This window comes from Streptococcus sanguinis (genome assembly GCF_019929145.1).
Classification (GTDB): Bacteria; Bacillota; Bacilli; order Lactobacillales; family Streptococcaceae; genus Streptococcus; species Streptococcus sanguinis_U.
On record NZ_JAHZOW010000003.1, the window covers coordinates 115,344 to 173,014 of the forward strand.

Below are 57,671 nucleotides of genomic sequence, written 5' to 3' on the forward strand. Positions count from 1 at the left end.
TCCATTTGGACAGATACTCAAAGCCCTTAAAGTTTGTATACTATCTTTCTTATACTCTCCCTCTAAATATCCACCAAAATGAATCGTGAAGTAAGCTACTTCATCATCACTTAATAGTTTGCCTACGTATTCTTCTAAAGGAATAAGACTTCGTTTTACCAAATAGTAGAGTGAGCCAAAATCTGCTTTAATCTGTTCTTTCAATGGATTTATTAAAGGAATATCAAATAACAGGCGATAATACGCTGGATAAAGATGCGAGTATAAATTTTGACGAAATTGAGGAGATTGAGAAAAATCTGCTCCTGTATGAGCTTTGACCTGTTCTATTATATCTTCCATCAACTCAAATACCCTTTGGTCAGAAAAAACTTGAAGATTTCCTTCTGTACAACCTAGCAAGCGAGAAAAGATAAAATTCTTTTTGCCTGCCAACTCTGGGTAAGTTTGTAATAGTTCTTCACATAGATCAAACAAAGAATTTGTATATATCTCTCCTAAGGCAATATCATCGTTAGGACATATTTTTAAACTCCCCGCCTTTAAAATAGCGATAAGACAGCTTACTTCTTTCGTTTTTTCGGACAAAAAATGAATGTTATACTTTTTTCCGAGTAAAACGAGTCTGTCTGCAACTTCCCCATCATTAAGCTCTAGACCACAATCTTCAAGCAAATATCGAAGTGCCCAGCGCCCACTCGCTATTGACAAAAGCTCACTCAATGTCTTCTCTAATAGATAAATGAGCTTTTTTGTTTTTCCTGCTAAAAAATATCCCTGTTTACGAGTATAAGACAGTTCTATCTGATAAGAAAGTAAATGTTGCTTAAGCCTTTTTATATCCGACAGGACTGAATTTCTGCTCATCTGCAATAGATTCTGTAAATGCTGATTGGATACAAAGTGCTGAGCCAACAGAATATAAAGCACAATCATTTCTAAGCGCTCTTCATGAAAAAGATAGTCACCTGTATGATGAGATATCTTTTCAAAAAGGCTATTCAAGGGTACTGCCGGAGTTCTAATTCGTCCTCCTTTCACCTCAATAACTGGAAAATGAAAAGATTCTAAAACATCGTTAATTTTTTCAATTTGCAGAATAAGATATTTACGATTAATTTTTAGAAGTTTTTCCATTTCCTCAAGAGAAGAATCTGAATATTTGGATAAAAGCTGAAATTTTTCAATGAGCTCATTTGATAACACTTCTAGCCCTCCTATATTATTAGTATAAACAAAATAATTAGCGTTTTCAATCAAAATTCAGTCCAATTGTCATCAGGAAATTATCAAAAGAATTGTGCCTAAGATATATAGTAATTTTTGAATACATCCCAAAAACGGCGTAAATTAAAACCCAGCACCTATTCATTAGGTGCTGGATTTTAAAGCTCGACTTTAAAAATTGTTAAACGTTCTAATTCATCAGTAGTCAATCTCCGCCATTCTCCAAGAGCTAGTGCAGGATCCAACTGTAGGGGCCCCATCGTGAGGCGCTGAAGATCCGTGACTTCTTTTCCGCAGGCAGCTACCATGCGCTTGACCTGGTGGAACTTGCCTTCAGCTAGTGTAATTTCTACGAGAGAAGTCTCTTTTGCCTCGTCCAGCTCTAAAATCTTGAGATGAGCTGGCTGACAGGTGAAGTCTTTCAGTTCTATTCCTGCAGCAAATCGCTCTACATCTGCTTGGTTCATTAGACCTGCCACTTGAGCTCGGTAGATTTTTTCGACGTGCTTTTTGGGTGACAGCATGGCATGAGCCAGCTTGCCATTATTGGTCAGAAGGAGCAGACCATGGGTATCAATATCCAAGCGGCCAACAGGAAAGACTTCCTTCTGACGGGCAGTCTCGTCCAGCAAGTCCAGAACTGTCTTATGACGGTTATCTTCTGTAGCCGAAATGACTCCCTGCGGCTTGTTGAGAAGGTAGTAAACGAATTTTTCATAGGTCAGCCTTTGGCCAGAAACGACAATCTCATCTGCTGTCTCATCAATTTGAGTCTTAGGTGATTTCTCTGCTCTACCATTGACCAAAACCAGCCCTTTCTTTAGGATCTGCTTGACCTGAGCGCGTGAGCCCAGACCATTTTCTGCTAAAAATTTATCCAGACGCATCATATAACCTCCTAGCTTCCTGAATCCAATCCGCTCTTTTCTTTGCTAAATCTTAGAACAAAGAGCGAGGTCAGAATCATAGCCAGTCCCAAAACGCTGAAGATAAAGGCTGGGGCGTTGGAGAATCTCCCGATGAAACTGAGGACAAATGTAGTGGCCGTTGCTCCGATACTGCAACCTAAAATCACGATAGAAGTGGCTTGATTGAGTAGGTGGGCGGAAATGCGCTCGGACAGGGTGTAAAAAATGGTCGTCAGACCGACACTATAGACAAAGCCGGCGCTAATAGTAGCCATGCTGAGTGACAAGAGATTTGGTGAGAAGCCAATAACAATCTGAGTCAGTCCAAAAACCAGACCAGAAAGCATCAGCAGTTTATCTCTAAAAAGACGGGTCAAACTAGCAAAGCTGATGCCCGCTGCAATCCCAATCAACTGCATCAAGGAAAGAATAACGCCTGCAGTTTGAGCTGTTCCCATACCAGACTTCTCTACAATCCCCGGCACCCGCACATTGATGGCAATATAAGTCAGCACAATGACCCCCGCCACAAATGCAAAAACTAGACTCAGCTGCCAATCCTGACTGCTTAGCTTGGGAGTCGATTCAGACTGCTCTTGCTGCTTTTCAGAGACCTTGTCATAAGGGACAAAAAGCAGATAAAGCGCTAAAACCACCAGTCCGAAAGTATAGACGAGAAAGGCAGCCTGCCAGCCGAGAGGAAGAAGCCGACTGACACCAAAAGTCAAGAGGGCTGTACCAACTACTTCTGCCGACCCTCTCAGTCCCAAAAGCCGAACGCGTTCCTGTCCCTTGTAGCGTTCGCTAACAATCGAGATAGCCTTGGCATTGAGTAGACCGATTCCCATCCCAAAAACAATCCGAGAGGCAAACATAAGCCAGTAAGACTGATTAAGTAGAGGAAGAAGCCCGCAAAGTGAAAAAATCAGAAGCCCGCTCACAATCATCTGACGCTCTGTTAGGTATTTTTCAATGACCCTATTAAACAGCAACATCAGCATAATCCCAGCCGAAGGCAAAGAAACCAGAAGTTCTACCCAACTTTCTGGAATCCCCTTATAAAAAGCAAACATGGCTGACTGGGCACTGGAAATCGAAAAAGCCGTCGTCAGAATCAAAGAAAGCGAGAGGATACTCACTTTTTCCATCAATTTTTTCATTCTATTTTCCTTTAAAATTCACACTACCTCTATCATACAGTTTTTTGGGCCAAGACGCAATTTCTTTGCCAGGAATATCATGGGTCGCTGTGGCTCCATTCAAAATCTGGTAACGCCAGTCAGTCAAAACCGCTCCCGCCTTTATTTCTTGGAGGTTTTATGTTATGATGAAGGATAGAAAAAGGAGAGAATCATGTCTGTGAGTGAAAAAACATCTGTTATTGAACGATTAACCAAACCAGCCCATTTAATTGATATGGAGGACATTATCCGCGAGGGTAATCCGACCCTGCGTGCTATCGCTGAGGAAGTCAGCTTCCCTCTATCAGATCAAGAAATCATTCTGGGCGAGAAGATGATGCAATTTCTCAAACATTCCCAAGACCCAGTCATGGCGGAAAAAATGGGACTGCGTGGCGGTGTTGGTCTAGCTGCTCCCCAGCTGGATATTTCCAAACGGCTCATCGCTGTTTTAGTTCCCAACCCTGACGACGAAGAGGGCAATCCGCCTAAGGAAGCTTATAGTCTGCAAACGCTGATGTACAATCCTAAGATTGTAGCCCATTCCGTTCAGGATGCAGCCTTAGCTGATGGTGAAGGCTGCCTATCAGTCGATCGAGAAGTACCGGGCTACGTAGTTCGTCATGCACGAGTGACCGTGGATTACTTTGACAAGGATGGTCAAAAGCATCGTATCAAACTCAAGGGCTATAACGCCATTGTTGTTCAGCATGAAATCGACCATATCAACGGCATCATGTTCTATGACCGCATCAATGAAAAAGACCCATTTGCAGTCAAAGACGGCATGTTGGTGATTGAGTAAATAACTTGCATATCATTATCGAAAATACCTAGATAGAAACTATCTAGGTATTTTTTCTATTCTAACTATCCCGTCTCCAGAAAATAGCCAAGAGGATAACTGCTCCTAGCACTGATGGAACAACAGCTGTATCAGCAAGCATTGGTCCCCAATGGCCAAAGAGAAATTGACCTATCAAGGAACCAAACCAGCCCAAGAGGATTTTTCCGATACAGCCCATGCGCTCCCCACGGCTGGTAATAGCCCCAGCGATAAGGCCGATGATAAAACCGACAAACATACTACCAATCATATATTCCCCTTCTTTCTATATTTCTAGCAAGACTTCTCAAGAAGCAAGTGGAAGCTGTCATTATGGAATGTGCCATTTAAGGCAGCTCGAAACCTTAGATTGCCCAGTCTCCATTTCTAAAGATTGCTACGCGGCTGCCGTCTTCACGGATACCGTCAATATCCATCTGATCAGAGCCAATCATAAAGTCCACATGGACATCCGAGCGGTTGAGACCCGCTGCTTCCAACTCTTCTTCAGAGAAATTCTCTCCACCGACCACACTAGTCGCATAGGCTGCACCGATAGCCAAGTGGTTAGAAGCATTTTCATCAAAGAGAGTATTGAAGAAGGTAATACCTGATTGGGAAATCGGGCTTGGATCTGGTACCAAGGCACACTCACCTAAAGCACGCGCACCCGCATTTTCAAAGACAAGATCTTTCATAACCTGGTCTCCCTTTTCAGCAGTAATGTCCACAATCTGGCCATCCTTGAAAGTTACCTTAATGCCTTCGATGATGTTGCCATTGTAGCTGAGCGGCTTAGTGCTGGTCACATAACCTTCAGCTCGGCGGAAATCCGGTGCTGTAAAGACCTCTTCTGTTGGCATATTGGCAATGAAATACTCGCCCTGGGCATTTAGACTGCCAGCTGACTCCCAGTGATGGTTCTTGGGCAAGCCCAATGTCAAGTCAGTTCCAGGAGCTGTGTAGTGCAGAGCTGTGAATTGCTCCTCGTTTAAAACCTTAGCTTTTGAGCTGAGTTTTTCTTCATGCGCCTGCCAAGCGGCTACTGGATCATTCTCATAGACACGGCAGGTTTTGAAAATCTGATCCCAAAGCAAGTCTACCGCTTCCTCATCACTGGCTGCGTTTGGAAAAACCTTCTTAGCCCACTCTGTACCGGCTGCTGCAGCGACTGTCCAGCTGACTTTATTGGATTGGGTTGCAATCCGCATCGGCTTCATGGCTATCCCCATAGCCTTAGCAGAAGCCGATAATTTCTCGGCATCCACGCCATTTAAAGCTCCTGGGTCAGATGAACGAACGCCCAAGCGGCTGGCTTTCTTTTCGAGGAGATAGTTCATCTCAGCCACCTTATAGTCTGGAACATTGTCCAAGCGCTCCATCGGTGCATGGAGGAATTTCTCCCGCGTAGTCAAATCATCCGCCCACTGGACGATGACCTCGTGAGCACCCAGAGCATAGGCCTCCTTGACAATCAAGTGAGCCAGCTCACGCTGCTCCACATCAATATTGAGCGCCACCGTGTGACCCGGCTGCACATTAATACCATTGGCAACCAATAGTTTAGCGTATTTTTCTAAGTTTTCTTTAAAATTTGGCAGAACCATGCTGCTTCTCCTTTTCTTTTGTTAATTCTCTTTAAACAGGGACAGCAGGCTAACCGCTGCCACCGTACCGCAAATCAAAGCGGTCATTTTCAAAATCGTATCTGGGTCAAGATCCAGCTGGTAATCAAACACCTTTTGCGCAGGCTTATCTTCGGCATTTATTCTAAGTTTCATGAGAGAGTCCTTTCCTTTGTTAACCATCTATTGGTTTATGATGCCAGATGACTTTCATATTCCAACCATCCTGAATTAATTTACAGCCTGGCAGCAACTTCCCATAAATCTCTTCATATCCTTTTTTAGAAAGGTAGCGATCTGTTGCTAAATGATTGAGCCAAGATTTGGAGGTGCTATGTTTGAAGATTCTTCTGGCATTTTTCAAGCCGAATCTTTTCCAGTGTCGAGGAAAATCTAAATAAGCGCCTACAACATAGGTCCAAGTTGAAGGAGTGGGCTTTTCTGATACATTGTCCATAACAAACAGGATGCCACCTGGCTTTAGTAATTTCTTACATTTTTCCAAAGCTTCAGGGATGTCCAAATGATGAAATGTCGTTCGACTGAAAATAAAATCAAATTGTTTCTCAAAAACAGCGGTTAAAAAATCATCCTGCAGTAATTCTACATTCTGTAAATCTTCTTTTTCTACTTTATCTTTTGCTATCTGCAGAAAATCCACAGAAAGATCTATTCCTGTCACATGTTGAAAATATGAAGACAGAAAAATGCAGGTATTCCCTCCGCCACAACCAATATCCAAAGCGGAAACTCTACGGTCAGGCAAATTATCCAGTAGATAATCGGGCTTGCCTTCCAAAAGAGTAGTTACCCAATCATATTCTAAAGCAACCGCATTAAATTGTTCCGTAATATTTTCCATAAACATCCTTCTTAAAAAAACTCATCAAACAGACTCAACTGGTTATCCTCGGGCATATTTCCTAGAATACCCATGTCGTCCATTTTTTCGACTAGGGTGCTAGAGAGGCCGCCGCGTTTGCGGAGTTCTGTCTTAGAGAGAAATTCGCCTTCTTCGCGCGCTCTGACTACTTGGCGGGCAACGTTGTCACCCAGACCGTCCATGGCAGAGAATGGTGGGATAAGGGTATCCTCTTCGATGAGAAACTCAGTCGCGTGGCTCTTGTAGAGGTCCAGCTTCCCGAACTTAAAGCCCCGCTCCAACATTTCATTGACGATTTCCAAAGTCGTATAAAGGTCAATTTCTACATTGGAAGCTTCGTTGTTCTTGCGCTTTTCAGCGATTTCGTTCATCCGGCGCTTGACGGCATCAAGTCCGCCACTCATGGTCTTGATATCAAAGGCCTTAGCCCGGATGGAGAAATAAGCACAGTAGTAATAAATCGGATGATGTACCTTGAAGTAGGCCACCCGCAGGGCCATCATAACATAGGCTGCCGCATGGGCCTTGGGGAACATGTACTTGATCTTTCCACAGGACTCGATGTACCATTCTGGCACATTGTTTTCCTTCATAGCTGCAATGTAGCCATTGCGCTCTTCTTCAGAAATCTTCAGCCAGAGGCCTTTCCGCACGCGCTCCATGATCGTAAAGGCCATCTTAGGATCCAAGCCCTTGTGCATGAGGTAAACCATGATGTCGTCCCGACAGCCGATAACAGTGGACAGGTCAGCAATCCCTTGCTTGATCAAGTCCTGAGCATTGCCCAGCCATACGTCCGTACCATGAGAGAGACCAGATAGCTGTAAGAGCTCGGCAAAAGTTGTCGGATGGGTCTCATCAACCATGCCCCGTACAAAATTAGTCCCAAACTCCGGAATCCCCAGCATACCAGTCGGCGTGCCGATTTGCTCCTGAGTCACACCCAGAATGTCTGTTCCAGAAAAGAGGGCCATGACACCAGAGTCATCCATAGGAATATCATTTGGATCAATACCAGACAAGTCCTGAAGCTTCCGAATCATGGTCGGATCATCGTGTCCCAAAACGTCTAGCTTGAGGACATTTTCATCGATATCGTGGAAGTTGAAGTGGGTGGTCTGCCACTCGGCCGTCACATCGTCAGCTGGATATTGGACCGGTGTAAAGTCATAAACATCCATGTAGTTAGGGATAACAACGATTCCGCCCGGGTGTTGTCCAGTCGTCCTCTTGACTCCGGCCGCTCCCTGCGCCAGACGCTCAACTTCGGCGTCTCGGTAGAACTTCCCGTAGTCGCGCTCGTAGCCCTTGACAAATCCATAGGCCGTCTTAGCCGCAACGGTACCAACGGTACCAGCCCGAAAGGCGTATTCTGAACCAAAGATATCCCGCACGTCCAAATGGGCGCTCGGCTGATCCTCTCCGGAAAAGTTCAAGTCAATATCGGGTACCTTGTCTCCGTCAAATCCAAGGAAGGTCTCAAATGGAATATCCTGACCGTTCTTGCTCAGCTTGTGACCGCACTCTGGACAGTCCTTATCCGGCATATCAAAGCCAGAACCATAGGAGCCGTCCGTGATGAACTCGCTGTATTGGCATTTGCCACAGACATAGTGGGGCGATAGAGGATTAACCTCGGTAATCCCAATCATGGTCGCGACAAAACTGGATCCGACAGACCCCCGCGAGCCTACCAGATAGCCCCGCTCATTGGAGCGTTGCACCAGCATCTGCGAAGCCAGATAAATCACGGCAAAGCCATTCCCCAGGATAGAAGTCAGCTCTTTTTCAATCCGCAAGTCCACGATATCTGGCAGCGGATTGCCATAAATCTCAAAAGCTTTTTGATAGGTCAGCTCGGCAACTGTCTCCTCGGCCTTGTCAATGAAAGGCGTATAGAGGTCACCCTTGACTACCTCTACCGGCTCAAAGGTCTCCGCTAGCTGATTGGGATTGGTAATGACCAGCTTCTTAGCCAAGTCCTCTCCCAAAAAGGCAAACTCGTCCAGCATCTCATTGGTAGTCCGGAAGTGAGCCTTAGGAAGCGGAGCCGGCTGGGCATTTTCGCCGTGACCAATGGTCCGGTTAATCATGGCTCCCTGACCCAGACTCCGTACGATAATCTCCCGGTAGATCTCTTCTTCCGGTTCGATATAGTGAACGTTCCCCGTCGCAAGGACAGGCTTGCCCAAGCGATCGCCGACCTCAATCAGATTGCGAATAATGGTCTGCAGTTCTTCCTGGTCCTTGATTTGCTCCTTGGCAATCAGCGGCTCATAGATAGCCGGCGGCATAACCTCGATAAAATCATAATACTTGGCTACTTCGACAGCCGCATCCACCCCCTGAGAGACAACAGCATCATAGACTTCGCCTTCTGAACAGGCTGAGCCCAGAATCAGGCCTTCACGATGGGCATCCAGCACGGTCCGTGGAATCCGAGGGACACCTTCGAAATACTTGGTATTGGACAGACTGACTAACTTGAAAATATTCTTGAGCCCCGTCTGATTTTTTACATAAATGGTCGCATGCTTGACCCGAGCCTTCTTGTAGGAATTCTCATCGACCAGATCCGTATTCAAATCCTTAAGGTTGGTCACACCATGCTTTTCAGCCACATCCTTGATAAAGATAAAGAGGAGGCGGCCCGTCGCTTCTGCGTCATAGTTGGCCATATGGTGGTGCTCCAGAGCAATCTGGAAACGCTTGGTCAAAGGCCCCAGACCATGACGCTTGTACTCTGGATAGAGGTTACGGGCAAATTCCAGCGTGTCAATAACTGGCTGAGTGATTTTCGGCAGGCCATGACGCTCATAATTGACATTCATAAAGCCCACGTCAAAGGTAGCATTATGGGCAACGAGGACACTGTCCTGGCAAAATTCCTGAAATTCTTTCAGCACCTGCTCTAGCGGCTTGGCATTGCGGACATGCTCATCTGTAATCCCGGTTAGATCCGTCGTAAAGGCCGAAAGAGGATGCCCAGGATTGATAAACTCATCAAACTCAGCGATGATATTGCCCTTATGCATCTTACTGGCGGCGACCTGAATCAAGTCATTGTAGACCGCCGAAAGGCCTGTCGTTTCCACGTCAAAGACCACATAGGTCGCATCGCTCAGCGCCATGTCCACTTCATTGTAGACGATGGGAACCCGGTCTTCTACAATATTGGCCTCCATACCGTAAATCAGCTGGATACCAGCTTTCTTAGCAGCTTTGTAGCCATGGGGAAAGCTCTGCACATTGCCATGGTCGGTAATGGCGACAGCCTTGTGGCCCCACTTGGCGGCCGTTGCCACGATTTCCTCCACCTCAGGCAGGGCGTCCATAGTAGACATATTGGTATGGGCGTGAAACTCAACCCGCTTCTGGCCCTCAGGCATCAAATCCTTGCGCTCATAGTGGGTAACGGCCTGCACATCCTGCACATTCATCGTCAGGTCGCGGGTGAAATTGTTCATCTCCACATTTCCCCGCACACGCAGCCAGGCACCTTTCTTAATCATGTCAAACTTCTTGGCTTCTTCTTCGTTTTTCATCCATTTCTGCAAGGAGAAGCTGGAAGTGTAGTCTGTCATCTTGAAATTGAGCAAGACCCGGCCGGTCCGAGTAACTTTCTGCTCCAGATCAAAGACCATTCCTTCAAAGACCAGACGGTTTTCTTCAGTCTGAACTTCAATCATAGGGGTAATCTCTGCCTTGTCTAGCTTTGGCTTAGCCGCAGCCTTGCGAGCTTGGAAGTCATAGGCTGGCTTTTCCTCTGGCGGTGGTGCCATCTGCTGTAGGGATTCCATGGCTTTGAGCGCCTCTTCATTGGCCGCCTGGACAATCTTGTCATTCTCCGCCTGGAAATTCTCCGCTTGCTGCTGGGTCAGCTCATCGCTGTGCTGAACCTGACAGGTCAACTGAGGAAAGCCGTACTTGACCAACTGCTGGCTGAGGTTGGGCAGATGATTCTTGCGAAAATGCTCCGTATCAATGGTTGAAGCTCCCTCAATCAGCAGCTTGTCCCCATCCAAATGAACCCGCAAATCCTGATACAGACTCTTGAAGCCATGACTGGCACATGGGCCTTCCTCAAAGGCTAGCTGGTAATAAGCCTGCAAGAGCTCGTCCGACACCTGAGGAGCCTGACAGTGAATTTCAAAAATAGCTTGATTGCCCGTCTTAGAAAACTCTTGAGCTAAGCGCTTCTGCAATTCCCGAAAAATCTCAACCGGCAGAATATTCGCAAAAGAAAAATGAAACTCCCAGACCCGACTGACCTTGTGGACCAGAACCTTCTCAATTTCTGCATTCAAAAAGGCCTCTGAATTTCTCATTTCCAGTGGCATATCCAGCTGATTCATTAAAATTTCAAACTTGTTTGACATGACATTTCCTCGTACAGTAGTGACCCTATTTTACCATAAATCAACACTTTTTTCGACAGAAAAAGAGTAGGGCAAAGCGCGACTCCTACACAATTGTCAATGCATTCTCTTGATACTAAGTTATGATATAATAGAACAGAACATTTATCAAAAGGAGTCTTAATTGTGAAGAAAATTCTATTAGCCAGCGCTTGTCTGCTGACCCTGACTGCCTGCAGTATGCCTAATCAGCATAAGCAAGAAAACAAGCCCAAGCAAAATCAGAGCCAGAGCCAAAGTAAAGTCAAAGAAGAAAAGACGAAGACGAAAACTTTTTCTAATAAAATTGATGAGTATTATACTAATTCAGTCAAACTTTTCTATACTAAAGACAAGATCCTATCTTTTCAGCTAATTTCCAGCCAAGCCATCCCTGAAGAAAATCAAAAAATGAGTGTTGAAGAATTAACGAAATCCTATAGAGAAGATCTTAAGAAAAGTCCCATGATTGAAAATCAAGAAAAGCTAAAAGGACTTAAAATTCATCTTAAAATTTCTGAAGACAAGAAAAACGCTATAGCCATTTTTGACTTTGATCTCAGTAAAATAGATCAAGAACAGTTGATTCAATCAGCAAGTGACTCTGAAAGTAGTCAGACTTTCTTCAGGAAACTTCAAGATAAACCAGAAGTTGTCTTTGATTATTTGAAGGGGCAAGGACTTAAAGAAGAATAAAAAAGCTTTCTGAGTGATTTAACTTTATAGTTAATGCTCAGAAGGCTTTTCTGTTTATTTTTAAATCCCAAAGGGGCAATATGCTATCTTAAGACTGCTTCTGCCAAGGCTTTTTGGATAGCGATGACGCTGCGGTCGCTGGTAAATTGCAGGACTTCTGCTGGCTCTTGAGCGCTGGAAACCCAAATTTTCAGCTCGGCATCTAAGTCGAAATGGCCGGCTGTTTCCACTGAGAAGCGACTGATAGAGCGATAAGGAAAAGACTTATAAGAAGTCTTTTTGCCAGTCATTCCCTGCTTGTCGACCAAGATTAAACGCTTATCTGTAAAGACAATCAAGTCACGAATGAGGCTAAAAGCCAGTTCTACATTCTCTGTTGTTGTCAGAATATCCTCCAATTGTCTTTCTGTTTTTTCAATATCTTTCTGAGAGGCATTGCCTAATAAACCGCCGAATAATCCCATCAATCGGTCCTCCAATCTATTTTTTCCTACTATAGCATTTTCACCTCCAATAAGCAAAAGAAAACTGCCAGATAAAACTGGCAGTTTGTTTTATTTTGTCAAAATAGACAAGGTTTCTAGCAGATTATCGGCGTGGACTTCAATGGTATCGCCAGTAGCCTTAATCTTAACTTCGACAATGCCTTCTGCAGCTTTCTTACCAACTGTCACACGGATTGGGAGACCAATCAAATCGCTGTCGCTGAACTTAACACCAGCGCGCTCATCGCGATCATCCACCAAGACCTCATAACCAGCACTTAGCAAGTTAGCCTCGATTTGGTCTGTTAGAGTCAAGGCTTCCTCGTCCTTGACATTGACCGGAATCAAGTGCACATCAAATGGTGCCAGCTCTTTCGGGAAGTTGATGCCCCAAGCATAGCGGAATTCGCCCTTAGGAGTTTTATTGACAAAGAGACGGGCATGCTGCTCCATAACAGCAGACAGGAGACGGCTGACACCGATACCGTAACAACCCATAATCATCGGTACTGCTCGGCCATTTTCGTCCAAGACATTAGCGTTCATGCTGTCAGAGTAGCGAGTTCCCAGCTTAAAGATATGCCCAATCTCAATCCCGCGAGCAAACTTGAGGACACCTTGGCCGTCTGGCGAAATCTCACCTTCACGAACCTCACGGATATCCACATACTCAGCGGTAAAGTCACGACCTGGATTGACACCGGTCAAGTGGTAACCATCTTCGTTAGCGCCAACCACGGCGTTAGCTAGGTCTTGCACCTTACGGTCAGCAATGATTCTCACGCCTTCTGGCAGATTGACTGGCCCTAGTGAACCAAATCCTGCTCCCAAGAGCTGACGAACTTGATCTTCACTCGCCACGTCAAAGAAATCCGCTGCCAAATGATTTTTCATCTTGACTTCATTAAGCTGGTCATTGCCGACCAGAAGTGCTACGACAGGAGACTCGTCAGCCATGTAAACCAAGGTCTTGATTGTCTGGCTTTCATCCAACCCTAGGAAGGAAGCAACTTCATCAATAGTCTTGCAGTCAGGCGTTGAAACACGGGCTACTTCTTCCTCAGTCACGACACGTCCTGCTGGCTTGTATTCATCTGTCGCCATTTCAAGGTTGGCAGCATAGCTGGACTCACTGGAGTAGGCAATGGTATCCTCACCAGATACCATCCAGCTGGTCAATTCTGTCCGAATAGCTTCCTGAACATCCTCAGGAATTTCATCAAAGCTGGCTACAGACTTGTCCAAGACAACCCAGCGGTTCAAATCCGTCCGGTCTGGCGTAATGGCCATGAATTCCTGGCTATCCTTGCCCCCCATGGCACCGCCATCACCAATAATGGCTTTGAAATCTAGCTCGCTGCGGGTAAAGATTTTCTCATAGGCAGACTTGTATTCATCATAAGCCGCATCCAAGCTGTCATAGTTAGCATGGAAACTGTAGGCATCTTTCATGATAAACTCACGCGTCCGCAAGAGCCCGTTACGAGGACGCTTTTCATCACGGTATTTAGGCTGAATCTGATAGAGATTGAGTGGCAGCTGTTTATAAGATTTAACCGAATCACGGACGATAGCTGTAAAGGTTTCCTCATGGGTTGGTCCTAGGATAAAGTCTGATTTCTCACGATTTTTCAGCTTATAGAGGTCTTCTCCATAGGTCTCATAACGGCCAGACTCGCGCCAGAGGTCTGCACTGAGCAGGGCAGGCGCCAGCATCTCCACTGCACCAATCTTGTCAAACTCTTCCCGCATGATTCTTTTGGCTTTTTCAATCACGCGATTGGCCAGCGGCAGATAAGAATATACCCCAGCTGAAACCTGACGGACATAGCCAGCCCGCAGCATAAGAGCGTGACTGATTACTTGAGCATCGCTAGGCATCTCGCGCAGGGTTGGAATTAACATTTTACTTTGTTTCATAAAAACAAAACTCCTTGACTTTCATTGAATAATTTCTTTTTCATGGCTCTATGAGCTTCGGACTCTTAGAAGAATAATTTCATAATATCGTTCCAGGTAACGGCAATCATCAGGATGACCATAATAGCCACTCCAGACAGAGTGATATAGGTCTCCGTTTCTCTTCTCAGCGGTTTTCTGCGGATAGCCTCCAGAATATTGAGGACGATTTTTCCGCCGTCCAAGGCTGGAATAGGAATCAGGTTGAAAATACCGATATTAAGCGACAGCATGGCCAAAAGGCTAAGGACTGCTGGCAAGCCTTGCTCTGCAGCCTGACTGCTGAAATTGTAAATAGCGACCGGACCGCCCAACTTATTGATATTGAAGTTGAAGATGATATCTTTCAGAGCTGACAAAATGCGAACTGTGGTAGACCAAGCTGCAGTAAAGCCGCCAACGACCTTGTCCCAGAAGCCTGTCTTGACTGTTGGGGATACGCCTAGCAGATATCGATTGCCGTCTTTTTTAGGCTGTACGGTAATTTCTTTCGTTTCGCTGCCGTGCTTGTAGGTAACTGACAAGGTCGGTGCATCCTTGCTTTTGGATGTGATTTTCGCCAGAGCGCTGGTTAGATCTGCCCAGTTGCTAATCTCATAGTCATTAATCTTAAGGATTTGGTCGTTATTTTGAACTCCGGCAGCTGCTATGGCACTGCCATCCATAACTTGGAAATGATTGCTGTTCTCATCGCGAACGCCGCCCTGAACAAAGGCCAGCAGCATAAATACCAGAACGCTCAGGATGAAGTTATTCATAGGCCCAGCAAAATTGGTGATGAGGCGACCCCAGATACTAGCATTCTGATACTGAACATCCAGTGGGGCAATCCGCACCTCAGTGCCGTCTTCTTCAACAATCGTTGCATCATGATCTACTGCATAAGTCTTGAGCTCGTCAAGGACCAGACCTGTGATTTCCAGCTTTTCCTCAAAGTCAAAGCCAGTCACATTCATGGGCAGAGCTGTCTGGTCAACCTTTTTGCCAGAGAGATTGATGCGAACCACCTTGCCCTCTGCATCCAAGGTCAGACTAGCCGGTGTCCCCACCTTAATGTCAGTGGAGTCTTCCCCCCAGCCGGCCATGCGCACATAGCCCCCCAAGGGTAAGATCCGAATCGTGTAGGCCGTCCCGTCCTTGCCAATATGGGAAAAAATCTTGGGTCCCATACCGATAGCGAACTCTCTGACCAAAATGCCGGACTTCTTCGCAAAGTAGAAGTGTCCGAACTCATGGACCACCACAATGATCCCAAAAATAATAATAAAGGTTATAAACTGCATGGACTTCTATATTTTACCTTTCCTAGAAATCTTGTTTTTTCTTTAAATCAAAGAAGGAGCAGAAAACGGCCAAATACCGAGCTTCCCGCTCCTGCATAGCTGACACTCTTGAAAATAGGTTAGAAGCTCAATTCAAAATTTTTGAGCCCCAAATCCCAGTTTCTTCTCAGATTGTGCGGTCGTTAGACAAGCTTGCCATCCCTTGCTTTCAGCTATGCTCGACTGTCTTAGAACAAGCCGAAGAAATGCATCAGCGGAAAGACGAAGAGAAGGCTGTCAAAGCGATCCAAGACACCGCCGTGGCCAGGAATGAATTTACCAGAATCCTTGACCCCGAAATGACGCTTGACTGAGCTTTCGACCAAATCTCCCAACTGACCTGCAATACTAAAGAGCACTGCCAGAATCAAAAAGACAAAAGCATTATAAGGAGTCGCCACTTGCGGTCGAACCAACATAAAAATCCCAGTCACTAGAACGGCTGATAGAATGCCGCCCAGGCTTCCTTCAATAGTCTTATTAGGAGAAACTCTCGGCGCCAGCTTTCTTTTACCGAAACGCACCCCTACCAGATAAGCTCCACTGTCAGTAGCCCAGACGATAAAAAGAGCCAGCAGGACCTTGTCAATATTCATCAAGCGGGCATCAATCAAGGCATTAAAGCCAAGACCGACATAAAAACTCGCTGCAATCGGATAGGCCGCATCTTCAAAGGTGTAGTTGGAACCTAAAACAGTCGAGATCAGCAGAAGGAAGACGACCAAGCCATAGGCCACGACATTGCCATCGACCGGCAGAAACTTCAGATAGTTCTCCAGGGGCAGGGTTAGAACAAAGGCTGCCAGCATGGCTAAGACACCTTCGATGGTCGCTGTCGGCAGACCTTTCATTTGGAGAAATTCATGCACCGCAAGCATAGCCAGCAGGCCCACAAAAATCTGAAAGACGACTCCTCCTGTCAATACCAGAGGAATAAAAATAGCAAGAGCGATTCCTCCAAAGATTAGACGTTTTTGTAAATTTTTACTCATACTCTTTTACTTTCTCCCTTAAACACCGCCAAAGCGTCGATTCCGACGGCTGTATTCTGCAATTGCAGCCTTCAAAGCCTTCTCATCAAAGTCAGGCCAGAGAATATCCGTAAAATACAGCTCACTGTAGGCTGACTGCCAAGGCAGAAAATTGCTGAGGCGCAGCTCTCCACTGGTCCGAATCACCAGATCCGGATCGCGCAGCATCTTAGGCAAGTTGCTGGTATAGAGGTAGTTGCCAATGACTTCCTCAGTAATGTCGCCAGGACTGAGTTTGGCATCCAGAACATCCTGAGCAATCAGTTTAACCGCCTGATTGATCTCATATCGGCCACCGTAATTTAGAGCAAAATTGAGAATCAAACCTGTATTGAGCTTGGTCAAGCTTTCAGCCTTTTCCAGAGCTTCAAATGTCGCCTTAGGAAGCTTAGCCGTATCACCAATCATCTGAATCTTAACATTGTTCTTGTGCAGCTCCGGCACATAGCGGTCGTAAAATTCAACCGGCAGATTCATGATAAAGGAAACTTCCTTTTCCGGCCGAGACCAATTCTCCGTTGAAAAGGCATAGACAGTCAAGACCTGAACACCCATTTCCTTGGCGGCAATCGTCACCCTTTGCAAGGTTTCCATGCCAGCCTTATGACCGAACACGCGCGGCTGCATTCTTTTTTTGGCCCAGCGGCCGTTGCCGTCCATAATAACAGCAATGTGTTTGGGAACATTCAGCGGTGCGTTCAGCTTTTCTTTTTTCTTAAAACTAAACATACTTTTTATCCTATTTAAAGTTTTGTCAGTTCATTATATCATAAATCCTTGGAATGTGGGCAATTCATCCGCTTTTTCAAGCCTGAGGGCATAAAATAAGGACAGAATGTCAACTAAAAAATCCAAACTCACCTAGCCTGTCCAAACTGCGAGGCCAATAAGCTTGAAACCAGACACCTTCTAAACGTATGAGTCAAAACAAAAAACAGCCCGCAAGCTGTTTATTTCTTTACTCTTCAATCGCTGATTCTTCCTCAGGAACGTCAACGCTTCCTTCACCACCAGCAACAGCAGGAATCCCCTCCGTTAATGGCAGTACGGTCTTAATTGCTGTCAGTTCAAAGGTCAGGTAAACACCGTCCACATCCAGAACAACTGTTTTCTTGTCTGTGTCCACTTCATCTACCGTTCCATACAAACCGCCGATGGTAATGACTTCATAACCCTTTTGCAGCTTGTTAAGGCTTTCCATACGCTGCTGAGCCTGTTTCTTTTGGGCACGCATCTGGAAATAAGTCATCCCTACCAGTACAACCGCAAATACAATAAGCATAATTGGATTCATATCTTTTCTCCTTCGAATGTCATATATGAACTACTATAGCAGATTTCCCTTATTTTTACAAGACGATTCTGACTTTTCAGGCAAAGTCCGTCTCAAGTCGGATGAAGCATGACTGGCCTAACCACATTTTTTAAAAAGTAAAAATCAGGATGACTAACACCCTGATTTTATGTCTTTTTATTTAAGATTTTTAACAACTTCTGCTACATGCTCAACTGTAAAGCCATATTCTTCCAGAACCTTGCCTGCTGGAGCAGATGCACCGAACTGGTCGATTCCGATAACTGCACCGTCCAGACCGACATACTTGTACCAAGGCTGGCTGGCTGCCATCTCGATCGCTACGCGGCGACGAACTGCATTTGGCAGAATTTCTTCTTTGTAGGCTGCATCTTGAGCATCAAAAAGCTCTGTTGATGGCACGCTGACAACGCGGATTTTAGCGCCATCTGCTGCAAGTGCTTTAGCAGCTGCAACAGCCAAATTAACCTCAGAACCAGAAGCCAGCAAGATGGTATCGAAATCTGCTCCTGTTTCATAAACCACATAAGCACCTTTAGCTACCTTGTCAAAGTTTGTGCCTTCTTCGACTGTCAGATTTTGACGGGTCAAGACCAGAGCAGTCGGAGTAGATTGGCTCTTAAGGGCCAGGTACCAAGCTGCCTGAGTTTCACGCGCATCTGCTGGGCGGAAAACAGTCAGGTTTGGAATGGCACGCAGACCAGCCAAGTGCTCAATCGGCTCGTGAGTCGGACCGTCTTCACCAACTGCAATAGAATCATGCGTGAAAACATAAGTCACTGGTAAGCCTTGAAGGGCAGACAAACGGACAGCAGCCTTGACATAGTCTGAGAAGACGAAGAAAGTACCACCGTAAACGCGAAGACCACCATGAAGCGCCATACCGTTGAGAATTGTTCCCATAGCAAACTCGCGCACACCAAACTGGATGTTGCGGTTGAGACGGTGGGCATCATCCTGCAGACCGTCTTCCTTGATGTAGGTCATATTGGAGTGAGCCAAGTCAGCAGAACCACCGAGGAAAGTTGGAAGCACCTTAGCTGCTGCATTGAGTGCATCCTGACTGGAATTACGGGTCGCTTGAGAGAAGCCATTTTCAAGCACTGGGAAGTCTTCTGGTTTGATTTCTACTGGATCCTGACCAGCGATGATGGCTGTTACTTCTGCTGCTAATTCTGGATGGGCTTGCTTATAGTCCTCTACTAGCTGCTTCCATTCATCATAAGCTGCTGCACCGCGCTCCGCTACATTTGTATGGTAGTCTGCATAGACTTCCTCAGGAATCTCAAATGGCGCATACTCCCAACCCAAGGCTTTACGAGTAGCTGCCGCTTCTTCTGCTCCCAGAGGCGCACCGTGAACTGCATTCGTTCCTTGCTTGTTTGGAGAACCGTAACCGATAACCGTCTTAACTTCAATCAAAGATGGTTTGCCAGAAGCTTTAGCTTCATTGATAGCTGCATCAATCGCTGCAAGGTCTGTTCCGTCTTCTACCAAGGCAGTATGCCAACCGTAGGCTTCATAGCGGGCACGAACATCTTCTGTAAAGGAATCCTTGGTCTCTCCATCTAGGTTGATATCATTTGAATCATAGAGAACAACCAACTTGTCCAGCTTTTGTAGGCCAGCATAAGAAGCTGCCTCAGCTGAAACACCCTCCATCAAATCACCATCACCACAGATGACATAAGTATAGTGGTCGAAAATTGGATAGCCTTCACGATTATACTTGGCAGCCAAGAAACGCTCTGCCTGAGCAAATCCAGTAGCTGTAGAAATACCCTGTCCCAGTGGGCCAGTAGTAGCATCAACACCAGCTGTGTGGCCAAACTCTGGGTGGCCTGGTGTCTTAGAACCCCATTGGCGGAAGTTTTTGATTTCCTCCATGCTGACATCTCTGAAGCCAGACAGATGAAGCAGGGCATAAAGTAGCATAGAGCCATGTCCTGCAGACAGGACGAAGCGATCGCGGTTAATCCAGTTTGGCTCTTCTGGATTGATACGAAGTTGTTTAGTAAACAAGTCATAAGCCATTGGCGCAGCGCCCATGACTACACCAGGGTGACCTGACTTAGACTTTTCAATCGCGTCAATCCCTAAAAAGCGAATGGCATTAACTGATAATTGTGACATTGGATTCTCCTTATTTTTACTAAAATCTGTCCTGACATCAGAACAGGATAAACAATGGTCGTAGAAACGATAAAAATTGTCTCATATCTATTATAAGAAAATTATCCCTATATCGCAAGATAGGGATAATCTCATCTTTTTATAGATTTATTATAAATCTTGAAAGCGATAACAAAAAGACCAAGAATTACACAGGTGACTGTTCACTCTTGGACTGTCAAAAAAATCTGCCCATAAGGACAGAAAAAAGTAAGAAAGTGAGCATTGCTGCTCTTAAGTTCAATTGAGCTTCAAACTTGTTCCATTAAGTTTTAGCGGAACCTAGACTTAGCTTGCGCTCAGTCTGCATCAATGCCTCTAAATTCGACTGCGCCCACAGCTTGTCTCATTAAGTTTTTGCGGAACGTAGTTTTCGCTTACGCTCAAACTGCATCTATGCCTCTAAGCTCTGCTCGACTCTACGAGCCGGCAATCGCTAAGAGGCATAGAAAAACCCAGCTATCCAAATGGTTAGCTGGGTTAGGGTTGAGCTACATCATAGTTTTAGACTATCCTGCGGCCTTTTGATGAATGGTGATGCCGTATTTTTCATGGTTTTCTTCATACCAATTAATTAAGGCCATCGCAGTTTGATAAGTAATGTTCTTAATTTTGCTGGTCCCTTTAGTTAAGGTCAGGATACTCATCTTGCTGATGTTTGCATCCGTCGCAATTCGATAACTAGTTAAGGTTCCATTAACTAACAACTGAACAACAGCCTCGACTTTCCTATAGTCGGGCATGGTTGTAATATCCAACTTTTTCATAATTAAATCCTCTCCTAAAATTTAATTTACTAATCCATTATACACTTTTTTCTGACATTTACATATATAAAAACTTGAAAATGTACAAAAAAATTAGAACACAATCTATTGAAATGTCAACTTTTCATGTTTTATCTCCATTATCTAAAAAATTTAAAATGCCCAATTGTCATTTGCTGTCTTCCTCCAAATTATCTAAACATTTTTTAGAAGCCTAAATCATGCTAGTTCAGATTATGTGAGTGTCTTCCAACAGTTTTTTTAATTTTCTGAAAGCTGATGAAATACAGTATTGCGTTCCCGCATTTTACACTAGTCTGCTTTAGAGTTTTCAAGAAAAAACTTAAAAAATTTAGAGGAAAATAGCAATGTTAACCTTTCTAAAAAGTAAGCAGCTTCATGAAGCCAGTATGTTAGTCTATCAGAGAGAACGGCAGTATCTAGAAGAAAACAAAGAGCAGATGACAAGTGATAGTTCTTATGCCCTTGCAAGTATTTCCAAATTATGAAATGGAGCACCAAGCCAATAGAAAGGTTTTGATAGAAGACTTGTATAAGGCTTATCAGCTCTTTCGCTGCTGCAGGAGCCTGTTCAAATGACAAAATCCGCCTCGCTAGAACGAGACGGATGTAGCTGTGCATTAAAAAGACTGAGATTTAGACTTCTGCTCCAGTCTCTTGGCTGAGGGGCTGTCTTTTCTGACCAGATAAAGGCTCTCCTTGGAATTGGTCGGATCCTCCTTGAGCTTGAGCATGAGCAAATCCCCATTGTGGACATAGCTGTAAAATTTAGACCCTAGCCGGATACTGCCGGCCTTGCGGTCAATGCTGCCCTTCTCTTTCAGACCGTCTTTATAGAGGGTGACTTGCTGGCCCCTAAGATTCAGAATCGTTTCCTTGTCCAAGCCACTGAAGCCGTCTGCCCCATCCTCAATCTGGCGGTAATACACTCCGTCCAGACTGGCCTCATTCAGGCTGGTAAAGAGGAAGAGAGCTCCAAAAGCTAAAGCAAGAAGGACCAGGCCTGAGAAAATAATTGTCTTACGCTTCATCTGCCGCTCCTGCTCTTTCCGGGACGGTCAGCCTGGGATAGGGGATATCAGCTATCAGCTCGTCATAACGCTGGAGCAAATCCTGAAAAGTCACATCTACATAACCAACAAAGACCAGCCGCTCAATATCTTCTTTATTAAAAAAGATTAATTCTTTTCCCGTCAGACCGGAGGGCAGGGTTACTGCCCCAAAGTCAAAGTAGCCGGTCTGTCCGTCAAGGGTCGTCACAGGAAACTGGCTGACAATCATCAGGGGTTGAGAACTGCCCTTAACCATGACTACACTTCCGATAGGTAATTGTTGCTTCATCAAAGTCTCCTTTCTCCTTAAGCCAGTGCAAGCGCTGGGAGGGCGACTACAGGAGCTACTGTCACTGCAACTACTACAGCTGCAACTTCCAGACCATTCACGGTTTGCGCCCCCGTTTCAACCGAATTCACCGTTTTATTTCCATTCGAGTCTTTACTGATGTTCGAGTCGACGCCATAGACTCCAACCATACCATTCCAGATATCAGTAGATACTTTAAGACCGGCCGCAGTATCGTGTTGCTCTGTTCCAGCATGTAGAGAAAGATTAATCTCCGGCATAGGGAGCCAACCTGTGTCTGTATTTAAGCCAACACTGCCATTGACACCAATATGATAGCCACCGACACTGATTTGAGGGCTGGCATTAAGCTTCCAGTCACTGGCATCTATATCAACAGAAGCCACACCCAAATCTACAGCCACTCCATTAAAAATACCATTATTTGTCTTGTACTTGAAAATACCAGGATCGTCTTCTTCCACAGTTGTCGAGTATTTGGCATAGGTACTATATAACCAGCCTGTACTCCAGTCAGTCTTTTTGGAGTGTTCCAGGGTATTGGTATGACCAAAAAGAAAGTCCCAAAAGCCCGATGAACCACCGCTACTACCAGAAGACTGTTTGGCAGCAGGCATAGCTACTGTTTGGGCACCAGTTTGATTGCCTGCTTGCTTCATAAAGCCCAGCATAGCCCCAGCCCACAGCCCATTGAAAGCAGCCTGCGAGAGACTACCAGAAGCCTGATCTGCCTTGGCCTGGTCCAGTCGTGCCTTGAGGATGGGATCAGCCTGCTGGATCGCTTCTTCCAGATGGCTGCGGAGGGCCTGCGGAATGTTCCGGCTGGGATAGCGCTCTAGATAGGCCTGGACAGCCTGGATATCCTCCGGAGTCAGCTCTTCACCGCTGTCTAGCTTATCCATGACCTTTTGAAAGGCAGCTTCAACTGCTTTTTTGCTCTCCCAAGCTGTTTCAACAGTCTGGGGCCAGGTCATCCTGTCCGGACTAGGCAGGACAAAGCTGCCGTTAAAGTTTGCAAAGCCTTCTGTCATCAGGCTCAGAGCTTGGTCCAAAGCAGCAGCCAGCCCCGGCAGATTGTCGAAAATGGTGGCCGACGATGAATAAAAGGCCAGCAGTTTATTTAGCTTGTTCTGCAATTCATGACGTTTGTCCTGAGCTGCTGTAATGGCATTCTGGATGCTGCTTTTGGTAGAATCAGCTACATCCTTCTGTTTATTGGCCTCGGTCAGAGCCTGATTTTGGCTGTCAATGGTCTGATCATAAGAAGCAATTTGACTCTCCAGGACATCCTGATCCAAACTCTCTTCTGCCACCTCACTGACATAACGGCTGGGCAGATCGCTGCCAGCCTTAACCAACTCTTCTTCAAAGAGAATCGCTGCCTTAAAGAGGGGAAGAAACATCCCCTGACAGTAGGTTTTAGCACTGTCATATGCTGTTCCGGTCAGCCCGCTTTCCCCTACAAAATTTTCCATGGCCTGCATGGCAGATTCATAAGCCGCGATCCTCACCTGGCCGGCAGTAGCCATTGACCCTGCCTGCTGGTTGGAAGCAGGGAGTTCCATCTTAGCGCCCATATCCAGCCTCCTTTTCTTCTGCTTCTAGGGCTTGTCTATACTGCCCCTGGATGGTCTCAATTTGACGGTCTAGCTTTTTTCTTTCCTTATCCAGCCGATCCTGACCATCCTGGATATCCAAATCCAGCAGTCGGTGACTGTGCTCAACCAAACCCATAATATCATAAAAATCCTGACTGTCCTTGGCCGTTAAGGGCAAATAATTCAGCTCTCTTAAAGCCGAAAGTCCCCGGTCATAGAGATAGTCCATATCCTCTTCAAAACGGTCTAGACGACGCTTTTGCTCCTCAGCCTTATCCAGCTTTTCAAAAGCCCGCAGGCGTTCGGCAGCCAGAGTTTGGGAATTCTTCATACTACTTCCCCCTTATCCCTCAATATCCGCAGCCATTCCTTGATCGGTCGCCTGAAATTCCTCTGCTACGCTTTGCAGGAGCTGACTGAAGCTTGTAATCTTACCGGCGATATCAGCTGACGCTGTTCTGGAATGATCAATTTCCTCACTGGCCCGACTGTTTCCTTCCAAACGACTGATAGCATCCTTGTCAGCCTGAGATGCTGCACCTATCTGACTGGAAGCGACTGAAAAGCTATTAGCATGGCTAGCTGCTAGCCCATTATCACTTTTAATATCTGACATTGCTTGCTCCTCTGTTTTTGCTTTTATTTTATGACATTTATATTATAAGTTCAAGTCTCCGCCTGCTTTTTAACCAAAAAGAAACAAGACTGATAAATAATTCCAATCTTGTTAATTGCTAAACCTACTTAAGCTAGTGCTTTTAAAGTCTCTGATTTCCGCTACCGAATAATCAGAAACTCATCCTCCAGATCGCCTTCCAAATCTTTGACAGCCAGATGATTCAAGCGAGAGCCGGCAACATTATCAGGAATCTGCTCTCTGTTACTCTGTTAGCTCGCCTTTCCATACTCCTGTTTTTTTCTCCATTTCCGTATAGCTAGGCCGACGAGTAGATAAAGAATAGTCGGAATCATCCCCACTGATAGCGAGAAGAGGAAAGCTTGATTTTTTTCTACCGAGACAAAGCCTAGTAATAGTAAAGGATTTATAACCGCATCCTCCATAGTGTGCATAATTACTAGCGGCCATACTGACTTAGTAATTCTAAAAATCTCTGTATACATAACCGTCCAGCATGCAACAGTTATCATCCCGATAAGGAAGAATGTAAACCTTCCAACCGGCAAGGTATTTTGGATTTCTCTCTCAGACAGAAACTTCATAATGTAAGGCAGATGCCAAATCCACCAGATAAAGCCAATAAGTAGATATAGTTTTAAGTCGGATAATTTTAATTTGATTAATTGATTGGTAAGATATGCCCTCCAAACGGATTCTTCAAAAATATTTTTTATGAATTGAGTCCCTATCTGTGTGAGCAAGATTCCAAGATAGACCGTGAACTCGACCTTCACATCTGTCACTCTGATGCCTTGTGTCATCAGTCCCAAGAATATCACTATTATCGTAACAAGAGGGTAAACTAAAAAACTAACAAGATATAACTTTTTATTATTTTTAAAATTAATAGAAAACCCTGCCTCTTTCCAGCCGTCTCCGCCAAAGCTTCGAAGAAAGATGGTACAGATTAAAGGAGTTACCAGCCAAATCAGCATCCCTAAAGAGCCGCTTCCTATCTCTGTTCCGATATTTTCGTAATGAGCCTGGCCGGTTACTTTATCAACGACATAACCAATCCAGCCACATAGGGTGCTGAAGAATGCAAAGATAATGACATTGCGCTTAATTGTAGTTATGGACTGTTTCATAGCAGTCTCCTTTCGTCAAAAATTATTCATCTCTCTTGTTTTAAATCCTTCTGTCTCTTAACACCGGCCGCAATAGCCCGAAAAATGGTAGGGTAGGGACGTTTTTTTGTCTGGTTGAACGTGCCTGAGACGAAGACATCCTTTTCTGGACAATAAAAGGCGAAACTTCCTGTTATCCCACTATGGCCACGAATTTCATGTGCGCCACCGAAAAAGAGAAACATGAAAGAGCTAATCGTCAGCTGCATCATACCGCTGCCATACTTAAGAGGACGGAATTGAATGGGGCGAAAAGTCGGCTGTTGAATATGAGACTTTGCAAACAATCTGCCAGTAAAGAAAGCACGGATAAAGGTCATTAACTCCCTGTTAGTCGCCACAATACCGCCTTGGTAGACTTGACTGGAAAGATAGGCTTGAAAAGCTATAGACTGCTTGCCATTGTATAGGGGAGCAAGTTTCTCATGGCCTGTCCCCCAATGGGTCTGACTAAGCTGAAGCGGCTGGCAAATGATGTTCTCCAACAATTGCTCAGCAGTCTGCCCAGTCACTGTTTCAGCCATTTTTCCTAAGAGCATAGCATTGATATCAGCGTAGTAGGCTTTATCTCCGTCCAGACATGATCTAGCTGGCAATTCTGCTATCATTTCCAGAGCTTCTTCAAAAGATACCCGCCGATCGGCTTTGTACAAGTCTTCTATCAAAATCTTTCCATTCATTTGACGGTCCATTTCATAATTCGGAAAGCCGGATATTTGATCAAGCAGATGTCGTACGGTTACCTGCTCCGCTTGAGGCAGATGCTTGGTCACTTCTGGCGGTAAAATATCCGTCAAGCCTGTATCATAGGCCAGCTTTCCTTGGTCAATCAGTTGGAAAACAATCGCATCAGTATATAACTTAGAAATACTGGCAATGGCAAAAGGCGTGTCACTCGTCATCTGTCCCTTGTTTTCTTCCAAATAGAGTTGTTCCCCCTGATAGGCTAATATACTGGCTTCATAAAGTTGCCTGCTTTTTAGAAAAGTTGTCATTTGCTGTCTTCCTCCAAATTGTCTAAATTTTTCCTTGAAAATCCTACAGCATGCGAGATTAATCTCTTGTTTCAAAAAAGCTAGGTTGCTAGGTTGATTCTATTCATCGACTGCTTCAGCAATATCAAGATTTTTTTCATTTTACCGATACCTTCTAAGCAATCCTGGCTTTTTATCAGCATCAGGTTTCAATGTTTTTATATACCTAATAGTAACATTTCTTTTAGGTGTTGTCAAGAAGGATTAAGTTGAGATTTTGGGAAAATGCTAATTTATTTCCAGAAAGGGGGCTTATTTGGAATTCCTACTCAACAAAAAAGACCTGCCTTCATCTAAGAAGGAGGTCTTTGAAAACTTAGTTGACTTAGTAAGTTTTATTCTGCCTGTTTGTCTTCTTCAGATGCGGAAGAACCCTTTTCCTTGATAACCAAGACACCATCTTCCAAATCGGCTGTCAAGTGCTTAGCATCTAGATTGTCTAAGTGGAAGTCAGTCACCTTGTCACGAATTTGCTGCTCAATGACACGGCGCAGCGGACGAACACCCATGACTTGGTCATAACCAGCGTCGCGCAGGAATTCCTTAGCTGCATCAGATACAGCCAGATCAATTTCTTTCTTGCTCAAGGTTTGATTTACTTCGATCAGCATGAGATTAACAATCTCCATCAAATCTTCTTTCTTGAGATGAGAGAACTCAATAACCGCGTTGAAACGATTGAGGAATTCTGGACGGAAGTAAGCTTTGAGTCGATCCATCAGATCAGGTTTTTCTGCATCCTCTTCCGAGCCAGCTTCGTAGCCAAAGCCAGCATTGGAAGTCGCAATGATGACCGTGTTCTTGAAGTTGACTGTATTCCCTTGACCATCTGTCAAACGACCGTCATCCAGAACTTGAAGGAGAAGGGTAATCACTTGTGGATCCGCCTTTTCAATCTCATCCAAGAGAATGATAGAGTAAGGATTGCGACGCACACGCTCGGTCAAGGTGTTGTTGTTATCATCATAGCCGACATAGCCTGCAGTCGTACCAATCAGCTTGGAAACAGCAGTCCGGTCGGAGTATTCTGACATATCCAGACGGATGATGGCTTCCTTGGTACCGAACATATCCAGAGCCAGTTGCTTAGCAAGCTCAGTCTTACCAACACCAGTTGGTCCAACAAAGAGGAAACTTCCGATTGGACGGTTGCCTTCATCAAATCCTGCACGATTACGGCGTATAGCTCTAGCCACGGCTTCTACAGCCTTATCTTGGCCGATAACTTTAGCTTTGAGACGGTCATTCATGCCCTTGAGGCGCTCAATGTCGCTGGCACCCATCTGAGATACTGGTACACCCGTCATCCGTTCAACAGACTCTGCTACGTCGTTGACCGTAGCTGTCACCTTCATATCCTCAGTGTGATTTTGAATTTTCTTTTCTAGCTCTTCAATGCGAGTCTTGGCATTCAGAGCTGCTTCATAATCTTCTTTCTCAACAGCCGCTTCCTGTTTGTCTTTCTGTTCAGCAATCTCATTTTCAACCGCATGAACATCAGTCACTGGATGCTGGGCTGCCAAGTGGGCAGCAGTCACGTCGACCAGGTCAATCGCCTTGTCTGGCAGGCTTCGTTGTGGAATATACTGAACAGAGTAATCCACAGCCGCTTTCAGCACTTCATCCGGCAGGATGACATTGTGGTGCTTTTCGTACAAGTCCCGAATACCTCGAAGGATCTGATAGGTATCTTCGGCAGACGGTGCATTGACCTTGACTTCATTGAAACGACGAGCCAAAGCTGCATTTTTAAGGATAGTATTACGGTACTCGTCCTGAGTAGTAGCTCCGATAACGGTCAACTCTCCACGAGAAAGCGCTGGTTTGAGAATGTCCGCCATGCCCTTAGAGCCACTATCTCCACCGATAGATCCTGCTCCTAGGATTTGATGGATTTCATCAAAGAAGAGGATAATGTTGCCGGCTTCCTTGACTTCATTGACCAGGTTTTGGATATTTTCTTCAAAGCTACCACGATATTGAGTACCAGCTTCCAGACCGGAAATATCAACAGAAATAATTTCCTTATTCTTGATAGCCGCTGGCACATCACCATTGACGATAGCCTGAGCCAATCCTTCTACGACAGCTGTCTTACCAACTCCGGCATCTCCAACCAGAACTGGATTATTCTTAGTTCGGCGGGAAAGGATTTCAGCTGTTTCTTGGATTTCCTTATTGCGTCCAATGACTGGATCTAACTTTCCATCACGCGCTTCCTGAGTCAGATTGCGACCTAGCTTAGCCAGAATACCATCCTGCTTAGGTCCTTGAGCATCAGTCTGGCCAGTCTGCTCACCTGCTCCTTGACCAGGGAGCTTACCAGTAGCCCGGTACTGAGCAAACTCTTCCGGTGTGACCTCTCTACCATTAATCAAGTAGCGCCGGTGTTCGCTGTTGTAGCCACCCATGCGCCCCATAAGTTGGTTGAAAAGGTCGTCCATATTATTAAAATTGTTGTAGTTGTTGTTCATAGCATTACCTCGCTTTTTTCATATTTTGCTTTACATAATTTTTATTTTTACCAAAGTTTCAGATAAGAAATCTCTTCCTTATCCACTATAAATTTTGATTTGGGAGATCTTCTCCAATCTATTATTTTACATAACTTATTCTCTTTTCAAAAATCAAGACTGAATCAGTCCCTGCTTTTATGAGTGAATTTAATCTCTTTCAGAAGAAGATGATTTTACATAACTTTAAATCCTCCCAAAAATAATTGCCTTCCGGCTGTATTCATATCTTCTGATTAAATTTACGTAAACTTTTTTGTTTACAGTTGTAATTCTATCACGATAAAATCTATTTGTCAATAGATTTTACATAATTTTTTAAAATAAATTTACAGTTGTAATCGAAATTGACGTCGACTCTTTTCTCATTCCTATAAAGACGCCTTTTTATAATAAAAATCTGGACACTGTCCAGATTTTAAATCATATACTCTACACTATAGCTGGCGTCTGATAGAATGCGGGACAGAAACTGTTGGGTCCGCTCTTCCTTTGGACTGCTGAAGAATTCCTGAGGAGGATTTTCTTCGACGATATGACCGCCGTCCATAAAGATGACATGGTTGGCCACATCACGGGCAAAGCTCATCTCGTGGGTCACAACGACCATGGTCACTCCCTCCTGAGCTAGCTGCTTCATGACACTGAGAACTTCACCAACCAATTCCGGATCTAGAGCCGAAGTTGGTTCATCCAGCAGGATGACATCTGGCTTGACGGCAATGGCACGGGCAATTCCAATCCGCTGCTGCTGGCCGCCTGAAAGCTGCGAAGGATAATAGTCCTTGTAGGCTAAGAGGCCCACGCGCTTCAAGGACTTTTCCGCAATCTCAAGCGCTTCTTCCCTCGGTATCTTACGAGCTATCACTAAGCCCTCTAAGATATTTTCAAGGGCTGTTTTATTGGCAAAGAGATTATAATGTTGAAAGACAAAGGCTGTCTTTCTACGGATTTCCAAAATCTCTTTTTTGCTGAGTTTAGCCAAATCATAGTCCTTACCAGACAAAGTCAGCTGGCCGCCATCCGCTTTTTCTAAGTGATTCAGACAGCGCAGAAATGTTGTTTTCCCAGAGCCCGAGGGTCCCAGAATAACCACAACGTCACCTTGATTGACCTTGAGACTGACATCTGCTAGCACCTGGTGCTCTCCAAATCGTTTGGAGATATGTTTTACTTCTAACATAATCTTTCCTTCCTAAACAAGGGCGTAGCGTTTTTCCAAGCCCCTAAAAATCCACTGAATCAAGCCACAAATAATGAGATAAATAACAAAAATCACCAGATAAGACTCTGAATACTGGTAAGAATGGGAGGCCTCTATCTTAGCCAAGGCTGTGATATCCTTGACCGTCATGACAAATACCAGCGAGGTTCCCTTGACTAGATTGATAACCAGATTGGCCAGATTGGGCAGGGCAGAACGCAATGCCTGAGGAAAAACAACTCTCCGATAGGCTTGAAAATTCGTTAAACCAATCGCTTGAGCCGCCTCCAACTGCCCTTTATCCACCGTCAAAATGGCAGAGCGCAGAATTTCCGACAAACTGCCTGTCGTCATCAGGCTATAAATGATGAAAGCATAGTAAAGCGGATTGAACTTAAAGACGTCTACCTGACTGCCCAGACTTTTAAAAATTTGATTCAGTAAGCTAGGAAAAAGACTATAGAAAAAGAGAATGAGCAAAATGGGAGGCGTCGCCCGAATAAAGGCCAGATAAACCACTGAAAAGGTCCGCACACCTCGAACTTTATAAATCTGCCCTAAAGCCAAGAGCAAGGCTGGAATAAAGCTGAGCAGAATAGCCACCACCATAATGATCAGGGTTACCGGTATGCCTTTCAAAGTAACCAGAAAGGTATTTACAATATAATTCAAATCCATGCTTTACCTCTCCTTGACTATCAGACTTTTTTCCAGAAGCTGGGAAGCAAGCGAAACCACTAGGGCAATCCCCCAGTAAATCAAGGCCACCGCTGTATAGGTTTCGAGGGAATAATTGCCTAGATTACGGCTGATGAGATTTTGCCCCGCTCCCATGACATCAACTGCCCCAATCGTATAAGCCAGCGCAGCATCCCGCATGAGATTAAGAAGGGCAGTAGTCAGATTAGGCAGGGCGATGCGAAAAGCCTGTGGCAGGACAATACGCAGAAAAGTCTGCACCGGTGCCAAGCCAATACTGAGACCTGCCTCGGTCTGTCCCTTGGGAACAGCAAGATAAGCTGCCTTGAAGACTTCCGCAATCATAGCCGCAAAGAGCAGAATCATGGTGATGATGACAAACACAGTCCGCGACCAATTATTGATATCCAGCCCCAGCCACCATTCTAAAAACTCTGGAATGCCATAAAAAACCAAGAAAAGTAAGACAATAGGCGGTGTACATCTAAGGATAAATATATATCCTCTAGCTAGGCCAGCAAAAGACTGCTCCTCAGAAATCTGAGCCCAAGCCAACAGACCACCCAGCAAGGAGCCAATCAAAGCTGTCACAAACATAATCCATAAAGTGGTCGGCAGAGCCTGCAGCAGACTAGGCAGCAGCCCAAAGACACGGGACAAGTCATACGAGACCATAATTTTCTTCTCCTTCGACAATGATTAGATAGAATAAGCTTCTCTTGGACGGACACTTTCAGATTGGAGCAGCCATGCTCTCGCCTAGTTATCCTCTTTGAAAATCCCTTCAAACAGCATCAAGGTCAGCCTAGAAGCCGCCAACTCTATATTCAGCCAACTTCTCAGTCAGCCTTTGATTATCGGCAGACAGCAACCACTAGTCCTTGTCCACATAAGAGAAGACATCTTCTCCGAAATACTTTTCAGATAGTTTAGCCAAGGTTCCGTCTTTTTCCAGTTCCTTAATTGCCTTCTCGTATGCCTTGGCAAATTCTTCATTTTTTTCGTTTTTATGAAGCAGGGGATAGGTCGGAATCCCCTTGTATGGGAACCAAGTCAGTTGATCCGCATACTGGTGGTAAGAACCTTCCTTGTCCGTCACAGCTTTTTCAAACGACAGCTTGATGTCAAAGAAAGCATCGTAGCGCCCTTCCAGAACCCAAGCATAAGCATCAGCTACCTTAAAGGACTCTGCTGCAGTCAAATCAATAGGAGCACCGCTATGCTTCTGGTTATACTCTTCGATAACGGCCCATTGAGCATTCTGCGGAGAGATTGGTACCAGCTTGCCCTTTTCCTTGGCAAAATCATCAATGGTATTGTATTTTTCAGCGTCTTCCTTGCGAATAGTGAAACCGATAATGCTAGCTCCGATTGGGCTTTTTGGAATGATGAACTTCTTCGCCCGCTCTTCGGTGTACCAGGCTCCCTTGGTTCCAATATCGTATTTACCAGATTCCAGACCGACTAAGAGATCCTCATCACTGGTACCAGTATATTCAAACTGATAGTCTGGCAGCTTTTCATCAATGGCCTTGAGAACAGCAACCTCATAGCCATCTGATTCTCCCTTTTCATCCACAAAGTCATAAGGAACATAGTTCTGTGTATGTGCCACTTTCAAAGTTGTGACCTTGCCACTGCCTGATGTAGAGCTGCTCGTCTTGCTAGATGAAGCACCTGTCAAGGTCCGCCCCAAATAAGTCGCAGCTACAATAGCAATCACTGCTGCTCCACCAATAATCCATTTTTTCTTGCTCATTCTTTCGTCTCCTTCTTATGATAAGCTTGCTGCTTGGCGAACCCACTGAATCCGCTCTGCCTTAATATCGCTTGGAATAGTACAGTCAGCCCCGATAATCAAAGCTTCCTTGCCAGCCTCTGCTATCAGCCGCTTGGTCTCATCTTGAATAGCTGCTTGACTGCCCGTGTAGAGCAGGCCGTCCTTGCCATTTTCAAAGCCACCGAGAACAGTCCGACCGCCAAATAATTTACGGCCCTCCGCTAGGCTGATGCCTTCTGGCCCCACTGCCCAGTTGATGACCTGAGCTGGATAGTCAGTAAAAAGATGAACATCATTTCGCGCGCCTTCGTAACCGCAAATGTGCAGGATATTCACTCCGCCAGCCGCATTGCCTGCTTCCAGCACCGCCAATTCACTAGGAGCAATAAAAGCCTTATAGTCTTCAGGCGACACCCGTGCATCCTGAATGCTCTGAACGCTGAGGTAGATTCCATCCGCACCAGCTTCCTTAATAATCCGCTCCGTCAGAGCTGCAATATCTTGAGCAATCACATCCAGCACCCGCTTCGTGAGCACCGCATCCTCTGCCAGGAAATCTGCAATGATATCATCTCCTCCAGCAACCTCGCCAACCAGCCATTTGAAGTAGGTTACTGGCGCAAAAATATTGTAAATAGCGACTAAGTCCTCTGTAAAGCCAGCCTTAATCTTCTGAACCAGCTCCACCTGCTCACTAATCCAAGGGTGGTCAGCACCTAGCGGCTCAATAGCTGCCAACTCCTTGATAGATTGGACTTTTTTCAAGCGCTCATTAGGATAAGCAAAATAACCATCACTCATCAGCTTGATAAAGTCTGGCTCAACTTCTGTCAGAAAAGCTTGATGACCAGCCAGATTTTTCTCAATAATGGCCTGATTTCCAAAACCAGCCAGCCACTCATCCTCGCTGGTAAAATGATGCCAGAAACCAACTGGCACTCGGTCAACGGGCTCTCCTCTGAAAGCCTTCAGTACTAATTCTCTTTTTGAAGTCATCTTCTCTCCTTTTTTATTGTTCCTATCTAGCCAATGAGTTGTTTTTTAGCTTTTTCATTGGACTAATTCATCATTTTAAGTAAAATTCTAATCCGACAAGAGCAGAGCAGCGATATCATTGGGCTGCATCAAGCCAGTTGACTGATCTGGTAATTTCTTGAGCACCTGCAAATCATCTTCTTTTTTGTCTGAAGACTGATGAGCATAAATCTGACTGATGCTCAGAAAGGTTCCTATTATCAAGAATATCAGAGCAAGAGCTGCAAGCCTTTTTTGATACCGATTCATCTATCTCCCTCCTTGAAAGAGTTGAAAAATGCTCTTTAGAACTTTGGCAATTCCATCAGAACTGACTAGCTGCCTGACGAATCCAGTCCAATCTTTCTATTTCAAAATCATCTGGTACAGTGCAGTCAGCCCCTAGAATCACTCCCTGACTGCCAGTTTCAGCCAGCAGCCGCTTGGTCTCAGCCTCTAACTCTGCACGACTGCCTGTATTTAGAAGAGCTGCTCTGCCATTTTCAAAGCCGCCCAGGACAGTCTGACCGCCAAAGAGCTTACGCCCTTCCGCTAAGCTGATCCCCTCATGGTGAGTTGCCCAGTTAAACACTTGAGCTGGGTAATCCTTGAAAAGTTCTAAATCATTGCTGGCCCCTTCAAAGCCGCAGATATGGAGAATATTCTGACCGCCAGCCGCATTGGCCGCTTCCAGAACCTTGACCGTACTAGGCTCAATATAACGACGATAACTGGCCTCATCTACCCGACCGTCTTGGATTTGCTGGGTACTGAGATAAATCCCCTCAATGCCTGCTTCCTCAATGATACGTCTAGTCAAAATAGCAATATCGCCAGCAATGACATCTAAAACATGTCCTGTCAGCTCGGAATCCTCTGCCAGAAAATCTGCAATCTCTCTATCTCCTCGTGACCCTTCCCTGCGGAACCAGCGCTTGAGATAGGAGACCGGCGCAAAGATATTGTAGAAGGAAGCGAGGTCCTCTGGATAGCTTGCTTTTACAGCCTTAACCATCTCAATCTGCTGCTCAATCCAAGGATGATGCTCACCGATAGACTGAATAGCAGCCAAGTCCCGAATGGACTCAATATGATCCGAATAAAGCGCGCTAGGATACTTAAAGAAGCCATCGCTCATAATCTTGACAAAGTCTGGTCGTGCAGCTCGAACATAAGCAGCATGCCCCTCAACACTTTTATTGAAAATCACTGGATTATCTAGTCCTAGCATCTTTTCCTCTTGGCTTACAAAGTGAAACCAGAATCCAACAGGCACTCGGTCAACTTCTTCACCCCGAAAAGCTCTCAGCACTAATTCTTTCTTGCTGACCATTGCTTCCTCCTTCTTTGAATTTGTAATATATCTTACCATCCTCTCCTTCTTCTGGGAAATATATTTTCCCTATCAGCCTGATTAAAAATATTTATCAAAGCAAAATAAAAAAGCTAGACTAAGCTAGCTTTTTCAAGGCTTTTCAGACTCTGCTGAATAACCTTATTTTTTGTACCCTTTTTAGATAAGTACCATATATATTTTCTATGGATGAGATAGGTAATTTTTATCAAAAAACTGCTACTCCGATCTTACTTACCCTTAGCTGCAAAATACTCCCGCACGAGCGGTGCAACCTTGGTGCCAAAGAGTTCGATAGACTGGAGAACCTGCTCATGCGGAAGCGATCCCAACGGCAGATGCAGCATGAAGCGGTCCAGTCCCAGCTCCTCTATCATCTTGATTAATTTCTGAGCGACATTTTCAGGGCTACCGACAAACATGGCCCCCTCTGGTCCTACCTGATCCAGGTATTGCTCATAGGTCATCTCCCGCCAGTGAGGGCGGTCCTTAGAGATAGCGTCCACTACCTGCTTGGTCGGATGGAAGTAAGTCCGGACCGCCTCCTCATTATCCTCCATGACCCAGCCCCAAGAGTGGGCAGCGATCTTCAACTTTTCATCTGAGTGGCCACTTTCCTGCCCAATCCGGCGATACGCATCCAGCAGGGGCTTGAAGCGCTTAGGCTGTCCACCGATAATGGCATACGCAATTGGCAGGCCCTTCTGGGCGACCTTAATGGTGGACTCGACATTGCCCCCCGTCGCTACCCAAACTGGCAATGTTTCTTGCACAGCCCGTGGGTAGACTTCCCGATTGTCAATAGTCTGCGTCAGCTTGCCCTTCCAATTTAGCCGAGTCTCGGTACTGGCATAGAGGAGCAGGTCCAGCTTTTCATCAAAAAGCTCTTCATAATCCTTCAAGTCATAGCCAAAGAGCGGAAAGGACTCGATAAAAGAGCCACGGCCAGCCATGACCTCTGCTCTGCCATTTGACAATGCATCAATCGTCGCATACTGCTGGTAGACTCGAATAGGATCCAAGCTCGACAGGACACTGACAGCACTGGTCAGACGAATCTTCTCCGTCTTGATCGCGCCAGCCGCCAGCACAATCTCCGGCGCAGAGACCGCAAAGTCCTCCCTGTGATGCTCTCCAATGCCATACACGTCCAGCCCCACCTTGTCTGCCAGCTCAATCTCTGCTATCAGCTGCCGAATCCGCTCATCATGAGTATAGGTCTGCCCTGTCCCCTCCAGCGGCGTTGTCTCTCCAAAAGTAGAAATACCTAATTCCACCATGCTTTTGTCCTCCTGATATTTAAGATAAAAATATTTTATCACTAATTAGTGATAAATACAAAAATGATGCTCAACCTATTTGTCCATCTGTATGAAATAGGATGACTGTCGTCAGCATGGCTTTGCCATGGTCGAAAGAGACTTCCAAAGAGCATCGTCACCAAAATACCATACCAAAAGCCCCAGAAAAATCTGAGGCTTAGTATTATTATCAAGATTGGTTAGAAAGCTTATTCTACAGTGACAGACTTAGCCAGATTACGCGGTTTGTCAACATCCAGACCACGGTGCAAGGTTGCAAAGTAAGCAATGAGCTGTGTCGGTACCACCATAGAGATTGGTGACAGGTATGGATGAACCTGATTGAGTACGATATCGTCTCCCTCCTTGGCTACATTCTCCTCAGCAATGGTCAGCACCTTGGCTCCGCGCGCCACAATACTCTCTCTGAAATTGTAAATAAAAGATAAATTAACTGACAACAATAAAATGATAGCTGATGAACTAAAGATCATCAGCTATCATTTTATTTGGGGGGCACTAATTAACTTCATATCAGCTCTACAATCCGATTAATCAATTCTTTATCGTCTAAACCTGTAACTTGAACAACAACGTCTCTGATTGGCTCATTGCTTAAAAGTTGGTCTAATTTAACACTTTCTTCATCATTTACATCGCGATAGTCAAAGGCATAGCCAACTGTTTTAAGTAGATTTTCATAAGACAAACCGCGTTCTTTCAATTCACGAATCGGTCGGATGAACCGTTCATTATAACCTAATTTTCGGATTGGAGTACGAGCTACCCGGCTAACCTCATCCACTATGAAAGGATTTTCGAAACGTTCTATAATGACTTTGTGATAATTTTCTAACTCTTTTTTATCAAAGTTCCATTTGGCAATCAAGAGACTGCGAATTTCAGCTAAAACGGCTTCAATCTGAGACTTGATATCAGGATTCTGGAGAGCTTCCAAAATTGTCTTGGCACCATAATGAGCACCAATGTAAGCTGAAGTTGCATGTCCAGAATTGACTGAAAAAAGTTTTCGCTCAATAAAAGGTTCCAAATCTTCTTCATAATGAACATCTTCTAGACGTAAATTTAGATTTTTAAGACGCTTGGTTTCCACGACCCATTCATTAAAGGGCTCGACAACAACAAAAAGAGGATCTTCGTGACTTTGTGCTGGAACAATCCTGTCTACTGCAGCATTTGGAAAACCTATATAGTTCTCAGCAAATGTCAACCCTTCCGGACTTAAATATTTCTTGACTTCTTGATAGAGAAATTGAGATCCTCCAATCATATTTTCACAGGCCATAACATCCAATGCTTGCGTATTTCCTGCAGCCCGTCGAGCTTCGATTCCCTTAGCTAGAAGTTCAGCGATAAAAGGGAGTATATTAGGTCCGATTGCAGTAGTAATGATATCCGCCTTTTGAATCGCTTCAATAACTTGCTCAGGATGTTCCTTACTATTAATGCCAGCCACATTAGCTATCTCTATGCGGGGCTGTCCTTCCTGAGCAATTTCAATTTCATACTTGCTCTTTTCATTTAGAGCATGAATTATCTGATTATTGACATCCACAAAATCAATATGAAAACCATTTTTGAATAGAATTTCGCCTATAAAACCTCGACCGATATTGCCGGCACCAAAATGAACAGCATGTTTCATTGAATTTCTCCTTTTCTTGTTTGAGGGACATATATACTAGATGATAAATGAAGAAATTCGATTATTCAACAGCATCAAGTAAGCGCAATACTTCCTCTTCTGACTGAGCATCTGCTAATTTAAGAACATTATCTACATCTGCACAGAAGATAGAAATTTTCTGAATAATTTCTAAGTGTTCATTACCAATACCAGCAATACCAAAAAGAACTGTTGCCACTTGAGGGCTAGATTCATTCCCAAAATCAACCCCTCTTGGGACTTGAACGACTGTTATGCCAGACTTGAGGACATCCTTTTTTGCTGCATCTGTTCCATGCGGTATGGCGATAAAGTTACCCATATAAACAGACAGCTCTTTATCACGTTCAATCATGGCTTCAATATAGTCTTCATTAACATATCCACCCTCATAAAGAACTTGCCCACAATAACGGATAGCTTCCTCCTTGTTAGAAAATTGTTTATTAAGCTTAATCAAATGTTTTTCAAGTTTCATGTTAGTTCTCCAATTTCTTAATTTTTTCGTTAAAAATAGTATTTAGCATCTGATAAATAATGGATTGATTTCCCGTCTTGTAAATCTCTGTATAAAGATGATTTTCAATAATCGACTGACTGATAGCTGTCATTAAATCTCTCACTTCCTCGCTAGCCTCCTTAGACATAAGCATTAGCAGACACCTTTTGACCTCTTCTTCCTCTCGTTTCATTGACAATGCGGAGATAGGTAGTTTGAGTTCAAACATAGTAAAACTATTTGTTGTTACCTTGCTAGACTGACTATGTAAAAGTACCAGACCAGTATTAGGAATAGCCATAGGACTATTATGGAAGTGTGATAATAATTTTCTTGTTAGATAATCACAGTCACTCACATTCTTCTGATATTGGATGATTTGTTCTACCGTGCGCTCAAATGATTGCTCATTCTCCAATTGTACCAGCTCAAATTGACTCAAAAGCTGACTGCTAGATATCAAATAATCTTGCAAGTCATAACTTTTCTCCGGAGCGATAGCATCACGCGCGACAATCGTGCGATGTGCCTGTACATACTGAAGCCGTTCCTGCAGTTCAAGCAATTCTTTGACGGTTGGAAAACTAGAAATTACATCAATTTCCTGATTAGCCAGTGGCTTGGTAGATAAAATATAATCATACTGACTGAGATCAATACTATGATAGTCTGCTAGAGACTGAATATCTATCCACTCTACGAAAGGAGCAACACTCTTAATTTTACTGACTAATAAATCTCTAGTGACCCGACGTTCGTCCGTTAAAAGCAAAATACGGACTGGATAAATCTCTGGACTGCGACCTAAGCTAGAGATAAAATGTAGGGCAATCATGCCATACTCATACTCTGTATGAAGGTATTTCGGAAAAATATCATTCACCAAAAGACTGATGACTGTATAAAGAAATTTATTTCTTTCAACTAAAAGCTGGACAGATTCTGGTAAATTTTCACCCTGAAAAAGAATAGGGACGCCTAAACTGAGCCGAATATGATGGAAAAGAAAATTGAATAAAACCTTGTCCTTAAAAAAGTCAATCTTGGTGTACATGGAAACCGTATCAATCAGATTTGAAATATTGTAGAAAAATTCACCATCAAATTTCTCCGTAAAGAGCGGGTTTTCCTGACGTTTAATGATTAATTCATCCAAGATGCTCGCAAAATAGATAATTTCCTGAATACTATAAAATTGCTCAGTCTGCTTAGAGTAAGCTTGAAAAATTTTTTGAGAAATCTCCAAAGCTTGCTTACTAGTATTAGGCAAATTTTCAATGTTTTGCTCCTGACCTATAAGAGATAACAAGATTGCAAAAAACATCTTCATCCTAGCATCCATATCTGGAAAACCTGACAGTTGCTTATTAACAATCTGACTGGCCAGCCGAGTTCTGTCTGCTTCTAAAATATCAAAGCTTCCAAAATTGCTGGTTGAAAAATCTGACACTGAGATACAGTTTGTCAGTAAAATAGCCAAAAATCTTCTCTTACTAACTGAATCACCAGAAATCCGATAACCCTTTTGCCGTTCAATTTTCAGATCAAAGTCTAAAAGACGCTTATCTATATCTGAAATATCCTGAATAATAGTTACATTACTGACTTTCGTGCACTCTTGCAAGGCTTCATTGGTGACAAAACCATTCTCAGTCAGAAGGCGATAGGTAATCAACTCTTGTCTTTCTTGGGGACTATACTCAACTAACACTTCAAGTTCTGTCGGTAGATCGTCCAGTTCTCCAGTCAAAATATAGTATTTCCCATGCTTCGTTATTTCAATCCCATATTGCTCTATGCTATCTGTCAAATCTGATAAAGTCCGATAAATTGTTCTAGATGAGACCTGTAAGATTTCAGTCATGTCTTGTATTGAAAGCTTCCCTACATGTAGGAAAGCCTTCAATAATTGTTCTTCTCGTTTGGTTAATAGCATTCGTAATTTAGAAACCTCTAGTTCTATTTATACATTCTAGCAACCATTTTATCATATTCTGGTGTTGTTACTAAACTATCCACAATAAGAAATTGAGAATTCGGTGCTGCTTGTTGCACTTCTGCCTGTAAAGCAATAGTTGTTACAATCATTATGTTTTTAGAATTAAATTCACCTAATTCTGAAATTTTGGCAGTAGAAACTGGAATACGAATATTCTTGTTTCTAAAGATAGCCCGAATCGTTTCACAGCCCATAGTTGCAGATCCTTGTGCTTTACCATAAGCAACTACTACAGCATCAATATGGTTAAGGTCAATTTCCTGACTATCTACTGGTGCTGAAGTTGGTATATCTCCTTCAATTTCTGCTATTGGAGAAGCTCCTGTTAATGAAGCTACAATTTCATCATAACGAGGGGACGCTAAGAAATTATCAACAGAAACATGAATAGCACTTGGACTCTTGCCTTTAGCCCTTGGTGTCAGTTCTTCCTGAGTAACAATTAATGTTTTTGGTGTATCAACCAAGTTTGAGATGGCCTGATTAGATACTGGAATTCCCAGACCTGCTTTTTTAACCTTATCACGGAGAATACTAGCTCCCATCGCAGAGCTTCCCATGCCAGCATCACAAGCAAAAATAATTTTCTCTACTGAATCTCTTGAAATGTTTGTATCTACAGCAACTGGAACTACTTGCCCCTTAGATTTAGCCTTTGCAGCTTGAGTAGCAGCTTGAGCAGCTTCTAACGAATCATCAGTCGACTTATCTGCACGTAGGATAAGAGCTGCTACAAGGAAAGAGACAATTGCTCCCACTAATACCCCAAGCAGGACATTAAGATGAGGCCACATACCTTTTGGAGCCATAGCCATAATCGCAATGATAGATCCTGGAGAAGCTGGAGATTTAAGACCAGCATCTAAAAATTGGAATGTAAAGGTACCTGATACACCTCCAGCAATCGCAGCTAGGAAAAGAATTGGCTTCATCATAACATAAGGGAAGTATATTTCATGGATACCACCGAAGAAATGGATAACCATTGCTCCCCAAGAAGAAGATTTCGCAGAACCCTTACCAAACAAGGCGTAAGCCAAGAGAATACCCAGACCTGGTCCAGGATTAGCCTCTAAGAGGAAGAGAACAGATTTACCAGCTTGAGATACTTGCTCAGCTCCTAGAGGTGTAAAGATTCCATGATTAAGAGCATTGTTAAGGAAAAGTACCTTTGCTGGTTCGATGATAATGTTTGCCAAAGGTAGAAGTTTAGCATTGACAATAGCCTCAACACCATTTCCAACAGCTCCAGTAAGAGTCGATACCACTGGACCGATTGCGTAGAAAGCCAAAAGCAGTAATGCAAAACCAACTAGACCAGCTGAAAAGTTATTAACTAACATTTCAAAGCCAGGACGAATTTTTTCCTGGAACTTCTCATCAAATTTCTTGATAGCCCAGCCTCCCAGTGGCCCCATTACCATAGCTCCGATAAACATAGGAACACTAGAACCTGTGATCGCACCAACAGTAGCAATAGCCCCTACGACGGCACCACGTTGTCCATGAATTACATAACCGCCCGTGTAACCAATTAGAGTCGGCAATAGATAAGTCAACATAGGACTAACAATAGCAGCCAATTGCTCATTTGGTAGATAGCCATCAGGAATAAAGAGGGCAGTTAACACTCCCCAAGCAATAAAAGCCCCAATATTGGGCATAACCATGTTTGAAAGTGATGTTCCCAGTTTTTGAACTCTAACTTTCAAAGATACTTTTTCTTCCATTAGGATTTTCCTCCTTTTCTTTAATTCTAGTATATACAAAAATGAAAACGCTTAAAACTAAAGCTTTGTCACAGATTTTGTGCCAAAAAATCAACTTTTGTCACAAAATTCTCTTTATTTTGCCATATAACAATATAAAATGTACTGAAAATCGCATCAAAAATTCAAATTATGAGTTATAAAAAATAGGCTGTAAAATCTAAGAGATAACCCTCCTAGTCTTACGCCTATTGTTCATCTATTTATTATTCAACTGTAACGGCCTTAGCCAAATTGCGCGGCTTATCTACATCTAGTCCACGGTGAAGTGAAGCGTAGTAAGCAATCAATTGAGTAGGAATAACCATAGAAATACTAGATAGATATGGATGAACTTTGTTGACAATAATATCATCCCCTTCTTTTTCTATTCCTTCTTCCACAATAGTCAGAACATTAGCACCACGTGCTACTACTTCAGAAACATTCCCACGAGTATGAGAAGCAACGGTTGGATTGTCAGAAATCAACGCAATAACAGGTGTACCATCTTCTATTAAAGAGATGGTTCCATGTTTGAGCTCTCCAGCCGCAAAACCTTCACATTGAATATAAGAAATTTCCTTAAGCTTGAGGCTAGCTTCCATAACTACATAATAGTCTTGACCGCGCCCGATATAGAAAGCATTACGTGTCGTTTCCAAGAGTCCACGAACCTTTTCTTCAATTAACTCTTTTTCAGAAAGAGTCGACTCAATAGACTGAGCTACAATTGAAAGTTCACGCACTAAATCGAAATTTTTTGCTTTTTCATTACCATTGGCTTCTCCAACTGCTTTAGCAAGAAATGCCAGAGTCGCTACTTGTCCCGTATAAGCCTTCGTTGAAGCTACGGCAATTTCTGGACCGGCATGCAATAACATAGTATAAGTTGCTTCACGAGAAAGCGTAGAACCTGGAACATTAGTCACAGTCAAGCTTGGAATTCCCATTTCATTAGCTTTAACTAAAACTTGACGGCTATCAGCAGTTTCACCAGATTGACTGAGCAAAATAAACAATGGTTTTTTACTCAAAAGTGGCATAGCATATCCCCATTCAGAGGCAATTCCTAGCTCCACAGGTGTATCAGTTAATTCTTCTAGCATCGTTTTAGAAGCATAGCCTGCATTATAAGAAGTTCCAGCTGCAATGATATAAATTCGATCAGCTTCCTGAACCGTTTTAACAATCTCAGGATCCACGACCATCTGTTGATTCTCATTAGAGTATGTGTTGATTAGCTTACGCATCACAGTTGGCTGCTCATCGATTTCCTTGAGCATATAGTATGGATAAGTTCCCTTACCGATATCGGACAGATCTAGCTCAGCTGTATAGCTTTCACGCTCCAGAATATTCCCATCATAATCCTGTACTTCCACACTGTCTTTACGGACAATAACCAGCTCTTGATCATGAATTTCCATAAACTGATTTGTCTCGCGAATCATGGCCATGGCATCTGAGCAGACCATATTGTAGCCATCACCCAGTCCAACTAGAAGAGGAGATTTATTTTTAGCAACATAGATAACATCTGCATCTTCTGAATCCACCAAAGCAAAGGCATAAGAACCACGGATAATGTGGAGAGCTTTTTTAAAGGCTTCTAAAACAGACAAGCCTTCTTCTTCAGCGAATTTGCCAATCAGGTGCACAACAATCTCCGTATCTGTCTGACCCTTGAAGTCATGATCAGCTAAGTAAGTATTCTTTATATCAAGGTAGTTCTCAATCACACCGTTGTGAACCAAGACAAAACGGCCTGTCTGTGAAGTATGAGGATGGGCATTATTTTCACTAGGTTTTCCATGAGTAGCCCAACGAGTATGTCCAATACCAGTAGTCCCAGCGACATCAATGCCAATTTTAGCATGTAGATCAGCGATACGACCGACAGACTTGACCAGACTAGAAGTTTTCCCTGTTGTTACAAAAATTCCAGCCGAGTCATAACCACGGTATTCCAGCTTTTCCAAGCCCTGCATCAAGATATCAGTTGCATTGCGATTTCCGACAACTCCGACAATTCCACACATAACATTACTTCTGATTTCCTATATTTTAGAAACCAGCCCTTCTTATTAAAAATTGGTATAGTATGCTTGAAGTTAAATAACTTCAACAAAGATAGTATACACACAGTTTTTTCGTTTGTCAAGTATAAAATTGGTATAGTTTTCTTTAAGAAAAGTATGCTTAGCTTCTCTTACCACAAAACAGCCCCTTTAAGCATTTAAAAAAATGGACAGATGTGACAAAACTGACTTTCTATGGGACTAATAAAAATTAGAGAATAGACCTATACATTCCCATAGCCCTGTCTCTGATAATTATCGCAAAACAGCATACAGAAAAAGAGACTCAAATGAGCCTCTTTCTTTTACCATTGAATTATTTAGCGATTTTCGCGAAGTATTCAAGAGTACGTACAAGTTGTGCAGTGTATGACATTTCGTTGTCGTACCATGATACAACTTTAACCAATTGTTTGCCGTCAACATCAAGAACTTTAGTTTGAGTTGCGTCGAACAATGAACCGTAAGCCATACCTACGATATCTGAAGATACGATTGGATCTTCTGTATAACCGTATGATTCGTTAGCTGCTGCTTTCATAGCTGCGTTTACTTCATCAACTGTTACGTTCTTTTCAAGAACAGCAACCAATTCAGTAACTGATCCAGTTGGAGTTGGAACGCGTTGTGCAGATCCGTCCAATTTACCGTTCAATTCTGGGATAACCAAACCGATAGCTTTAGCAGCACCAGTTGAGTTAGGAACGATGTTTGCAGCACCAGCGCGAGCACGACGAAGGTCACCACCACGGTGTGGTCCGTCAAGGATCATTTGGTCACCAGTGTAAGCGTGGATAGTAGTCATCAAACCTTCAACAACACCGAAGTTGTCTTGAAGTGCTTTAGCCATTGGAGCCAAGCAGTTTGTAGTACATGAAGCACCTGAGATAACTGTTTCAGTACCATCAAGAATGTCGTGGTTAGTGTTAAATACAATTGTTTTAACATCATTTCCACCAGGAGCAGTGATAACAACTTTCTTAGCACCACCTTTAAGGTGTTTTTCAGCAGCATCTTTCTTAGCAAAGAAACCAGTTGCTTCAAGAACGATTTCTACACCGTCAGTTGCCCAGTCAATTTGTTCTGGGTCACGTTCAGCAGAAACTTTAACGAATTTACCGTTAACTTCGAATCCACCTTCTTTAACTTCAACAGTACCATCGAAACGACCTTGAGTTGTGTCGTATTTCAACAGGTGTGCAAGCATTACTGGATCTGTAAGGTCGTTGATGCGAGTAACTTCAACACCTTCTACGTTTTGGATACGACGGAAAGCAAGACGACCGATACGACCGAAACCGTTAATACCAACTTTAACTACCATTCGTGATTTCCTCCTTATGAAAATCAAAAAATTTTTATGTGAAAAGAGTAACTTGAGTTGCTACAAATCACCTTTCAACATTTCTATTATATACTTAATTGAGGTAAAATGCAACTGATTTCATTGTTATTAACAAGTATTATGAATTCTTTCACTAACTTTCATTTCGGCTTTCATTGATTTGAAAAAGCAAAGCAGTATCTTTTGAAAATGTAGAAATACAACTTACAAAACAGAATAGAAATTATAAATTCAGATTCATTTGATCAATTATTTCCCCTTTTTATTGAAGGGTCGGTTCTCTAAAAAATAGAAAAAGCACCCGCGAACACGAGTGCCAAGGTTTGCTCAAAGCTTAAGCTTCACCTTTGTTTTTCTTAATGATTTCTTCTTGTACTGACTTAGGTACATCTTCGTAGTGGTCAAATACCATCATGAAAGTACCGCGTCCTTGTGATGCTGAACGAAGAACTGTTGCATAACCAAACATTTCAGCAAGTGGAACATAGGCACGAACGATTTGGCTGTTACCATGAGCTTCCATACCATCAACACGTCCACGACGAGCTGTTACGTGACCCATAACATCACCAAGGTTTTCTTCAGGAACAGTGATTGTTACCAACATCATTGGCTCAAGGATAGCTGGTTGTGCAGTCTTAGCAGCTTCTTTCAAAGCAAGTGATGCCGCAACCTTGAAGGCTGTTTCAGATGAGTCGACATCGTGGTATGAACCATCATAAAGTTTAGCTTTCACGTCAACGATTGGGTAACCAGCAAGGACACCGTTCGCCATTGACTCAACCAAACCTTTTTCTACCGCTGGGATGAATTCACGTGGAACCACACCACCGACGATAGCATTTTCAAACTCGAAGCCTTTTCCTTCTTCATTTGGTGTAAATTCGATCCAAACGTCACCGAATTGACCTTTACCACCAGATTGGCGTTTGAAGAATCCACGAGCTTGAGTAGGAGCACGGAATGTTTCACGGTAAGATACTTGAGGTGCACCTACATTAGCTTCAACCTTGAACTCACGACGCATACGGTCAACAAGGACATCCAAGTGAAGCTCACCCATACCAGAGATAACTGTTTCACCAGTTTCAACGTTTGTTTCAACACGGAATGTTGGATCTTCTTCAGCCAGTTTTTGCAGAGCAATACCCATCTTGTCTTGGTCAGCCTTAGACTTAGGCTCAACCATCAGCTGGATAACTGGTTCTGGAACGTTGATAGACTCAAGGATGATTTTAGCTTTTTCATCTGTCAATGAGTCACCAGTAGTTGTATCTTTCAAACCTACGGCAGCAGCGATATCACCCGCATAAACAGTTTCAATTTCATTACGGCTGTTAGCGTGCATTTGCAGGATACGTCCGATACGCTCACGTTTACCTTTAGAAGTGTTCAATACGTATGAACCGCTGTTCAGGACACCTGAGTAAACACGGAAGAAAGTCAAACGACCTACGAATGGGTCAGTCATGATCTTGAAGGCAAGAGCTGCAAATGGCTCTTCATCAGATGCAGGACGAGTTTCTTCTTCTTCTGTATCTGGGTTGATACCTTTGATTGCTGGGATGTCAAGTGGGCTTGGAAGGTAGTCGATAACTGCATCAAGCATCAACTGAACACCCTTGTTCTTGAAGGCAGAACCACACAATACTGGGAAGAATTCAACGTTGATAGTCGCTTTACGGATAGCAGCTTTCAATTCTTCATTTGTGATTTCTTCACCTTCAAGGTATTTCATCATCAATTCTTCATCAGTTTCAGCAACTGCTTCCACCAATTTTTCACGGTATTCTTGCGCTTGCTCAAGGTATTCAGCTGGGATATCTTCTTCCAAAATATCTGTACCAAGGTCGTTAGTATAGATTTCAGCCTTCATCTTGATCAAGTCGATAATTCCGCGGAAGTCATCTTCTGAACCAATTGGCAATTGGATTGGATGAGCGTTTGCTTGAAGACGATCATGCAAAGTGCTTACTGAGTAAAGGAAGTCAGCACCAATCTTGTCCATCTTGTTAGCAAATACGATACGAGGAACTCCGTACTCAGTTGCTTGGCGCCAAACTGTTTCAGTTTGAGGCTCAACACCTGATTGTGAGTCAAGAACGGTTACCGCACCGTCCAAGACACGAAGAGAACGTTGTACTTCGATTGTGAAGTCCACGTGTCCCGGTGTGTCGATGATGTTTACACGGTGGTTGTTCCATTGAGCTGTTGTCGCAGCAGATGTGATAGTGATACCACGCTCTTGCTCTTGCTCCATCCAGTCCATTTGTGACGCACCTTCGTGAGTTTCACCGATTTTGTGGATTTTACCAGTGTAGTAAAGAATACGCTCAGTTGTTGTTGTTTTACCAGCATCGACGTGGGCCATGATACCGATATTACGAGTTTTTTCAAGTGAAAATTCGCGAGCCATTTGGTTATTTCTCCTATTAATTTATTTTACAATTTATTATAACATTATTTAGCAAAAACGGATAGGCAGGACCTACCCGTTCTCAATGTTTATCTTGTTTTTGTTGGTCTCAACTTGTGAGATAAGTTGAATTGAACTCGGGCTAAAAGCTCGGAAAATAGATAAGCTTTTCTAGAATCTTTGATTCTGCATCAAGCTTCCTAATTTTCAGTCGCTTTTTTAACGCCCTTAGTGTCTTATTCTTACCAACGGAAGTGTGCGAAGGCACGGTTGGCTTCAGCCATACGGTGAGTGTCTTCACGTTTCTTAACAGCTGCACCGGTGTTGTTAGATGCATCCAAGATTTCTTTTGCAAGGCGGTCAACCATTGTGTGCTCACCACGTTGACGAGCAATAGTTACCAACCAGCGAAGTCCAAGTGTTGTACGACGTTCTGGACGAACTTCAACTGGAACTTGGTAGTTTGAACCACCAACACGGCGAGCACGAACTTCAAGTACAGGCATGATGTTTTCCATAGCTGTTTCAAATACTTCCAGCGCATCGTTTCCAGTTGCTTCTTTGATTTGGTCAAAAGCTCCGTAAACGATAGAAGCCGCTGTACCACGCTTACCATCAAGCATAACGCGGTTGATAAGACGAGTAACTAATTTTGAATTGTAAAGCGGATCTGGCAATACTTCGCGCTTAGGCGCTTGGTTTTTACGACTCATTTATCTTTCTCCCCTTTCCTTATGCTTTTGGTTTTTTAGTACCGTATTTAGAACGGCCTTGTTTACGATCAGTAACACCTGCTGTATCAAGTGCACCGCGGACGATATGGTAACGTACCCCTGGAAGGTCTTTTACACGTCCACCACGAAGAAGCACCACGCTGTGCTCTTGCAGGTTGTGTCCGATACCTGGGATGTAAGCTGTAACTTCAATCAGGTTGCTCAGACGTACACGGGCAAATTTACGAAGGGCAGAGTTTGGTTTCTTAGGTGTCATAGTTCCGACACGGGTTGCAACTCCACGTTTTTGTGGTGAAGATACGTTTGTTTGAACTTTTTTATGGCTGTTGTAACCAACGTTCAAAGCTGGTGATTTAGATTTTTCTACTTTTGATTTACGCGGTTTGCGAACCAATTGGTTAATTGTAGGCATCTACATTCTCCTGTATTTTTTTAATTTTGGTGATGATACACTTGGTGACAGCTACCATCTGCGTGTACTTTTGCAACATTTGTCAGCACGTCTCTGTACACTTTTGAGAGACCAAAAGTAAAAAGTACCGTCTATCATTATAGCACGACGATACTTTTCTGTCAATACATTTTTTCTATTTTAAGCCTATCTCTGCTTATTAGATTGCTGCTAACTTATTGCTGCGGCTGAGCCACTGCTTCTTCTGATGCAGCAGTTGAATTTTCAGAAACAGCGGCCTGAGCTGCTTCCGGATCAATCAAGACTGCTATCGCCTGAATACGACTTTGGAATCTAGCCTTCGTCGCTGCATCCTTAACCTTCTCTACTGCAGTCTTAGCCAGCTGCAAATCTTCCAAAGTTTGCATGGTTTCAAGCTGTTTGACTGCTTCTTCTGCGGCCTGAACTGCTTGCTCCTCTTCCTGAATTTCTTTTTCCTGTGCTTCTTTTTGAGCAGAAGATAGCTGTAAGGAAGAGCTGCTCGATGCGATGCTAGCAGCTGAACTAACTGAATTTCTGGTGGAATTAGCCTGGCCCTGCACAAAAACCATGCCGGTAATCAGAATCCCAAATAAAATCGACAATACCCCTAAACGAATCCACAGCGGACTGTGGTCAAACTTTTCTAAAACTGTTTTCATCTATAATCTCCGCCCTTTTCCCTAATCAAAAATATTTCCAATTTCCACATCAATGGTATTCGCCTTGACATCAATATTGGTTACTTTCAAGAGCGATTTATAGTCCAGATAATCGCGATTGGCCTGCGCGTTGTCTGCAAAGACAGCTACACCTGCCAACTCAGAGTCGAACTCAGATAAGAGGCTAATCATCCCTGTAATGGTCCCCCCGCCTTTGAGGAAGTCATCCACAATCAAGACGCGACTGCCAGCCTTGAGACTGCGCTTGGACAAGAACATCTTTTCAATACGATCTCCGCTGGAGCCCGATACGTAGTTGACACTGACCGTTGATCCTTCTGTAATCTTTAAATCCCGACGAACGATGACAAAAGGTACATTGAGAACATTGGCTACTGCATTGGCCAAAGGAACACCCTTAGTAGCAACCGTCATGACTGCATCAATCTGTTGATCTTTAAAGCTTTTGGCAATGATCCGTCCGATATTATTCAAAATGGATGGAGTACTGAGCAGATCAGATAGGTAAATGTAGCCCCCAGGAAGAATCCGATTACTTTCAGACAGCTGATCACAAAGACCTTGTACAATAGTCTTAGCTTCTGCATCGGAGATGGACGGGCTGAAAATCACTCCTCCACCGGCACCAGTAATCGTTTCGATGGTTCCAATTTCAATCTCTTCAAAGGCACGCTTAATAATGACAATATCTTCTGAAATAGAAGATTTGGCAGATTCGTATTTTTCTGCAAATGTATTTAAGCTCGTTAATTCATAAGGGTGGTTAATCAAATAATTGGAAATAACCACCATACGCTCACTTCTTCTTAATTTCATTTTTTCACCAATTAAAGTTATTTTATTCATTATACCATAACAGAAACAAAAAAACGAACATTCTTTTCCAAGTAATGTCCATTTTTCGTATTTTACTGTTCAAGTTTTGGCTTGTAGAAGGAACGGCCTTCAAGAGCGAATATTTTATTGCTCATTTCACCTGGATCTACAAGTCCCAAGGCAGCAGTCATCATCATCATCTCCGCATCCAGATTATCAATCATGTGCAGAATTTCTGCCTCCATAATCTTAGGACGGACAGGACTACCGTATTCCAAGAGACCGTGGTGGCTGAGAAGGACATGGCGCAGTACAATAACCTCTTCCTTACTATCGTCAATTTTCAGCTCCATCAGGGTCTTGGTCAGTTCCTCATCAATCAAAGCAATGTGACCAATCAGATTGCCTCGCACGGTGTACTCGGTATTTTCCGGACCGCTGAGCTCAATAACCTTGGCCAAATCATGAAGCATGATCCCAGCAAAGAGCAAGCTTTTATTAAGCTGAGGATAAATGTCTCCGATAGCATCTGCCAGCTTGACCATAGTAGCGGTATGAAAGGCTAGGCCAGACTCAAAAGCATGGTGATTGGTCTTGGCAGCTGGATAAGAATAAAACTCCTTGTCGTACTTGCTATAAAGCGAGCGGACCACGCGCTGCCAGACCGAATTCTCAATCTTGAAAATCATCTGAGATAAATAGTCTCGGATTTCTTTCTGGTCTACTGGCGGTTTTTCCTTGAAATCCGCTGGATCATTGGGCTCTCCAGCCTTAGGAAGACGCAGGGTCAGTTGATTGACCTGGGGTGTGTTATTGTAAACTTCCCGTCGGCCTTGCATGTGCACGACCTTGCCAGCAGTGAATTCTTCAACATTATGTGGCTGAGCATCCCAGAGTTTGCCTTCGATTACCCCTGTATCATCTTGGAAAGTAAAGGCCAGATAATTTTTCCCAGCCCTTGTCTGACGGACTTCTGCTGACTTGATCAGATAGAAACCTTCAAACAGTTCATCTTTTTTCATTTGATTAATCTTCATTGTTTTCCCTTTCTTCTGAAAAATCAAGTAAGTTCAAATCGAGGTCTTGGTCAGACAGCTCAATATGGCTCAAGGTTCTTTCGATAGCTCCTGTCCGCCGGGTTAATAGTTCATCAATGTTACCCGAAGCATGCTGCAAATGTTTCTGAGCCTTGGTCAGAATACCACCGAACTTGTTAAACTCGGATTTGACAGAACCCAGAACCTTGCTGATGTCGTCCGCACTTTTTTGAATATTGAGCGTTTTAAAGCCGACAGACAGTGAATTGAGTAGGGCAGATAGGGTAGATGGCCCCGCAACCACAATCTGCTCCTCCCGCCGCAAACTGTCAAAAAAGGCTGGATTGCGGACAACTTCCGAATAGAGACCTTCCGTTGGCAGAAACATGATACCAAAGTTGGTCGTAGCTGGCGGTGCCAGATATTTACTCTTAATATCCTTGGCAAAGCGTTTAACGCTTGCTAAGAGAGACTTGCGGTAGAGCTCAATCTCTTCCTTGCTGCCAGACTCATAAGCATCTTCCAAACGGTAGTAATCAGCTAGAGGAAACTTAGAATCAATGGGCAGATAGACATATTCATGCTCTGTCTGTCCCGGCAGTTTAATGGCATATTCGACACGCTCACTGGAGCCGGCCACCGTCACAAACTCTCGCTCATACTGACTGGACGTCATAATGTCCTCAATAATCTGCCCCAGCTGCAGCTCCCCTAAAATCCCCCGGGTCTTGGTATTTGAAAGAACCTTATTCAGTGTGCCGACATCTCGGGCAACACTCTGCATTTCTCCCAAACCGCGATTAACAGACTCCAACTGCTTAGAAACGGTCTCAAAAGAAGTCTGAAGACGAGTCTGAAGTGTTTTTTCCAGTTTTTCTTCAACAGTCTGCCGCATCTGCTCTAGACGGGTTTCGTTGGACTCTTGAATCTGCCGCATACGCTCGTCAGTTTTATCCCGATTCTTGGTCAGGTTGTCACTGATTTCCAATCGCAGCTCTGTCAAGTTGCGGTGCAAGTCTGTCCTGACCTCGCTCAAACGATCTCCCAGAGCTAATTCCAGCTCTTTCTGAGCCGTTTGCTTTTTCTGGCTTTCTTGCTCCAAGCGATAGTCCAGCTGATCCGATAGATGATCTGCCTGATTTTCCAAGACTTGCTTTAGCGTCTCGGTCTGCTGACTAAGCTTTTGCCATAAAAGAAAGGTCAGCACTAGATTTCCTAAAAGAATGAGGATGATTATAAACTCCATATCAGCTCCTGTCTTTGCTGTAAATGACGACTGTATAGCCGCTATCAAAGTCCAAATAAATGGGCTTATCTATAAATTCGTTAGAAGCATACACTTTTTTGAAAAAAAAATTATCTTTATTGAGCGGATATTTGGCGCCCTCAATCGTTAAGGCAGCATCATCCGATGGCAGAAAGGCTAGATAACGCATGCCAGCTACTGGTTTGATTTCATGGCGCCCCTTGGGAACATAGGTCAGCAGATTCTGTTCGTCTTCCAGAAAAATCTTCTCCATATAAGGTGCAATTTTTTCATTACTGGGCAGGAAAACATTGGCCAAGGCATGATCCAGACGGCCCCCAAAGGCTCCAAAAATAGTCAGACAAGCATCTGGATACCGCTCAAAACAAGCCAGAACAGCTAACTCCAAGTCTGTATCATCCTTTTCAGGATGGGCCTGAACGACTTCCTTGACCCTATCTTTTATGCGCAGCAATTCTTCCTCAGTCACAGAGTCAAAATCCCCGACAGCCAAGTCAGGACAAACTCCCTGCTCAAGCAGAAAGAGGCTTCCACGGTCTACTCCAACTAAAACATCAAAATCTAAGCTAAAATGCTCCAAGTTCCCGCCAGCAAATAGTGCAACCTTAGTCATACAGGGCATCCCGTAAAGTCTGAACTTGATGATTGACATCACCCTTAAAGACATAGCTGCCAGCTACGAAGACATTGGCACCAGCTTCTTTAGCAATCCCAATGGTCTTATCGTCAATACCGCCATCCACTTCAATATCAAAATTCAGCTGATTGACTTCACGCAAGACAACCAATTCACGAATCTTATCCATGGTTTCTGGCAGAAAAGCCTGACCGCCAAAGCCTGGATTCACTGTCATCACAAGGACTTGATCAACCAAATTCAAAACGTTTTTGACTGCTTCAACTGGTGTTCCCGGATTAATCACTACACTAGGCTTGACTCCTGCTGCCCGAATCTTCTGCAGCGCTCCGTGGATATGTGGTGTCGCTTCAGCATGAATGCTGATAATATCTGCACCGGCACGAGCAAATTCTTCGATATGGTGCTCAGGATTGGAAACCATCAAATGGCAGTCAAAGACTAGCTTGCTGTGAGGACGCATACTGGCAACAACCCCAGCCCCAAAGCTGATATTGGGTACAAAATGACCATCCATAATATCAATATGGGCATACTCAGCGCCTGTTGCTTCTAACTTTTTCAGTTCTGATTCAAAATTAGCATAGTCTGCACTTAAGATTGAAGGGGCAATTTTGAATGAAGTCATAGTTCTTCTCCTTATTTAGAATTTTTTTTGGCAACTTTTTTATAGGTCTCCCGACGATTTTCAATCTCGCTGAGAAATTGCAGGTAATTATCAAAGCGGAATGAAGCTATCTGGCCGGCCTCAACTGCTGGCTTAACGGCACAAGCTGGCTCGTGAGTATGAGTGCAAGTACGAAACTTACAGGACTGGCTGACCTCAGCAATCTCTGGAAAAGCTTGATTGAGATCTTCAGCTGTGCTCACCTCGTAATCCAAAGACGAAAATCCTGGCGTATCAGCAATCTTCCCACCGTTTAGATTGTAAAAGCTGACAGCCCGCGTCGTATGGCGGCCACGGCCCAGACTTTCAGAAATCTCTCCTGTTTCCAACTGCAGGTCTGGGGCAATTTTATTGAGCAGAGTGGACTTTCCAACCCCAGTCTGTCCCATAAAAACAGTGATTTTCCCTGTCAGCAGCGGCAGCAATTCCTCAGTCGACTTAATGACCTCATAGCCGATGGACTGATAGGCCTGTACATAGACATCCAAGCTCTGCTCATCTTCAAGCAGGTCTAACTTGCTGATGTAGATAATAGGATGAATCCTCTTATGCTCTAAAAGCACCAGAAAACGATCTAACAGATTGGCATTGAAATCTGGCTCTTTCGCGCTCATGATTACAACTGCCTGGTCAATGTTGACAATCGGCGGCCGCACGAGACTGTTCTTTCGCTCTGCTATTTTTAAAATATAGCCTTCCGAGTCTTTTTCTGCTGAAAATTCGACTTCATCACCGACATAAGGTGTCTGCCCTTTTTTACGAAAATTACCCCGCGCTCTGGTTTGATAAACCTGTCCGTCCGACTCTACATAATAGAAACCAGCCAGAGCCTTAATGATTTTTCCTTGCAAGATTGCTCCTTAAAAGTTAATACACTCATTATAACAAAAAAAGCGAGATTTAGCTTGCTTGTTTTGCATAGAAGGCATTTCTTAAGGTTTGCTTCATTTTTCATAAAAACAGCTGCTTTAAAATACTTGGGATGAAACCAGCATGATAAAAGCGAACAAGTCCAAAAGAACCTGTTCGCTTTTTTTATCGAATGAGACGCTCACTGTAATTTTCAGTAAGTCTCAAAACTGATTAGCTGCGTTTCGCCTTAGCCATCAGCATTCCTCCTGCGAGAAGCGCTGCTAGGAAGCCAAGAATAGTAACAAGGAGATTTTCTTCCTGTCCAGTACGAGGAAGAGCTTTACCTCCGACTTTCGGAGCTTGACCGCCTGGCTTATTAGTTATCGCTCCGTCAACAACCTCTTTCTTAGCAGTTATATGACTAAAGATCAGCTGAGTACCGTTGATCTCAAGCTTGTAGCCATCTACTGGATCAGCCGCAACACTATAGACAATTTCCTTACCGTCCTTGTACTTCGGAAGGCCGCTAAAGTCATACTGCCAACCATTTTCTTCTGACACAACCTCTTCTTTGATTGGTTTGCCATCTGCCAAGAGGCGAACAGTAATCTTAGAAGGTCGCACCTTATCTTGATTTTCAGCATCTGACCATACCGCAGTTCCCTTAACAGCAATCTGTGTTGGTTTATAGCTATTAGTCAAAGTGAAGCTGCCATCTGTTGCTTGTTCTTGGCTGCTGCTATAACCCTCAACTGTCACTTCTTCAAGGACTGTATAGTTGATTTTCTTGCCCTTCTTATTCTTAGGCAGATCTTTGGACTCAAACTTCCAGTCAGTAGCGGCTGTCACTTCCAGCTCATCTACTACCTTATCTCCGTCCAAAATCTTGACCTTGATAGATGCTGGGCGCTTGCCATCTTGATTATTAGCATCATCCCAAACCTTTTGACCAGAGACTTTAACGGTTTCTGGAGTATAGGAGTTGGTAACGGTGAACTTATCAATCTTAGTTTCATACTGAGCAACAGCATCTTCTTTAAGTGTGTAGGCAATCTCTTGACCATTTCTATATTTAGGCAGGTCTTTAGATTCAAACTTCCATCCATTAGCAGCTGTTACTTCAAGTGTATCAACAATAGTGCTTCCATCCATTACCTTAACTGTAATAGATGTTGGACGTTTGCCGTCTTGATCATCTGCGTCATCCCAGACTTTCTGACCAGAAACTTTAACCTGCTCTGGAGTATGAGAGTTGGTAATCTTCTGACCTTCTACTTTCGGACTGTAACCCTTTTCTTTCAAAGCGGCTACTGTTGCATCATCCTCTTTGACAGAGTAGGTAATCTCCTGCCCCTTGTCAAATTGAGGCAGATTGGTGAAGCTTGCTTTCCAAGTGTTAGCAGCTGCCTCATTATCAGCCGTCAAGGTCAATGTCTTACCTGCGACAGCAACTGGCTCTTGACCGTTTACTGAGCTATACAGTTGCACTGTGATAGAAGCTGGACGCTTGCCATCTTGGTTATTAGCATCATCCCAGACCTTCGTAACAGCATACTCCGTACTTTGAGGAGTGTAAGAATTAGTAATGGTGAACTTATCAATCTTAGTTTGATAGTCCGCAACTGCTTCTTCAGTAACAGTGTAGGCAATCTCTTGACCTGCTGCATACTTAGGAAGGGCTTTAGACTCAAACTTCCAATCGTTAGCAGCTGTTACTTCCAGCTCATCTACGACAGTATCGCCATTTTTCACCTTAACCTTAACAGAAGCTGGACGCTTGCCATCTTGGTTATCAGCGTCATCCCAGACTTTTTGACCGGAAATCTTGATCATCTCTGGAGTGTAAGAGTTAGTAACTGTGAAATCTTTGATTTCTTTAGTGTAGCCAGCTACATCATCTTCCTCAATAGAGTAATCAATCTTCTGACCATTTTCATAGACTGGCAGATTTTCAAATTTGGTTTGCCATTGATCAGCAGCAGTCACTTCCTTGCTAGCGACTTCTGTCTTGACTCCGCCGACTGTCTTCATCAGCTTAATGTTAATCTTAGTTGGACGTTTGCCGTCTTGATTGTCGCTGTCATTCCAAGTCTTGCTGGCAGTGATTTCTGTCTTCTCTGGTGTATAAGAGTTAGTGATATTGTAGCCATTGAGACTGGTTGAATAACCTGGTACAGCTTCTTCCGTTACTGTATAGGTAATTCGTTGGCCATCCTTGTAGACTGGCAAGCCAGTAAAGTTGTAAGACCAGCCTTCTGCCTCTCCGACTGTTTGAGTATTGACTTTTTGACCG

Annotated in this window: 52 protein-coding genes and 1 pseudogene (2 of these 53 cut by a window edge); 3 read left to right on the forward strand and 50 right to left on the reverse strand. The window is 43.8% G+C overall.

What is annotated here, in order from left to right; genetic code table 11:
• The 3 genes from K1I94_RS08100 to K1I94_RS08110 all read right to left on the reverse strand — a co-directional run.
• A protein-coding gene (locus K1I94_RS08100) for a BglG family transcription antiterminator (protein ID WP_223315012.1) crosses the window boundary here: on the reverse strand, positions 1 to 1,206 show its 5' portion. Its footprint begins 846 nt before the window's first position; the window shows 1,206 of its 2,052 coding nt (coding positions 1–1,206); the start codon lies at positions 1,204 to 1,206; its stop codon lies off the left edge, out of view.
• A gap of 179 nt (positions 1,207 to 1,385) precedes the next feature.
• On the reverse strand, positions 1,386 to 2,114 hold the full coding sequence (locus K1I94_RS08105; protein ID WP_223315065.1) for a pseudouridine synthase: 729 nt from the start codon (positions 2,112 to 2,114) through the stop codon (positions 1,386 to 1,388).
• Positions 2,115 to 2,125: 11 nt separating this feature from the next.
• Positions 2,126 to 3,295 carry an MFS transporter gene (locus K1I94_RS08110; protein ID WP_223315013.1) on the reverse strand — a complete coding sequence of 390 codons (1,170 nt, stop codon included), beginning with the start codon at positions 3,293 to 3,295 and terminating at the stop codon, positions 2,126 to 2,128.
• Positions 3,296 to 3,488: 193 nt separating this feature from the next.
• On the opposite strand from K1I94_RS08110, the gene def reads away from it, so the two are divergent.
• The gene (def, locus tag K1I94_RS08115; RefSeq protein ID WP_004193461.1) at positions 3,489 to 4,121 is read left to right on the forward strand and encodes a peptide deformylase; all 633 of its coding nucleotides are present in this window, start codon (positions 3,489 to 3,491) and stop codon (positions 4,119 to 4,121) included.
• 61 nt (positions 4,122 to 4,182) lie between these two features.
• Here the strand turns inward: def and K1I94_RS08120 are convergent, their stop codons facing one another.
• The 5 genes from K1I94_RS08120 to K1I94_RS08140 form a co-directional block, all read right to left on the reverse strand.
• On the reverse strand, positions 4,183 to 4,413 hold the full coding sequence (locus K1I94_RS08120) for a GlsB/YeaQ/YmgE family stress response membrane protein (RefSeq protein ID WP_002908679.1): 231 nt from the start codon (positions 4,411 to 4,413) through the stop codon (positions 4,183 to 4,185).
• Positions 4,414 to 4,507: 94 nt separating this feature from the next.
• Entirely contained in the window at positions 4,508 to 5,749 is a 1,242-nt protein-coding gene (locus tag K1I94_RS08125; RefSeq protein WP_011837526.1) for an aminopeptidase, read from the reverse strand.
• A 21-nt stretch (positions 5,750 to 5,770) separates the two neighbouring features.
• A complete protein-coding gene (locus K1I94_RS08130; RefSeq protein ID WP_002911653.1) occupies positions 5,771 to 5,923 on the reverse strand; it encodes a hypothetical protein in 153 nt (50 codons plus the stop codon).
• Positions 5,924 to 5,942: 19 nt separating this feature from the next.
• Complete coding sequence (locus K1I94_RS08135) at positions 5,943 to 6,629, reverse strand: class I SAM-dependent methyltransferase (RefSeq protein ID WP_032906159.1); 687 nt, start codon at positions 6,627 to 6,629, stop codon at positions 5,943 to 5,945.
• An 11-nt stretch (positions 6,630 to 6,640) separates the two neighbouring features.
• Positions 6,641 to 11,029: a PolC-type DNA polymerase III gene (locus K1I94_RS08140; protein WP_223315014.1), complete on the reverse strand. Its 4,389-nt coding sequence runs from the start codon at positions 11,027 to 11,029 to the stop codon at positions 6,641 to 6,643.
• A 165-nt stretch (positions 11,030 to 11,194) separates the two neighbouring features.
• Between K1I94_RS08140 and K1I94_RS08145 the strand changes: the two genes are divergently transcribed.
• The gene (locus K1I94_RS08145; protein WP_223315015.1) at positions 11,195 to 11,743 is read left to right on the forward strand and encodes a DUF1307 domain-containing protein; all 549 of its coding nucleotides are present in this window, start codon (positions 11,195 to 11,197) and stop codon (positions 11,741 to 11,743) included.
• An 83-nt stretch (positions 11,744 to 11,826) separates the two neighbouring features.
• Here K1I94_RS08145 and K1I94_RS08150 read toward each other — a convergent pair whose 3' ends face one another.
• From K1I94_RS08150 to K1I94_RS08185, 8 genes are all read right to left on the reverse strand, one after another.
• Positions 11,827 to 12,207, reverse strand: a complete 381-nt coding sequence (locus K1I94_RS08150) for a PH domain-containing protein (RefSeq protein WP_032916189.1) — start codon at positions 12,205 to 12,207, stop codon at positions 11,827 to 11,829.
• Positions 12,208 to 12,297: 90 nt separating this feature from the next.
• Positions 12,298 to 14,148 (reverse strand): proline--tRNA ligase, encoded by a 1,851-nt coding sequence (locus tag K1I94_RS08155; RefSeq protein ID WP_223315016.1) that lies wholly within the window; start codon positions 14,146 to 14,148, stop codon positions 12,298 to 12,300.
• Between the two features lie 65 nt (positions 14,149 to 14,213).
• Positions 14,214 to 15,470, reverse strand: coding sequence for an RIP metalloprotease RseP (rseP, locus tag K1I94_RS08160; protein ID WP_223315017.1), 1,257 nt, complete (start codon positions 15,468 to 15,470; stop codon positions 14,214 to 14,216).
• 227 nt (positions 15,471 to 15,697) lie between these two features.
• Positions 15,698 to 16,501, reverse strand: a complete 804-nt coding sequence (locus K1I94_RS08165; protein WP_002907967.1) for a phosphatidate cytidylyltransferase — start codon at positions 16,499 to 16,501, stop codon at positions 15,698 to 15,700.
• An 18-nt stretch (positions 16,502 to 16,519) separates the two neighbouring features.
• A complete protein-coding gene (locus K1I94_RS08170) occupies positions 16,520 to 17,269 on the reverse strand; it encodes an isoprenyl transferase (RefSeq protein ID WP_002907966.1) in 750 nt (249 codons plus the stop codon).
• 229 nt (positions 17,270 to 17,498) lie between these two features.
• Positions 17,499 to 17,834 carry a preprotein translocase subunit YajC gene (gene yajC, locus K1I94_RS08175; RefSeq protein WP_002893835.1) on the reverse strand — a complete coding sequence of 112 codons (336 nt, stop codon included), beginning with the start codon at positions 17,832 to 17,834 and terminating at the stop codon, positions 17,499 to 17,501.
• Between the two features lie 177 nt (positions 17,835 to 18,011).
• Complete coding sequence (gene tkt / locus K1I94_RS08180) at positions 18,012 to 19,988, reverse strand: transketolase (RefSeq protein WP_223315018.1); 1,977 nt, start codon at positions 19,986 to 19,988, stop codon at positions 18,012 to 18,014.
• Between the two features lie 548 nt (positions 19,989 to 20,536).
• Entirely contained in the window at positions 20,537 to 20,794 is a 258-nt protein-coding gene (locus tag K1I94_RS08185) for a hypothetical protein (protein WP_002893837.1), read from the reverse strand.
• Positions 20,795 to 21,162: 368 nt separating this feature from the next.
• On the opposite strand from K1I94_RS08185, the gene K1I94_RS08190 reads away from it, so the two are divergent.
• On the forward strand, positions 21,163 to 21,303 hold the full coding sequence (locus K1I94_RS08190; RefSeq protein ID WP_223310989.1) for a hypothetical protein: 141 nt from the start codon (positions 21,163 to 21,165) through the stop codon (positions 21,301 to 21,303).
• Between the two features lie 132 nt (positions 21,304 to 21,435).
• Here the strand turns inward: K1I94_RS08190 and K1I94_RS08195 are convergent, their stop codons facing one another.
• The 34 genes and pseudogenes from K1I94_RS08195 to K1I94_RS08360 all read right to left on the reverse strand — a co-directional run.
• Positions 21,436 to 21,846, reverse strand: a complete 411-nt coding sequence (locus K1I94_RS08195) for a hypothetical protein (RefSeq protein ID WP_002907961.1) — start codon at positions 21,844 to 21,846, stop codon at positions 21,436 to 21,438.
• Positions 21,836 to 22,156, reverse strand: a complete 321-nt coding sequence (locus K1I94_RS08200) for a DUF4176 domain-containing protein (protein WP_002907960.1) — start codon at positions 22,154 to 22,156, stop codon at positions 21,836 to 21,838. Before K1I94_RS08200 ends, K1I94_RS08195 begins: the two co-directional genes overlap by 11 nt.
• A 17-nt stretch (positions 22,157 to 22,173) precedes the next feature.
• A complete protein-coding gene (locus K1I94_RS08205; protein ID WP_223315019.1) occupies positions 22,174 to 23,754 on the reverse strand; it encodes a virulence protein in 1,581 nt (526 codons plus the stop codon).
• Positions 23,744 to 24,106 carry an energy transducer TonB gene (locus tag K1I94_RS08210; RefSeq protein WP_125407566.1) on the reverse strand — a complete coding sequence of 121 codons (363 nt, stop codon included), beginning with the start codon at positions 24,104 to 24,106 and terminating at the stop codon, positions 23,744 to 23,746. Before K1I94_RS08210 ends, K1I94_RS08205 begins: the two co-directional genes overlap by 11 nt.
• A gap of 12 nt (positions 24,107 to 24,118) precedes the next feature.
• The gene (locus K1I94_RS08215) at positions 24,119 to 24,391 is read right to left on the reverse strand and encodes a TIGR04197 family type VII secretion effector (RefSeq protein ID WP_125407563.1); all 273 of its coding nucleotides are present in this window, start codon (positions 24,389 to 24,391) and stop codon (positions 24,119 to 24,121) included.
• 272 nt (positions 24,392 to 24,663) lie between these two features.
• Positions 24,664 to 25,542 (reverse strand): CPBP family glutamic-type intramembrane protease, encoded by an 879-nt coding sequence (locus tag K1I94_RS08220; protein ID WP_223315020.1) that lies wholly within the window; start codon positions 25,540 to 25,542, stop codon positions 24,664 to 24,666.
• Positions 25,543 to 25,568: 26 nt separating this feature from the next.
• Entirely contained in the window at positions 25,569 to 26,576 is a 1,008-nt protein-coding gene (locus tag K1I94_RS08225) for a serine hydrolase domain-containing protein (protein ID WP_223315021.1), read from the reverse strand.
• A gap of 374 nt (positions 26,577 to 26,950) precedes the next feature.
• Positions 26,951 to 29,089 (reverse strand): ATP-dependent Clp protease ATP-binding subunit, encoded by a 2,139-nt coding sequence (locus K1I94_RS08230; RefSeq protein WP_223315022.1) that lies wholly within the window; start codon positions 29,087 to 29,089, stop codon positions 26,951 to 26,953.
• Positions 29,090 to 29,546: 457 nt separating this feature from the next.
• Positions 29,547 to 30,311 carry an amino acid ABC transporter ATP-binding protein gene (locus tag K1I94_RS08235; protein ID WP_223315023.1) on the reverse strand — a complete coding sequence of 255 codons (765 nt, stop codon included), beginning with the start codon at positions 30,309 to 30,311 and terminating at the stop codon, positions 29,547 to 29,549.
• Positions 30,312 to 30,323: 12 nt separating this feature from the next.
• Positions 30,324 to 31,010, reverse strand: coding sequence for an amino acid ABC transporter permease (locus tag K1I94_RS08240; protein ID WP_223315024.1), 687 nt, complete (start codon positions 31,008 to 31,010; stop codon positions 30,324 to 30,326).
• Between the two features lie 3 nt (positions 31,011 to 31,013).
• Positions 31,014 to 31,706: an amino acid ABC transporter permease gene (locus K1I94_RS08245; protein ID WP_002908662.1), complete on the reverse strand. Its 693-nt coding sequence runs from the start codon at positions 31,704 to 31,706 to the stop codon at positions 31,014 to 31,016.
• A gap of 199 nt (positions 31,707 to 31,905) precedes the next feature.
• Entirely contained in the window at positions 31,906 to 32,790 is an 885-nt protein-coding gene (locus K1I94_RS08250) for a transporter substrate-binding domain-containing protein (protein WP_223315025.1), read from the reverse strand.
• 15 nt (positions 32,791 to 32,805) lie between these two features.
• Positions 32,806 to 33,807, reverse strand: coding sequence for a uroporphyrinogen decarboxylase family protein (locus tag K1I94_RS08255; RefSeq protein WP_223315026.1), 1,002 nt, complete (start codon positions 33,805 to 33,807; stop codon positions 32,806 to 32,808).
• An 87-nt stretch (positions 33,808 to 33,894) separates the two neighbouring features.
• Entirely contained in the window at positions 33,895 to 34,095 is a 201-nt protein-coding gene (locus tag K1I94_RS08260) for a hypothetical protein (protein WP_002893853.1), read from the reverse strand.
• 55 nt (positions 34,096 to 34,150) lie between these two features.
• A complete protein-coding gene (locus K1I94_RS08265; protein WP_223315027.1) occupies positions 34,151 to 35,197 on the reverse strand; it encodes a uroporphyrinogen decarboxylase family protein in 1,047 nt (348 codons plus the stop codon).
• 212 nt (positions 35,198 to 35,409) lie between these two features.
• Positions 35,410 to 36,459, reverse strand: a complete 1,050-nt coding sequence (locus K1I94_RS08270) for an LLM class flavin-dependent oxidoreductase (RefSeq protein ID WP_223315028.1) — start codon at positions 36,457 to 36,459, stop codon at positions 35,410 to 35,412.
• A 230-nt stretch (positions 36,460 to 36,689) separates the two neighbouring features.
• A pseudogene (locus K1I94_RS08275) lies at positions 36,690 to 36,950 on the reverse strand (glutamine--fructose-6-phosphate transaminase (isomerizing)); the annotation flags it as partial.
• A gap of 59 nt (positions 36,951 to 37,009) precedes the next feature.
• Positions 37,010 to 38,146, reverse strand: a complete 1,137-nt coding sequence (locus tag K1I94_RS08280; protein ID WP_223315029.1) for a mannitol-1-phosphate 5-dehydrogenase — start codon at positions 38,144 to 38,146, stop codon at positions 37,010 to 37,012.
• 61 nt (positions 38,147 to 38,207) lie between these two features.
• Entirely contained in the window at positions 38,208 to 38,645 is a 438-nt protein-coding gene (locus K1I94_RS08285; protein WP_223315030.1) for a PTS sugar transporter subunit IIA, read from the reverse strand.
• Between the two features lies 1 nt (position 38,646).
• Positions 38,647 to 40,602: a BglG family transcription antiterminator gene (locus K1I94_RS08290; protein ID WP_223315031.1), complete on the reverse strand. Its 1,956-nt coding sequence runs from the start codon at positions 40,600 to 40,602 to the stop codon at positions 38,647 to 38,649.
• Positions 40,603 to 40,625: 23 nt separating this feature from the next.
• On the reverse strand, positions 40,626 to 42,395 hold the full coding sequence (locus K1I94_RS08295) for a PTS mannitol-specific transporter subunit IIBC (protein WP_223315032.1): 1,770 nt from the start codon (positions 42,393 to 42,395) through the stop codon (positions 40,626 to 40,628).
• Positions 42,396 to 42,640: 245 nt separating this feature from the next.
• On the reverse strand, positions 42,641 to 44,455 hold the full coding sequence (glmS, locus tag K1I94_RS08300; protein ID WP_223315033.1) for a glutamine--fructose-6-phosphate transaminase (isomerizing): 1,815 nt from the start codon (positions 44,453 to 44,455) through the stop codon (positions 42,641 to 42,643).
• Positions 44,456 to 44,810: 355 nt separating this feature from the next.
• Positions 44,811 to 45,818 (reverse strand): type I glyceraldehyde-3-phosphate dehydrogenase, encoded by a 1,008-nt coding sequence (gap, locus tag K1I94_RS08305; protein WP_002899102.1) that lies wholly within the window; start codon positions 45,816 to 45,818, stop codon positions 44,811 to 44,813.
• Positions 45,819 to 46,173: 355 nt separating this feature from the next.
• Entirely contained in the window at positions 46,174 to 48,255 is a 2,082-nt protein-coding gene (gene fusA / locus K1I94_RS08310; RefSeq protein WP_223315034.1) for an elongation factor G, read from the reverse strand.
• 242 nt (positions 48,256 to 48,497) lie between these two features.
• Positions 48,498 to 48,968, reverse strand: a complete 471-nt coding sequence (gene rpsG, locus K1I94_RS08315; RefSeq protein ID WP_002893865.1) for a 30S ribosomal protein S7 — start codon at positions 48,966 to 48,968, stop codon at positions 48,498 to 48,500.
• Between the two features lie 19 nt (positions 48,969 to 48,987).
• The gene (gene rpsL, locus K1I94_RS08320) at positions 48,988 to 49,401 is read right to left on the reverse strand and encodes a 30S ribosomal protein S12 (RefSeq protein WP_002893867.1); all 414 of its coding nucleotides are present in this window, start codon (positions 49,399 to 49,401) and stop codon (positions 48,988 to 48,990) included.
• Positions 49,402 to 49,616: 215 nt separating this feature from the next.
• Positions 49,617 to 50,081 carry a hypothetical protein gene (locus K1I94_RS08325; RefSeq protein WP_223315035.1) on the reverse strand — a complete coding sequence of 155 codons (465 nt, stop codon included), beginning with the start codon at positions 50,079 to 50,081 and terminating at the stop codon, positions 49,617 to 49,619.
• Positions 50,082 to 50,102: 21 nt separating this feature from the next.
• The gene (purR, locus tag K1I94_RS08330) at positions 50,103 to 50,918 is read right to left on the reverse strand and encodes a pur operon repressor (RefSeq protein ID WP_032906175.1); all 816 of its coding nucleotides are present in this window, start codon (positions 50,916 to 50,918) and stop codon (positions 50,103 to 50,105) included.
• A gap of 92 nt (positions 50,919 to 51,010) precedes the next feature.
• The gene (locus K1I94_RS08335; protein WP_002893873.1) at positions 51,011 to 51,955 is read right to left on the reverse strand and encodes a 3'-5' exoribonuclease YhaM family protein; all 945 of its coding nucleotides are present in this window, start codon (positions 51,953 to 51,955) and stop codon (positions 51,011 to 51,013) included.
• The gene (gene rmuC / locus K1I94_RS08340; RefSeq protein WP_223315036.1) at positions 51,945 to 53,201 is read right to left on the reverse strand and encodes a DNA recombination protein RmuC; all 1,257 of its coding nucleotides are present in this window, start codon (positions 53,199 to 53,201) and stop codon (positions 51,945 to 51,947) included. Before rmuC ends, K1I94_RS08335 begins: the two co-directional genes overlap by 11 nt.
• 1 nt (position 53,202) lies before the next feature.
• The gene (locus K1I94_RS08345; protein ID WP_223315037.1) at positions 53,203 to 53,835 is read right to left on the reverse strand and encodes a thiamine diphosphokinase; all 633 of its coding nucleotides are present in this window, start codon (positions 53,833 to 53,835) and stop codon (positions 53,203 to 53,205) included.
• On the reverse strand, positions 53,828 to 54,487 hold the full coding sequence (rpe, locus tag K1I94_RS08350; protein ID WP_061602672.1) for a ribulose-phosphate 3-epimerase: 660 nt from the start codon (positions 54,485 to 54,487) through the stop codon (positions 53,828 to 53,830). Before rpe ends, K1I94_RS08345 begins: the two co-directional genes overlap by 8 nt.
• An 11-nt stretch (positions 54,488 to 54,498) precedes the next feature.
• Complete coding sequence (gene rsgA / locus K1I94_RS08355; protein WP_223315038.1) at positions 54,499 to 55,377, reverse strand: ribosome small subunit-dependent GTPase A; 879 nt, start codon at positions 55,375 to 55,377, stop codon at positions 54,499 to 54,501.
• A 232-nt stretch (positions 55,378 to 55,609) separates the two neighbouring features.
• Positions 55,610 to 57,671: the end of a Cna B-type domain-containing protein gene (locus tag K1I94_RS08360; protein WP_223315039.1), read on the reverse strand. The gene runs 2,621 nt beyond the window's last position; only the last 2,062 of its 4,683 coding nucleotides appear in the window; its start codon lies off the right edge, out of view — the gene reads right to left on this strand; it ends in the stop codon at positions 55,610 to 55,612.

Excerpts from the sequence above, each read along its gene's own strand:
- K1I94_RS08220 (WP_223315020.1), bottom strand. The coding sequence starts at position 25,542 with ATGAAACAGTCCATAACTACAATTAAGCGCAATGTCATTATCTTTGCA.
- K1I94_RS08295 (WP_223315032.1), bottom strand. The coding sequence starts at position 42,395 with ATGGAAGAAAAAGTATCTTTGAAAGTTAGAGTTCAAAAACTGGGAACA.
- tkt (WP_223315018.1), bottom strand. The coding sequence starts at position 19,988 with ATGTCACAATTATCAGTTAATGCCATTCGCTTTTTAGGGATTGACGCG.
- K1I94_RS08325 (WP_223315035.1), bottom strand. The coding sequence starts at position 50,081 with ATGAAAACAGTTTTAGAAAAGTTTGACCACAGTCCGCTGTGGATTCGT.
- K1I94_RS08345 (WP_223315037.1), bottom strand. The coding sequence starts at position 53,835 with ATGACTAAGGTTGCACTATTTGCTGGCGGGAACTTGGAGCATTTTAGC.
- K1I94_RS08230 (WP_223315022.1), bottom strand. The coding sequence starts at position 29,089 with ATGAACAACAACTACAACAATTTTAATAATATGGACGACCTTTTCAAC.
- K1I94_RS08195 (WP_002907961.1), bottom strand. The coding sequence starts at position 21,846 with ATGAAGCGTAAGACAATTATTTTCTCAGGCCTGGTCCTTCTTGCTTTA.
- K1I94_RS08250 (WP_223315025.1), bottom strand. The coding sequence starts at position 32,790 with ATGAGCAAGAAAAAATGGATTATTGGTGGAGCAGCAGTGATTGCTATT.
- K1I94_RS08285 (WP_223315030.1), bottom strand. The coding sequence starts at position 38,645 with ATGAAACTTGAAAAACATTTGATTAAGCTTAATAAACAATTTTCTAAC.
- purR (WP_032906175.1), bottom strand. The coding sequence starts at position 50,918 with ATGAAATTAAGAAGAAGTGAGCGTATGGTGGTTATTTCCAATTATTTG.
- K1I94_RS08155 (WP_223315016.1), bottom strand. The coding sequence starts at position 14,148 with ATGAAACAAAGTAAAATGTTAATTCCAACCCTGCGCGAGATGCCTAGC.
- K1I94_RS08105 (WP_223315065.1), bottom strand. The coding sequence starts at position 2,114 with ATGCGTCTGGATAAATTTTTAGCAGAAAATGGTCTGGGCTCACGCGCT.
- K1I94_RS08120 (WP_002908679.1), bottom strand. The coding sequence starts at position 4,413 with ATGATTGGTAGTATGTTTGTCGGTTTTATCATCGGCCTTATCGCTGGG.
- K1I94_RS08270 (WP_223315028.1), bottom strand. The coding sequence starts at position 36,459 with ATGGTGGAATTAGGTATTTCTACTTTTGGAGAGACAACGCCGCTGGAG.
- rseP (WP_223315017.1), bottom strand. The coding sequence starts at position 15,470 with ATGCAGTTTATAACCTTTATTATTATTTTTGGGATCATTGTGGTGGTC.
- yajC (WP_002893835.1), bottom strand. The coding sequence starts at position 17,834 with ATGAATCCAATTATGCTTATTGTATTTGCGGTTGTACTGGTAGGGATG.
- K1I94_RS08130 (WP_002911653.1), bottom strand. The coding sequence starts at position 5,923 with ATGAAACTTAGAATAAATGCCGAAGATAAGCCTGCGCAAAAGGTGTTT.
- rpe (WP_061602672.1), bottom strand. The coding sequence starts at position 54,487 with ATGACTTCATTCAAAATTGCCCCTTCAATCTTAAGTGCAGACTATGCT.
- K1I94_RS08235 (WP_223315023.1), bottom strand. The coding sequence starts at position 30,311 with ATGTTAGAAGTAAAACATATCTCCAAACGATTTGGAGAGCACCAGGTG.
- rpsG (WP_002893865.1), bottom strand. The coding sequence starts at position 48,968 with ATGAGTCGTAAAAACCAAGCGCCTAAGCGCGAAGTATTGCCAGATCCG.
- K1I94_RS08170 (WP_002907966.1), bottom strand. The coding sequence starts at position 17,269 with ATGTTTAGTTTTAAGAAAAAAGAAAAGCTGAACGCACCGCTGAATGTT.
- K1I94_RS08240 (WP_223315024.1), bottom strand. The coding sequence starts at position 31,010 with ATGGATTTGAATTATATTGTAAATACCTTTCTGGTTACTTTGAAAGGC.
- K1I94_RS08150 (WP_032916189.1), bottom strand. The coding sequence starts at position 12,207 with ATGGGATTATTCGGCGGTTTATTAGGCAATGCCTCTCAGAAAGATATT.
- K1I94_RS08255 (WP_223315026.1), bottom strand. The coding sequence starts at position 33,807 with ATGACTTCAAAAAGAGAATTAGTACTGAAGGCTTTCAGAGGAGAGCCC.
- K1I94_RS08265 (WP_223315027.1), bottom strand. The coding sequence starts at position 35,197 with ATGGTAAGATATATTACAAATTCAAAGAAGGAGGAAGCAATGGTCAGC.
- K1I94_RS08185 (WP_002893837.1), bottom strand. The coding sequence starts at position 20,794 with ATGAAAAAGTTGGATATTACAACCATGCCCGACTATAGGAAAGTCGAG.
- glmS (WP_223315033.1), bottom strand. The coding sequence starts at position 44,455 with ATGTGTGGAATTGTCGGAGTTGTCGGAAATCGCAATGCAACTGATATC.
- K1I94_RS08210 (WP_125407566.1), bottom strand. The coding sequence starts at position 24,106 with ATGAAGAATTCCCAAACTCTGGCTGCCGAACGCCTGCGGGCTTTTGAA.
- K1I94_RS08190 (WP_223310989.1), top strand. The coding sequence starts at position 21,163 with ATGTTAACCTTTCTAAAAAGTAAGCAGCTTCATGAAGCCAGTATGTTA.
- K1I94_RS08245 (WP_002908662.1), bottom strand. The coding sequence starts at position 31,706 with ATGGTCTCGTATGACTTGTCCCGTGTCTTTGGGCTGCTGCCTAGTCTG.
- def (WP_004193461.1), top strand. The coding sequence starts at position 3,489 with ATGTCTGTGAGTGAAAAAACATCTGTTATTGAACGATTAACCAAACCA.
- rmuC (WP_223315036.1), bottom strand. The coding sequence starts at position 53,201 with ATGGAGTTTATAATCATCCTCATTCTTTTAGGAAATCTAGTGCTGACC.
- K1I94_RS08290 (WP_223315031.1), bottom strand. The coding sequence starts at position 40,602 with ATGCTATTAACCAAACGAGAAGAACAATTATTGAAGGCTTTCCTACAT.
- K1I94_RS08165 (WP_002907967.1), bottom strand. The coding sequence starts at position 16,501 with ATGAGTAAAAATTTACAAAAACGTCTAATCTTTGGAGGAATCGCTCTT.
- K1I94_RS08280 (WP_223315029.1), bottom strand. The coding sequence starts at position 38,146 with ATGAAACATGCTGTTCATTTTGGTGCCGGCAATATCGGTCGAGGTTTT.
- K1I94_RS08260 (WP_002893853.1), bottom strand. The coding sequence starts at position 34,095 with ATGAATCGGTATCAAAAAAGGCTTGCAGCTCTTGCTCTGATATTCTTG.
- K1I94_RS08135 (WP_032906159.1), bottom strand. The coding sequence starts at position 6,629 with ATGGAAAATATTACGGAACAATTTAATGCGGTTGCTTTAGAATATGAT.
- K1I94_RS08200 (WP_002907960.1), bottom strand. The coding sequence starts at position 22,156 with ATGAAGCAACAATTACCTATCGGAAGTGTAGTCATGGTTAAGGGCAGT.
- K1I94_RS08225 (WP_223315021.1), bottom strand. The coding sequence starts at position 26,576 with ATGACAACTTTTCTAAAAAGCAGGCAACTTTATGAAGCCAGTATATTA.
- gap (WP_002899102.1), bottom strand. The coding sequence starts at position 45,818 with ATGGTAGTTAAAGTTGGTATTAACGGTTTCGGTCGTATCGGTCGTCTT.
- K1I94_RS08205 (WP_223315019.1), bottom strand. The coding sequence starts at position 23,754 with ATGGGCGCTAAGATGGAACTCCCTGCTTCCAACCAGCAGGCAGGGTCA.
- K1I94_RS08215 (WP_125407563.1), bottom strand. The coding sequence starts at position 24,391 with ATGTCAGATATTAAAAGTGATAATGGGCTAGCAGCTAGCCATGCTAAT.
- K1I94_RS08110 (WP_223315013.1), bottom strand. The coding sequence starts at position 3,295 with ATGAAAAAATTGATGGAAAAAGTGAGTATCCTCTCGCTTTCTTTGATT.
- rpsL (WP_002893867.1), bottom strand. The coding sequence starts at position 49,401 with ATGCCTACAATTAACCAATTGGTTCGCAAACCGCGTAAATCAAAAGTA.
- K1I94_RS08335 (WP_002893873.1), bottom strand. The coding sequence starts at position 51,955 with ATGAAGATTAATCAAATGAAAAAAGATGAACTGTTTGAAGGTTTCTAT.
- K1I94_RS08140 (WP_223315014.1), bottom strand. The coding sequence starts at position 11,029 with ATGTCAAACAAGTTTGAAATTTTAATGAATCAGCTGGATATGCCACTG.
- fusA (WP_223315034.1), bottom strand. The coding sequence starts at position 48,255 with ATGGCTCGCGAATTTTCACTTGAAAAAACTCGTAATATCGGTATCATG.
- K1I94_RS08125 (WP_011837526.1), bottom strand. The coding sequence starts at position 5,749 with ATGGTTCTGCCAAATTTTAAAGAAAACTTAGAAAAATACGCTAAACTA.